The sequence below is a fragment of the Pseudomonas sp. B21-012 genome (assembly GCF_024749305.1).
Classification (GTDB): Bacteria; Pseudomonadota; Gammaproteobacteria; order Pseudomonadales; family Pseudomonadaceae; genus Aquipseudomonas.
This window is the reverse complement of record NZ_CP087197.1, coordinates 125,001-182,671: the sequence shown is the minus strand read 5'-3', so window position 1 is coordinate 182,671 and position 57,671 is coordinate 125,001. Positions and strand designations below refer to the sequence as shown.

The 57,671-nt window shown below is 61.6% G+C and carries 35 protein-coding genes, 2 tRNA genes and 4 rRNA genes (2 of these 41 cut by a window edge); 17 read left to right on the top strand and 24 right to left on the bottom strand.

Translation table 11 applies throughout. The features are described 5' to 3' along the window. Both LOY37_RS00790 and LOY37_RS00785 read left to right on the top strand, forming a co-directional pair. Nucleotides 1-325, top strand: partial view of a DUF805 domain-containing protein gene (locus LOY37_RS00790; RefSeq protein WP_408980678.1) — the 3' portion only. Its footprint begins 119 nt before the window's first position; only the last 325 of its 444 coding nucleotides appear in the window; its start codon lies beyond the left edge, outside the window; its stop codon occupies nt 323-325. Between the two features lie 174 nt (nt 326-499). Continuing rightward, entirely contained in the window at nt 500-940 is a 441-nt protein-coding gene (locus tag LOY37_RS00785) for a CBS domain-containing protein (RefSeq protein WP_010222085.1), read from the top strand. A 12-nt stretch (nt 941-952) separates the two neighbouring features. Here LOY37_RS00785 and LOY37_RS00780 read toward each other — a convergent pair whose 3' ends face one another. From LOY37_RS00780 to LOY37_RS00770, 3 genes are all read right to left on the bottom strand, one after another. After that, nucleotides 953-1,591 carry a hypothetical protein gene (locus tag LOY37_RS00780; protein WP_045201740.1) on the bottom strand — a complete coding sequence of 213 codons (639 nt, stop codon included), beginning with the start codon at nt 1,589-1,591 and terminating at the stop codon, nt 953-955. Nucleotides 1,592-1,661: 70 nt separating this feature from the next. After that, nucleotides 1,662-1,904, bottom strand: a complete 243-nt coding sequence (locus LOY37_RS00775) for a DUF2789 domain-containing protein (protein WP_093377442.1) — start codon at nt 1,902-1,904, stop codon at nt 1,662-1,664. 60 nt (nt 1,905-1,964) lie between these two features. Then, entirely contained in the window at nt 1,965-2,423 is a 459-nt protein-coding gene (locus tag LOY37_RS00770) for an aminoacyl-tRNA deacylase (RefSeq protein ID WP_195885412.1), read from the bottom strand. 102 nt (nt 2,424-2,525) lie between these two features. On the opposite strand from LOY37_RS00770, the gene LOY37_RS00765 reads away from it, so the two are divergent. Both LOY37_RS00765 and LOY37_RS00760 read left to right on the top strand, forming a co-directional pair. After that, on the top strand, nt 2,526-3,899 hold the full coding sequence (locus tag LOY37_RS00765; RefSeq protein WP_258716126.1) for a nodulation protein NfeD: 1,374 nt from the start codon (nt 2,526-2,528) through the stop codon (nt 3,897-3,899). 1 nt (nt 3,900) lies between these two features. Further along, complete coding sequence (locus LOY37_RS00760) at nt 3,901-4,647, top strand: slipin family protein (protein WP_038997749.1); 747 nt, start codon at nt 3,901-3,903, stop codon at nt 4,645-4,647. Nucleotides 4,648-4,660: 13 nt separating this feature from the next. Here LOY37_RS00760 and LOY37_RS00755 read toward each other — a convergent pair whose 3' ends face one another. From LOY37_RS00755 to LOY37_RS00730, 6 genes are all read right to left on the bottom strand, one after another. Continuing rightward, nucleotides 4,661-6,061, bottom strand: a complete 1,401-nt coding sequence (locus LOY37_RS00755; protein ID WP_045201733.1) for an efflux transporter outer membrane subunit — start codon at nt 6,059-6,061, stop codon at nt 4,661-4,663. Further along, nucleotides 6,058-6,933, bottom strand: a complete 876-nt coding sequence (locus LOY37_RS00750; protein WP_258716125.1) for an HlyD family secretion protein — start codon at nt 6,931-6,933, stop codon at nt 6,058-6,060. The genes LOY37_RS00755 and LOY37_RS00750 overlap by 4 nt, the downstream gene beginning before the upstream one ends. Beyond that, nucleotides 6,930-7,142: a DUF1656 domain-containing protein gene (locus LOY37_RS00745; protein ID WP_045201729.1), complete on the bottom strand. Its 213-nt coding sequence runs from the start codon at nt 7,140-7,142 to the stop codon at nt 6,930-6,932. The genes LOY37_RS00750 and LOY37_RS00745 overlap by 4 nt, the downstream gene beginning before the upstream one ends. Beyond that, nucleotides 7,139-9,229, bottom strand: a complete 2,091-nt coding sequence (locus LOY37_RS00740) for an FUSC family protein (protein WP_258716124.1) — start codon at nt 9,227-9,229, stop codon at nt 7,139-7,141. Before LOY37_RS00740 ends, LOY37_RS00745 begins: the two co-directional genes overlap by 4 nt. Further along, complete coding sequence (locus LOY37_RS00735; RefSeq protein WP_045201724.1) at nt 9,226-9,678, bottom strand: MarR family winged helix-turn-helix transcriptional regulator; 453 nt, start codon at nt 9,676-9,678, stop codon at nt 9,226-9,228. Before LOY37_RS00735 ends, LOY37_RS00740 begins: the two co-directional genes overlap by 4 nt. Before the next feature lie 94 nt (nt 9,679-9,772). Then, complete coding sequence (locus tag LOY37_RS00730) at nt 9,773-10,591, bottom strand: tetratricopeptide repeat protein (protein ID WP_045201722.1); 819 nt, start codon at nt 10,589-10,591, stop codon at nt 9,773-9,775. Nucleotides 10,592-10,797: 206 nt separating this feature from the next. Between LOY37_RS00730 and LOY37_RS00725 the strand changes: the two genes are divergently transcribed. Beyond that, the gene (locus LOY37_RS00725; protein ID WP_045201720.1) at nt 10,798-11,808 is read left to right on the top strand and encodes a YafY family protein; all 1,011 of its coding nucleotides are present in this window, start codon (nt 10,798-10,800) and stop codon (nt 11,806-11,808) included. Between the two features lie 5 nt (nt 11,809-11,813). Here the strand turns inward: LOY37_RS00725 and LOY37_RS00720 are convergent, their stop codons facing one another. The 7 genes from LOY37_RS00720 to LOY37_RS00690 form a co-directional block, all read right to left on the bottom strand. Next, complete coding sequence (locus LOY37_RS00720; RefSeq protein ID WP_093377466.1) at nt 11,814-12,680, bottom strand: ABC transporter permease; 867 nt, start codon at nt 12,678-12,680, stop codon at nt 11,814-11,816. A gap of 14 nt (nt 12,681-12,694) precedes the next feature. Then, nucleotides 12,695-13,558: an ABC transporter ATP-binding protein gene (locus LOY37_RS00715; protein WP_213602773.1), complete on the bottom strand. Its 864-nt coding sequence runs from the start codon at nt 13,556-13,558 to the stop codon at nt 12,695-12,697. A 4-nt stretch (nt 13,559-13,562) separates the two neighbouring features. Continuing rightward, on the bottom strand, nt 13,563-14,582 hold the full coding sequence (locus LOY37_RS00710; RefSeq protein ID WP_258716123.1) for an ABC transporter substrate-binding protein: 1,020 nt from the start codon (nt 14,580-14,582) through the stop codon (nt 13,563-13,565). Nucleotides 14,583-14,600: 18 nt separating this feature from the next. Next, nucleotides 14,601-15,500, bottom strand: a complete 900-nt coding sequence (locus tag LOY37_RS00705) for a TauD/TfdA family dioxygenase (protein ID WP_123564725.1) — start codon at nt 15,498-15,500, stop codon at nt 14,601-14,603. A gap of 247 nt (nt 15,501-15,747) precedes the next feature. Next, complete coding sequence (locus LOY37_RS00700) at nt 15,748-17,109, bottom strand: HlyD family type I secretion periplasmic adaptor subunit (RefSeq protein WP_176794307.1); 1,362 nt, start codon at nt 17,107-17,109, stop codon at nt 15,748-15,750. A gap of 1 nt (nt 17,110) precedes the next feature. Continuing rightward, nucleotides 17,111-19,267 (bottom strand): type I secretion system permease/ATPase, encoded by a 2,157-nt coding sequence (locus tag LOY37_RS00695; protein WP_045201708.1) that lies wholly within the window; start codon nt 19,265-19,267, stop codon nt 17,111-17,113. 42 nt (nt 19,268-19,309) lie between these two features. After that, a complete protein-coding gene (locus tag LOY37_RS00690) occupies nt 19,310-20,647 on the bottom strand; it encodes a TolC family outer membrane protein (RefSeq protein WP_258716122.1) in 1,338 nt (445 codons plus the stop codon). 347 nt (nt 20,648-20,994) lie between these two features. Here LOY37_RS00690 and LOY37_RS00685 point away from each other — a divergent pair, with 347 nt between their 5' ends. Both LOY37_RS00685 and LOY37_RS00680 read left to right on the top strand, forming a co-directional pair. Next, a complete protein-coding gene (locus LOY37_RS00685) occupies nt 20,995-36,945 on the top strand; it encodes a retention module-containing protein (RefSeq protein ID WP_258716121.1) in 15,951 nt (5,316 codons plus the stop codon). 158 nt (nt 36,946-37,103) lie between these two features. Next, the gene (locus LOY37_RS00680; RefSeq protein WP_045197926.1) at nt 37,104-37,448 is read left to right on the top strand and encodes a hypothetical protein; all 345 of its coding nucleotides are present in this window, start codon (nt 37,104-37,106) and stop codon (nt 37,446-37,448) included. 36 nt (nt 37,449-37,484) lie between these two features. On the opposite strand, the gene lapD is transcribed toward LOY37_RS00680, so the two are convergent. Next, on the bottom strand, nt 37,485-39,431 hold the full coding sequence (gene lapD, locus LOY37_RS00675; protein ID WP_123564718.1) for a cyclic di-GMP receptor LapD: 1,947 nt from the start codon (nt 39,429-39,431) through the stop codon (nt 37,485-37,487). A 10-nt stretch (nt 39,432-39,441) separates the two neighbouring features. Beyond that, a complete protein-coding gene (gene lapG, locus LOY37_RS00670) occupies nt 39,442-40,134 on the bottom strand; it encodes a cysteine protease LapG (RefSeq protein ID WP_093377486.1) in 693 nt (230 codons plus the stop codon). Nucleotides 40,135-40,445: 311 nt separating this feature from the next. On the opposite strand from lapG, the gene LOY37_RS00665 reads away from it, so the two are divergent. The 10 genes from LOY37_RS00665 to LOY37_RS00620 all read left to right on the top strand — a co-directional run bounded on the left by LOY37_RS00665 (nt 40,446) and on the right by LOY37_RS00620 (nt 53,562). Beyond that, nucleotides 40,446-41,138, top strand: a complete 693-nt coding sequence (locus LOY37_RS00665) for a GntR family transcriptional regulator (RefSeq protein WP_045197932.1) — start codon at nt 40,446-40,448, stop codon at nt 41,136-41,138. A gap of 77 nt (nt 41,139-41,215) precedes the next feature. Then, nucleotides 41,216-41,803 (top strand): thioesterase domain-containing protein, encoded by a 588-nt coding sequence (locus tag LOY37_RS00660; RefSeq protein ID WP_123564717.1) that lies wholly within the window; start codon nt 41,216-41,218, stop codon nt 41,801-41,803. A 627-nt stretch (nt 41,804-42,430) separates the two neighbouring features. Next, nucleotides 42,431-43,207 (top strand): DUF3050 domain-containing protein, encoded by a 777-nt coding sequence (locus LOY37_RS00655; RefSeq protein ID WP_258716120.1) that lies wholly within the window; start codon nt 42,431-42,433, stop codon nt 43,205-43,207. Next, nucleotides 43,204-44,151, top strand: a complete 948-nt coding sequence (locus LOY37_RS00650) for a diiron oxygenase (protein ID WP_045197937.1) — start codon at nt 43,204-43,206, stop codon at nt 44,149-44,151. The genes LOY37_RS00655 and LOY37_RS00650 overlap by 4 nt, the downstream gene beginning before the upstream one ends. Further along, complete coding sequence (locus LOY37_RS00645) at nt 44,148-47,594, top strand: non-ribosomal peptide synthetase (protein ID WP_258716119.1); 3,447 nt, start codon at nt 44,148-44,150, stop codon at nt 47,592-47,594. Before LOY37_RS00650 ends, LOY37_RS00645 begins: the two co-directional genes overlap by 4 nt. Before the next feature lie 29 nt (nt 47,595-47,623). Further along, a complete protein-coding gene (locus LOY37_RS00640) occupies nt 47,624-48,091 on the top strand; it encodes an SRPBCC family protein (RefSeq protein WP_093377504.1) in 468 nt (155 codons plus the stop codon). A 126-nt stretch (nt 48,092-48,217) separates the two neighbouring features. Next, a complete protein-coding gene (locus LOY37_RS00635) occupies nt 48,218-48,721 on the top strand; it encodes a sigma-70 family RNA polymerase sigma factor (RefSeq protein ID WP_093377508.1) in 504 nt (167 codons plus the stop codon). A gap of 6 nt (nt 48,722-48,727) precedes the next feature. Further along, nucleotides 48,728-49,693, top strand: coding sequence for a FecR domain-containing protein (locus tag LOY37_RS00630; RefSeq protein ID WP_213602784.1), 966 nt, complete (start codon nt 48,728-48,730; stop codon nt 49,691-49,693). 88 nt (nt 49,694-49,781) lie between these two features. Continuing rightward, on the top strand, nt 49,782-52,298 hold the full coding sequence (locus LOY37_RS00625) for a TonB-dependent siderophore receptor (RefSeq protein WP_258716118.1): 2,517 nt from the start codon (nt 49,782-49,784) through the stop codon (nt 52,296-52,298). Between the two features lie 85 nt (nt 52,299-52,383). After that, nucleotides 52,384-53,562 (top strand): PepSY domain-containing protein, encoded by a 1,179-nt coding sequence (locus LOY37_RS00620; RefSeq protein ID WP_258716117.1) that lies wholly within the window; start codon nt 52,384-52,386, stop codon nt 53,560-53,562. 114 nt (nt 53,563-53,676) lie between these two features. Here LOY37_RS00620 and rrf (LOY37_RS00615) read toward each other — a convergent pair. The 6 genes from rrf (LOY37_RS00615) to LOY37_RS00590 all read right to left on the bottom strand — a co-directional run. Further along, a 5S ribosomal RNA gene (rrf, locus tag LOY37_RS00615) occupies nt 53,677-53,792 on the bottom strand. Nucleotides 53,793-53,902: 110 nt separating this feature from the next. Continuing rightward, nucleotides 53,903-54,018 (bottom strand): 5S ribosomal RNA (gene rrf / locus LOY37_RS00610). A gap of 137 nt (nt 54,019-54,155) precedes the next feature. Further along, nucleotides 54,156-57,045, bottom strand: a 23S ribosomal RNA gene (locus LOY37_RS00605). Nucleotides 57,046-57,259: 214 nt separating this feature from the next. Next, nucleotides 57,260-57,335, bottom strand: a tRNA-Ala gene (locus LOY37_RS00600). A gap of 29 nt (nt 57,336-57,364) precedes the next feature. Further along, nucleotides 57,365-57,441 (bottom strand) — tRNA-Ile (locus tag LOY37_RS00595). 66 nt (nt 57,442-57,507) lie between these two features. Further along, nucleotides 57,508-57,671: ribosomal RNA gene (locus LOY37_RS00590) — 16S ribosomal RNA — on the bottom strand (it continues 1,373 nt past the right edge of the window). The 16S, 23S and 5S rRNA genes sit together here with 2 tRNA genes alongside, the layout of an rRNA operon.

The window sequence follows — 57,671 nt, the reverse complement described above, 5'->3', positions numbered from 1 at the left end:
CATCTGGTACGTTGAACTACTGAAGAAATACGCCCTGTTCTCCGGTCGGTCACGCCGCCAGGAATACTGGCTGTTCATCCTGGTCACCTTCCTGGTGTACATGCTGGTGCCCTATCTCGACCGCGAGCTCCGTACCGGCACGCTCTTCTCTTACCTGTACAGCGTGGCATTGCTGGTCCCGGGCATTGCCGTAGCCGTTCGGCGCATGCACGACACCGACCGTAGCGGTTGGTGGCTGCTGTTCCCGCTCGTCAACCTGATCTTCCTGTGCCAGGACAGCCAGCGTGGCCCGAACCGTTTCGGCCCAAACCCGAAAAACGCTTGATCACGGCTTGATCGAGAGTCAAAGCCAAGCGGCCATCATTGGCCGCTTTTGCATTTTTGCGCCCATGACGTTTTTCAATCACATCGATGCCGCTTTCGCCCTTGCCCTGCAGCGATCTGTACACGATTCTTTAGCTATCTGCCGTCACCCACTCCCAGCATCGCAGAGGCCTCTATGAAAACCGTGGCACAACTTCTAAAAACAAAAGCCCAGCAGCACCACCAGGTTCACACCATCGGCCCCGACCACATGGTGCTCGATGCGCTGAGGTTGATGGCCGAGAAGAACGTCGGTGCCCTGCCGGTGGTGCAGGACGGGCGTGTGGTGGGGATCGTCAGTGAGCGCGACTACGCGCGCAAGATGGTGCTCAAGGGCCGCAGTTCGGTGGGCACGCCGGTCAGCGCGATCATGAGTGCGCCGGTGATTACCGTCGACCCACACCAGAACGTCGAATACTGCATGAACATGATGACCAACAGCCACCTGCGCCACCTGCCGGTGGTCGAGAACGGCGAGCTGCTGGGCCTGCTGTCGATTGGCGACCTGGTCAAGGAAGCCATCGCCGAACAGGCCAACATGATTCTGCAACTGGAACAGTACATTCGCGGCGACTGATTCGCGGCGGGCTCAGCGGTATTCGCCCTCCAGCTCATCGAGCTGGTGGTCGAAGCTGCGCAGGCGCGCTGACCAGGTGTACACCAGCACTTCCAGGTCGCGGTTGAGCACCGCGGCGCCGCGCCCGCTGCTCTGCTGCGAGTCGCACAAGTCCAGTTGATAACGCTCCCGGGCCATTGCAGTGGCAACCGTAGACAGCTCGCGGGCGTTGTCCAGCCAGTGGCGGCGGTGGTCATGGGTTTCGCGGTCAAGCTCGCGGCATTGGCGTTTCAGCGCTTCCAGGCTCTGCTCCAGCGGCGTGCCTTCAAGCTCGCCCATTACCTCCTGGAAGGTACGCCCGGGCTGCCAGTAACTGCCCCAGAAATAACGGTCGAAGACGGTTTCGACCCGGCGCAAGGCAACCTTGGTGTTCCAGATAGCCACCAAGGTTCGCCCTTGGGCCAACTGGCGTTTGCTCACCCGCAGTTGCTGCCAGGCAATCCACGCCAGCGCGGTCAGGGCCAGCGCCCCGATCACGCCCCCGGCGGCGTAAAGAAATACCAGAGCCTGACCCAGCTGGTGGGTCTGTTTGATTCCATAGAAATAACCGACGGTCAGCAGCCCCAGGGCGGTCACGGCACACCAGAAACCGGCGGCATAGGGATCTTTCATTGGCGCTGTCCCCTTGTTGTTTTTCCTGAGCATAGCAACGCCATTCGCCGGTCGATGTGCCGCTCGGCGTTTATTTTTTCGGACGCCGCAGCGCCTCGTTCAGCTGGTCGAACGGCACGGCCCAGTCGGAGTCTTCGATAATGCTTTCCTTGAGAAATGCACGCTGGCTCTCGGTCCAGAACGGTGCATCAACCAGCTTTATTTCATTCTTGAGCGGCGAGTGGCTGGTGATGAACTGGTCAATGCCCTGGGGATCATCAGCCAGGCCCAGCTGTTTGAAGAGCTCCGAAAACGGATGAATATTTGATTCCATGCGTGACTCCTTGGGGCCAGGCCGGGTATCCACGACGCCAGCCTGGCAGTGGGTTGATCATCAGCAAACCTCACGCACTTCGGCGTTCGGCACCAGTTTCAAGTATTGCGTCATGTTCATGTGGATCAGGTGATCGTGATCACCGGCCTCGACATAGATATCGCCCTGACGGGTCAGGGTCGGGTCGAGCAGCATCTTGATCGAGTAAGCATCCCCCAGTGCCGGAATGGCGCCACGCTCGCAGTCGCCGAACAGATGTGGCAACCCGCTTTCATGGGTCATTTGCCAGGCGCCGGTGGCGCGTACCTTGCTCATGTCCAGGTGACGGTTGGCCGGTAGCACGGCCATCAAATAGTTGCCGTGGCGGTCGTCGAGCATGACCGACTTGGCCACCCGCTCGGCGGGCACTCCAGCGGTACGGGCCGACTCAAGGCTGGTAGATGAGTGCGGGTGAGAAACGATGTCGTAATCGCAGCCGGCCTTGTCCAGGCATTGCTGCAGGGTTTTTGCCATACGCATGATGCACCTCCGGATACAGCGCCCCCACTTCTGAAGTTTAGGCCGTGCTGCCGCAAGCAGCCGACTAAACTTATTGGACACGCACAGCCCGGGTGAATTCAGGTGATCGCTCGCTGGTGTCGGCACCTGCTGGTTTTATTGATGCTCGGCGCCCTGACGAGCGGTGTGGCTGCGCCCGGCAATCCGGTGCTGGTACTGAGTATCGACGACGCCATCGGCCCGGCCAGTGCCGACTACCTGATACGCGGCCTGGAGCAGGCCAAGGCGCAGCAGGCGCAACTGGTGGTCATCCGCCTCGACACCCCGGGCGGGCTCGACAGCTCGATGCGCGCGATCATCAAGGCGATCCTCGCCAGCCCCGTGCCAGTCGCTACCTTCGTCGCCCCCGGTGGCGCCCGGGCGGCCAGCGCCGGCACCTATATTCTCTACGCCAGCCATGTCGCGGCCATGGCCCCGGGCACCAACCTCGGCGCCGCCACGCCGGTGCAGATCGGCGGGATGCCAGGCCCGCCGAAAGACCCGGCTGCGCCCACCGGCGACAAGCCAGCACCGAGCAGCGAACAAGACACCCTGACCCGCAAGCAGATTAACGACGCTGCCGCCTATATTCGCGGTTTGGCGCAACTGCGCGGGCGCAATGCCGACTGGGCTGAACAGGCGGTACGCGAATCGGTCAGCCTGCCGGCCAACGAAGCCTTGCGCCTGAAAGTCATCGACCGCATCGCCAACGACCTGCCCGACCTGCTGCGCCAGCTCGATGGCAAAAACCTCGAAGCCGCCGGCCAAGCCGTACAGTTGCACACCGCCAACGTCAGCATCATCGAACGCGAGCCGGACTGGCGCACGCGCCTGCTGGCGGTGATCACCAACCCCAGCGTGGCGCTGATCCTGATCATGATCGGTATCTACGGGCTGATGTTCGAGTTCATGAGCCCGGGCTCCGGGGTCGGCGGAGTGATCGGTGGCATCTGTCTGCTGGTGGCCCTGTATGCCTTGCAGTTGTTGCCGGTCAGCTATGCCGGCGCGGCGCTGATCCTGCTCGGCATCGCCTTCATGATTGCCGAGGCGTTCCTGCCCAGTTTTGGCGTGGTCGGCTTTGGCGGCATCGTTGCCTTCGTGGTCGGCGCGGTGATCTTGATGGACACCGACGTGCCCGGCTTTGGCATCCCCCTGGCGCTGATCCTGACCCTCGCCCTGCTCTCGGCGCTGCTGCTCGGCGGCGTGCTGGGCATGGCCATGAAGGCGCGCCAGCGCGCGCTGGTCAGTGGCGATGCCGGGCTGGTGGGTAGCCTGGCGACGGTGATGGCGGTCAATGACAGCGACCCGTTCATCGGTTCGGTGCAGGCGCAGGGTGAACAGTGGCAGGCCCAGTGCCAGACGCCACTGCAGGTGGGGCAACGCGTCCGGGTGATGACACGCAAGGGCGTACTACTGGACGTCAGCGCCGAGGCACAACCACCGGCGCAAGGAGACTGAGATGTTTTTCGAACTGGGCTTTGGCGCCTTGCTGGCGCTGCTGGCGGTATTGTTGCTGTCGGCCTTTCGCATCCTGCGTGAATACGAGCGCGGGGTAGTGTTCCAGCTCGGGCGCTTCTGGCGGGTCAAAGGGCCGGGGCTGGTGCTGTTGATTCCGGGGATCCAGCAGATGGTCCGGGTCGACCTGCGCACCGTGGTGCTGGATGTGCCGCCACAGGATGTCATCACCCGCGACAACGTCTCGGTCAAGGTCAACGCGGTGCTGTACTTTCGCGTACTCGACCCGCAGAAGGCGATCATCCAGGTCGAGGACTTTCTCATGGCCACCAGCCAACTGGCGCAGACCACCTTGCGCGCGGTGCTGGGCAAGCATGAGCTGGACGAACTGCTGGCCGAGCGCGAACGGCTGAACCTGGACATCCGCCAGGTGCTGGATGCGCAAACCGATGCCTGGGGCATCAAGGTGGCCAACGTCGAGATCAAGCATGTCGATCTCAACGAGTCGATGATCCGCGCCATTGCCCGCCAGGCTGAGGCTGAACGTGAGCGGCGGGCCAAGGTGATCCATGCCGAAGGTGAACTGCAAGCCTCGGAGAAACTGATGCAAGCGGCAGAAATGCTCGGCCGCCAGTCGGGGGCGATGCAGCTGCGCTACATGCAGACGCTGGGCAGCATTGCTGGCGACAAGTCGTCGACGATTGTCTTTCCGTTGCCGATAGAGATGCTTAAAGGGCTTGTGGATAAGTGAGACTCATCGCGAGCTACCAGCCACCACCCAACGCCAGGAACAAGCCGATCTGCCCCATCGCCACCTGGGTATTGGCCGCCGCCAGTTGCGCGCGCATCTCGGTGTAGGTGCGGGTCGCCTGCAGGTCCGCCAGGAACGACTCACGCCCGGCCTGGTAAAACCTATGGGTCTGGTCTGCCGCCAGTTGCGCCGAACGCTCGGCATCGGCCAAGGCATCGCGGCGCTCGAGCAAGGCGCTGTATTGCGCAAGGCTGGTCTGGGTTTCGCGAATGGCGTTGAGCACCACCCCGTCAAAATGCGCCAGCGCCGCCTGGGTCGAAGCTTGCGCCTCACGGATGCGCGCCCGCGAACCGTTGGTCGGTACATTCCAGGTCAGCAGCGGGCCGAAGCCCCAGCGGTTGGTCGCAGGTTTGCCGAGATTTTCCAGGATACCGATGGTGCCCACCTGAGCACCGATGCTGATGTCCGGATACAACTGCCCGGTGGCTACGCCGATAGTCGCCGTGGCCGCGGCCAGGCTGCGTTCGGCCTGGCGGACATCCGGACGGCGCTTGAGCAGCGCGGCGCCATCGCCCACTGGCAGCACCTGGGCGATATGCGGTAGCTCGGCGCAATCGGCGGTTCCGGCCGGCAACTGGTTGAGCGGCTTGGCCAGCAGCATCGACAAGGTGTACAGGCCCGCTTCACGCGCAGCCTGGTAACGCGGCAGCTCGGCGCGCAAGGATTTGAACTGGGTTTGCGAGCGGGTCACCTGGGTTTCGTCACCACGCCCGGCATCGCGCAGGCGTTGGGTCAGGGTCACGCTCTGCTGCTGCAGGTCCAGGGACTCATGGGCGATATGGTATTCCTCGTTGGCCGCGCAGACCTGGGTGTAGGCACGTACCACGTCGGCCACCAGGGTGATGCGTGCGGTATCGGCGGCGGCCTGGGTCGCGTCGGCATTGGCCTGGGCGGCCTCGACGCCACGCTTGAGGGTGCCCCACAGGTCGAACTGGTAAGACGCGCTGATGATTGCCTCGCCGATGTTGGCCACCGGCACTTTCTCTGGTTGCAAAAAGGCTTCGCCGGACTCCTGCAAACGCTGGGCGCCCAGCTTCACACCGCCGTTCAGGCCACCCTGGGCTTCGGCCTCTTCGACCTGGGCACGGGCCTTGGCGATGTTCGCCGCCGCCACACGCAGTTCGCTGTTGGCCGCCAGGGCCTGGCGCACCAGCTCATTGAGGCGTTCGTCCTGATACAGGTGCCACCAGTCTTTCGGCACGGGCGCCGAGACCACGCTGCTGGCGTCCTGGCGCAGTTGGCCCTGCAAGTCGGCGCGCTGGATCGCGGCATCCTCGGGCACGTTGTAGTCCGGCCCGACCATCTGGCAGGCCGACAGCAGCAGGCTCAAGCCGAGCAGTGACAGCCGTTTCATTGGCCCTTGTCCTCAAGGATCGACACCGTCGCCGTACGCCCGGCGATCATGCGAAAGTCTGCCGGCACCTCATCGAAGGCAATCCGCACAGGGATCCGCTGGGCCAGGCGCACCCAGCTGAACGCCGGGTTGACGTTGGGCAGCAGGTTGGCGCCGCTGCTGCGGTCGCGGTCCTCGATACCGGCGGCAATGCTCTGCACCCGCCCGCTCAGTCGGGTGTTGTCGCCGAGCACGCGGATATCCACAGCCTGGCCGATGTGAATGCCGGCCAGCTTGGTTTCTTCGAAGTAGCCATCGACGTGGTAGGAGTCGCTGTCGACCACCGACAGCACCGGCCGCCCGGCACTGACAAACTCGTGGGCACGCGGCGCGCGGTCGTTGAGGTAGCCATCAACCGGGCTGCGCACCACTGAACGGTCGAGGTTCAACTGCGCAGCATCCACCGCCACCTGGGCTTCGGCCAGGGCCGATTCGGCGCGGGCCTGGCGCGACTGGCTCTCTTCCAGTTGCTCGGCGGCCACCAGGTTACCCAGGCCACGATTACGCCGGGCTTCGCGCTGGGCCTGGGCCAGGGTTTCCTTGCGCTCGGCCAGGGTCGCCTGGGCCTGGCGCAGGGCCAGGTGGAAGCGGTTCTGGTCGATGGTGAACAGCACGTCGCCACGCTTGACCACCTGGTTGTCGCGTACCTCTACCTGCTGGATCAAACCGGAAACATCAGGGGCGATCTGGATCACGTCGGCGCGGATGTGCCCATCCCGGGTCCAGGGGGCGAACATGTAGTACATGACCATCTGCCAGACCAACACGGTCGCCAGCGTCACTACCAGCAGGGTCAGGACCACGCGGCCCAGGGTCAACAAGGGTTTTTTCATGGCAGCATCAGGTTTCGGCAAAAGTGATCGACCGTGCCGAGCAGCACGGCGTAAAGCGCAACGTTGAACAACGCCCGGTGCCAGACCAGGCGGTAGAAATGCACGCGGTTGAGCAACGCGTGCACACCGAGAAACAGCAAATAGGTGACGACCATCATCACCAGCAGCGTGGGCAGGAACACCCCGCTGATATCCAGATCTCCGATCACAGCGGCGCTCCATCGATGCCATAGGGCAGTTGTTGCTGATCATCGGAGGGCTCAAGCACCACCTCGACCCCCGGCAACAGCGCCAGGCGCAGGCCGCTCAAGGCGTGCAACAGGTGCACCCGGGCCTCGGCGCTGTCGGCCAGGTCGTTGAGGTTGAGGGCGCGACGGGCGCGCTCCATGCTCTGCAACAGCACCTCGGGCGCGTGCAGCCGACGGCGCGCGTCCAGGCAGGCCTGAAAGTGTTCGCCCACCTCTTCCACTACCCGCTCCAGCAACTGGCGCGGCTGCGCGCCGACCCGTGGCATGTAGGCCAGCAGGTCGAGCAGGTTCAGGCCCACGCGCAGGTCTCGCAGGGCGGTGCCGGTGTCCTGGCCGGTCTGGGTCAGGCGCGGCAGTTGCTGCATCAGCCGGTCGAGCATCTGCACGCCCAGGTGCCGGTGCTCGGCCAGGGTCGCCGGCTGGGTCATGCCGACGATGTCGTGCCAGCTGAAACGGGTCAGGCGCTTGGCCGCAAGCTCAACGCCGAACGGGCGCACCACCAGGGTCCAGACGAAGGCGAACAGCAAGCCCACCGGCCCGGCCAGGTTGGCGTTGATGAAGGTCAGGAAGTTGGCGTCGTAGGCGCCCTGGATGCTGATGAACGAGGCGGTGTTGACGATGGTCAGCAAGGTGCCCAGGTAGAAGCGCGGCTGCACGGTCAGGGTGCCGACGCAGATGCACGGTATGGCGAAGGCCAGCACCAGCATCGGAAAGTCATGCAGGTTGGGCAGCACCAGAAACAGGTAAAGGCTGGCAAACAGCACCGACAGCGAAGTCCAGAAGAAGAACCGGTAGATCTGCGGCGCCGGGTCGTCCATGGCGGCAAAGAAGCTGCAGGCTACGGCGGCGAGAATCACCGCGCTGCCGCCGTCGCCCCAGCCGAGCAAAATCCACAGGGTGGTGGCAACGATGATCGCGCTGACGGTGGAGAACACCGAGTAGAGCATCAGCCCCCGGTCGAAAAACGGCGTCAGCCGGCCCAGGCGCCAGTGCCGATACACCGCGCGCCAGGGCGAGAGGTCTTCGTTGCGGATGGCGTGCTGCAGGCTGCAACAGTCTTGCCACAGGTCGGCCCATTCAGCCAGGCGATAGAGCGCGTTGGACAGCAGCAGCGAGGCGCGCTCATCAAGGGCGGCGGCGCTCGGTTGCATATGTTCGATGTGCGCACGCAACGCCGACCAGCGCGCCGGCGATGGATCCTGCGCGGTGCCCTGCAGCCAGGCGCGGGCTTCGCTCAGCAATGGCTGCAACTGTTCGCTCAGGGCTGGGGCGCGGCCTTCGAGGGCGAGCAAGGCGTCGTCGAGGGCATCGATCACCGGTAGCAGGTGGATCATCCGCCCACGTAGCTCGCGGGCGTTCTTCACCGTTTGCGGCCGTGCGCCTTCATGGGACAACTGGCCGATCATCAATTCCAGCGAGTTGAAGGTGGTGACCATCGAGGCACGCAAACCGCCGACCTTGTCGGCTGTCGCCTCGCGGGCCAGGAAGGTATCGCTGTAGCGGATCGCCTCGTTGAACCAGTTGCCAGTGGCGCCAACCAGCACCGGGGTCAGGCGCCGTGGCCAGAAGATCGCTCCGACCACTGCCGCACAGACGATGCCCAGGCAGATCTCCTGGGCCCGCGACGAGGCAATGTCGAACACTGCCAGCGGGTCGTCGACCACCGGCAGGGCGATCATCGGCAGGGTGTAGCCGGCCAGCATCAACGCATAGCTGTTGGCGGTGCGCAGGTGCAGCGAGAGGAACAGCAAGGTGCCGGTCCACAGCGCCACGGCGACGGTCAAAAGCACTGGCGTCTGCACCAGCAGCGGCACCAGGAACACCGCCCCGGCAGCGCCGAGCAAGGTGCCCATGGCGCGATACAGGGCCTTGGAACTGGTGGGCCCGACGAACGGGCTGGAGACGATATACACCGTAGCCATGGCCCAGTAAGGCCGGGGCAGTTGCATGAGCAAGGCGATGTACAGGGCGATCATCGACGCGGCGAAGGTGCGCACCCCGTAGAACCAGTCGCGCGCCGGCGGCATCGAGCTGAAAAAACCGTTCACGTCGGCACGCCCGGGGTGCGCTGGGCAGCGTCTTCGAAGGCGCGCAGCACACGCAGGGTGGCCAGCAGGTCGGCTTCGTCGATGCCCTGCAGCACTTCGCGGCGCAGGCGCACCAGTTCGCCTTCGATGGCTTCGGCCAATACCCGACCGCTGGCGGTCAGGCTCAGGGCCTTGGCCCGGCGATCGACCGGATCTTCCGTACGGCAGACAAAGCCTGCATTGCACAGCTGGTCGAGCAGGCGCACCAGCGACGGGCTTTCGAGCCCCGCCGCCTGGGCTACGGCGACCTGGTGCACGCCATCGCCCAGGCGCACGATCATCAGCAAAGGGACCGCGCAGGCTTCGGAAATGCCGTAGCCGGCCAGGGTCGCCTGGCAGATGCGCCGCCAGTGCCGGCCGGCCACCACCATGCCGCTGCTGATGTTGAGTTGCAGTGCGTCGAGGGTCATGAAGGGAGGTTCGTGGCTATATTCATAGTTTGCTAACTATCAATATTCTTCGATCACCGCCCCTGCCGTCAATAGTGGCTGACAAACGTCATGTTCAAGGTTGCAGCTGATCGTCCAGCTTCATGTTCAGCGCCAGCTTGCTGCCCAGGCTGATCGCCTGCTCGCGCCAGAACAGGTAACGCAGGGCGTTGTTGACCTCGCTGAAATGCACCGCCAGCTCTTCGGCAGCCTGCATCACCCCGGCCACGGCGGCCAGTTCCAGCCAGTACACGGCGGCCTTGCTGTCGACGTTGACCGTCAGCCCATGCAGCAGGCGATAGCCGACCTCGAAGCGGCAGCGTGCGTCACCGCGCTGGGCGCCGCGCAGGAACCAGCGGTAGGCCTGCTGCAGGTCGACCTGCCAGTCCTGGCTGTCGCTGTCACAGATTTCTTCTTCGTAGAGATCACCCAACGCCGCGGCGGCGTGTTCCAGGCCACGCTCGAACGCCTGCTGGTAGTACTCTGCCGCACTGGCATAGGCCACCTCGACGCCCTTGCCGAAGTAATGCTGCTGGCCGAGGTTGAACCAGGCTGCGGCACTGCCCTGCAGGGCCGCCATACGCAGCAGGTGCCCGGCCAGGGTCGGGTCGGCGCGCCAGTACTTGCCATTGAGCCAGATCCAGCCCAGGTCGTTGAGCGCGCCGACGTTGCCTTCCAGGGCCTGGGCGCGCAGGTCGTCGTACACCGCCTGCAGGTCGCTGGCTTCGTCCAGGCGGCTGATCAAGGCGAAACTCTCGCCCAGCACTGCCCGCTGGCTGGGCATGCCGACCCCGGCGTACAACCGCTGCAGGCGGCCAGGGCGGCCGGGCGCAGGGATGATCCGCTCGGGCAACAGGCGCTCAAGCAGTGGGTAGATGTTGCTTGCAGCTGACATGTTCGTCCTCATTGAACTACCCACAGATCCAACAGCGGGAGTGATGAGGCGTGATTCTGCGCACGGCCACGACAAAACCTGTCGCGAACGATTCAGTTAGGGCACTCAACTGCTTCATCCTTGATCTGGATACATAAATGGCTAATTGCCATATCACTGCGCTGGCGCCATGCTACAACCGCAAGCCTAGACAAGGACGCCACCTTTTGCCCTCCGCCACGACACGCGCCACCCTCAGCCGCCAATGGGAGTTGCTGCGCCAGTTGCCCAGCCGCTCACCGGGCATTACCAGTGCCGAGCTGGTTGGCCGCCTGCAGGACGCAGGATTCACCATCAGCAAGCGCAGCATCGAACGCGATCTCAACGAGCTTTCGCTGATTTTTCCGCTGGAGCGCAACGACAAGAGCATCCCGTACGGCTGGCACTGGGCAGCCAACGCCTGCATTGAATTGCGCGGTATCAGTGTCAGTGAGGCGCTGAGCCTGGCGCTGGTGGAAGAGGCGGTACGCCCGCTGTTGCCGGGGAGCATGCTCAAGGTGTTGGACCCGCGCTTCAGCCATGCCCGGCAGAAGCTCGAACACCTGTCGGGAGCGAACAAGGTGGCGCGCTGGCTGGACAAGGTCGCCAGCGTACGCCCGGACATGAACATGCAGGCCCCGGAAGTGCCCGACAGTATCCTCGAGACCGTGCAGCATGCGCTGCTTGAGGAATACCAGCTGCACTGCCAGTACTACTCGGCGCACAACGACAAGCTCAGCGAACTGACCCTCAACCCGCTGGCGTTGATTCAGCGCGGCCAGGTCAGCTACCTGATTGCCACCGCTGCGCCCTATACCGACATACGCCAGTTCGCCGTGCATCGCTTTCGCAAACTGCGCATTCTCGACAGCCCCACCGAAGGCCTGCGCGCCTTCGACCTGCAAGCGTACCTGCGCAGCGACGCCCTGCAGTTCGGCGATACCGACAAGATCGAACTGCAAGCCTGGATCAGCGACAACCTCGCCCGCCTGGTGCGCGAGACGCCGCTGTCGGCCGATATGCACCTGACCCCGCTGGACGCCGGGCACCGCCTCAAAGCTACCGTCAGCAACAGCTGGCAGCTGCGCTGGTGGCTACTGAGCCAGGGTGACGGGCTGATCGTCGAGCAGCCCCTGAGCCTGCGCCAGCAAATTGCCGAAACCCTCAACAATGCTGCGGCGCAGTACCAAAGCGCCTGAGCCGCTCAGCGCTGCATGCCCCAGCGACGCACAGTGATGCGCTCCAGGGTGTTGAACACCAGGCTCTCGACCAGCAAGCCGATCAAGATCACCACCGCAAGGCCAGCGAACACCTTATCGGTGTACAGCTCGTTGCGGTTCTGGAAGATGTACCAGCCCAGCCCGCCCTTGCCGCTGGTGGCGCCGAACACCAGCTCGGCGGCGATCAGCGTGCGCCAGGCAAAGGCCCAGCCAATCTTCAGCCCCGAGAGGATCGACGGCAGCGCCGCCGGAATCAGGATATGCACGACCAGGCGCAAGCCGCGCAGGCCATAGTTGCGCCCGGCCATGCGCAGGGTTTCACTGACGCCAAGAAAGCCGGCGTAGGTATTCAGCGCCAGGGCCCAGAGCACCGAATGCACCAGCACAAAGATCAGGCTGTTGTCGCCCAGGCCGAACCACAGCAGCGCCAAGGGCAGCAAGGCAATCGCCGGCAAGGGGTTGAACATCGAGGTCAGGGTGCTGAGCAGGTCGCGGCCGAACTGGGTCGACACCGCCAGGCTGGTCAGGCCAAAAGCCAGAACGATGCCCAGTAGGTAACCCTTGAGCAGCACCACCAGTGACACCCCAACCTTGGCCAGCAACTCGCCGCTGAGCAGGCCGTCGTACAGGGCCGCGGCGGTTTGTAAAAAGCTCGGCAGCAGCAGGTCGTTGCCCTGATAGCGGGCGATGGCTTCCCAGGCCAGAGCCAGCAGAATCAGGATCAGGCCCTTGCGCAACCAGCCCTGTTGCCAGAGGCGCTGGCCGAGCGGCAATTGGCGCTCAAGCGGAACGCTGAGCAGCGGTTCGAGAACCACTTCGTATTCCTGACGCGGCGTAACAATCGTGGTCATGGCAAAACTCCCGGTCAGTAGGCAATGCGAATGTCGGCGAAACCCAGCGCCGGGTCGTGCTCGACCTGGGCATCATCGTCGAACAGCAAGCGGTGGATACGCCGCGCCGAGGCCTGGAAATCACTGGCGCCAAGGCTTTGCAGGTTGTACTGGTGGCTGTGGATTTCAGCGCGTACCCGGCCCGGATGGGGCGACAGCAGGAGGATGCGGTTGCCGACCACCAGCGCCTCTTCGATCGAATGGGTAACGAACAACAGGGTGAAGCGCACCTCTTCCCAGAGCAGCAGCAGCTCTTCCTGCATCTTGCGCCGGGTCAAGGCGTCGAGGGCGGCGAAGGGTTCGTCCATCAGCAGGATCTTCGGCTGCATGGCCAGCGCCCGGGCAATCGCCACGCGGGCTTTCATGCCGCCCGACAGGGTATGCGGATAGGCATCGGCAAAACCCGCCAGACCGACCTTTTCCAGGTAGTGCAAGGCGCGCTGCTCAGCCTCCTTGCGCTTGAGCGTGCCGGAGGCGAGCAACGGGAACATCACGTTGTGCTTGACGGTTTTCCACGGCGGCAGCTGGTCGAATTCCTGGAACACCACGATGCGATCCGGGCCCGGGCCATGCACGGCCTGGCCCTGCAGGCGGATCTGCCCTTCCCGGGGCTCGATGAAGCCGGCCACCGCCTTGAGCAGGGTCGACTTGCCGCAGCCCGAAGGCCCGAGCAGGACAAAGCGGTCGGCTTTGTCCACTTCGAAACTGACCTGGTGGGTAGCCCGCACCACGCGCTGCGCGGTGCGGTATTCGAGGCTTAGGTTATCCACCTGCAGCAGCGGCGGCGTGGCGACGCTGCTCAGCTTGCTGACCGTGTGGCCTGGCAATGGGGTGTTCATCCGGTCAGCTCCCTTGCAGCGGTTTCTCGTCCTGGAAGAAGTAGTCTTTCCAGGATTCGGGTTTGTGCTTGATCGCGCCCACGCGGTAGAGGAATTCGGCCAGCGGGTAGGTGTTTTTCGGCGTCACGCTGAACTCGTACTGCGGGTTGTCGATGATCTTCAGCAATGCCTCGCGGTCGATCTTGGCCTTGGTCACGCGAATGTAGGTGTCAGCTGCGGCTGCCTTGTCGTTCTGGGCAAACTCGGCGGCTTCAGCCAGGGCATCAACAAAGGCCTTGTAGGTCTTGGGGTTGTCGTTGCGGAATTTTTCGGTGGCGAACAGCACGGTCGGCGAGTTCGGGCCGAGCAGGTCGTAGGTGTTGAGCACCACGTGCACGTCCTTGTTGGCCAATACCTGGTCCTGGAACGGCGGGTTGGAGAAGTGCGCGTTGAGCTCGGTGCCGCCGGCCAGCAAGGCTGCGGTGGCATCCGGATGAGGGACGGCCAGGGTGTATTTGTCGAGGCGGTTGTATTCCTTGTCGCCCCACTGCTTGGCGGCGGCGTACTGCAAAAAGCGCGACTGCACCGAGACACCCACCGCCGGCAGGGCGATGCGGTCTTTCTCGCTGAAGTCGGCGATGGTCTTGACCTTGGGATTGCTGCTGACCAGGTAATAAGGGAAGTTGCCCAGCGAAGCCACGGCCTTGACGTTCTGGCGGCCCTGGGTGCGGTCCCAGATGGTCAGCAGCGGGCCGACGCCGGCACCGGCGATGTCCACCGAGCCTGAGAGCAAGGCGTCGTTGATCGCTGCGCCGCCCGACAATTGCGTCCAGTCGACCTTGATGTCGATGCCCTGCGCCTTGCCGTGTTTTTCGATCAGGCTCTGATCGCGTACCACGTTAAGCAGCAGGTAAACGATGCCGAACTGCTCGGCAACGCGGATTTCACCTTCGGCCTGGGCCGTGGCCGGCGCCACCAGGCTGCCGGCGAGCAGGCTGGCACCCAGGCCGATACTGGCCGCCAGGCGGCTGATTGATTTGCGCATGCTGTACTCCTCGAAAGATCAGAACGGGGCATCGCCCTGGATGGTGGTGCGGTACAGCTTGCGGCGCAGGTGCGCAGGGCAGCCGCTGGCCAGGTGGATCAACGAGCGGTTGTCCCAGAACACCAGGTCATGGGGCTGCCATTGATGGCGGTAGATGTTCTGCTCGAGCACGCTGTGGGCGTAGAGCTCGGTCAGGATCTGCCGGCTTTCATCGTCGGGCAGGCCAACGATGCGGGTGGTGAAGCCTTCGCTGACAAACAGCGCCTTGCGGCCGTTTTCCGGGTGGGTGCGCACCACCGGGTGAATCACTTCCTGCACCTGCGCCAGTTGCTCGGCAGTCAGGGTCGGGCGCCAGTTGCCTTCGAATTTGGTCTCGCTGTAGCGAGCGGTATAGGAATGCGCGGCGCTGCGGCCTTCAACGGCTTTGCGCAGGGCCTCGGGCAGGCCGTCCCAGGCTTTGTGCATGTCGGCGAACAGGGTGTCGCCGCCTTCGCTGGGCAGCTCCTGGGCGTGCAGCATCGAGCCCAGGCTTGGCAGTTCCTTGTATGACAGGTCCGAGTGCCAGAACTTGCCGGCGTCGCCCAGGCCAATGTTCTGCCCGTTCTCGACGATGTTGGAGACGATGAGGATTTGCGGGTGGCCGCTGAGCAGGAACTGCTTGAGCACGTGGATCTGCAGCTCACCAAAACGGCGGCTGAAGGCGATCTGTTGTTCGGGGCTGATGCGCTGGTCGCGAAACACCAGCACGTGGTGGTCGAGATGAGCCCGGTGGATCCGGGTGAAATCTTCGCCGCTGACGGTTTTGCTCAGGTCCAGGCCGATGATCTCGGCGCCGACGGCACCGCTGAACGGCAGGATTTCGAAGGCTTGCTGCTGTGCGCTGTCGATGGACGACAAGGCGTTAGAGGCCGCTGACATGATTCACTCCCACGCAGAGCGCGCCCAAAGGTGCGCGCATCGATCAGAAACTCACGGTGTTCCGTGTTGGTTCGGTCGTGCGGCGCGCCGATTGGTCGGCAGGTACGCAGGGGAGTGACTATAAAGTCATAAGAGGAAGAATTTAAATATCTTTAGTGCATAAGCATATGGTGAGGTTGCGGGCCTCTTCGCGGGGCAAGCCCGCTCCTACACAACCCTGTAGGAGCGGGCTTGCCCCGCGATGCTGTCAACGCTCGCGCAGCGCTTCGGCCCGGGCGCGGATGATCGGCTTGAGCAGGTAGCTCAGCACGCTCTTCTTGCCGGTGATGATGTCCACCGAAGCGACCATCCCCGGGATGATCAACAGCGGCTTCTCGTCGGTACCCAGGTGGCTGCGTTCGGTGCGCAGCTTGATCACGTAGAAGGTGTTCTTGTCTTCGTCGGTGATGGTGTCGGCGCCGATCTGTTCGAGCTTGGCCTTGAGGCCGCCGTAGATGGTGAAGTCATAGGCGGTGAACTTGACCATCGCCTCCTGCCCCGGGTGCAGGAAGGCGATGTCTTGCGGGCGGATGCGCGCTTCGACCAGCAGGGTATCGTCCAGCGGGACGATTTCGACCAGGTCGCTGCCCGGCTGGATTACACCGCCAACGGTGTTGACCAGCAGCTGCTTGACGATACCGCGCACCGGCGAGGTCACCAGGGTCCGGTTGACCCGGTCGTCCAGGGCCTTGCCGGTGGCCTGGGCCTTGCTCAGGTCGGTGCGCGCCTCGTTAAGCTGGGTCAGGGCTTCGCTGCGGAACTTGCCGCGGGTCTCGTCGATCTTGCGCTCGACTTCCTTGATCGCCGATTCGGCCCGCGGGATCGCCAGCGAGGTGGCATCCAGCTGGCCGCGGTTTTCAACCTCGGCACGCTTGAGGCGCAGCACTTCAACCTGGGAGATTGCGCCCTGGGCCACCAGCGGCTCGGACATGCTGATTTCCTGGCGCAGCAGCTGCAGGCTGTTGCGGTACTGGCCCTGCTTGGAACTGAACTCGCGCAGCTCTTGCTGGCGCTGTACCAGTTGCTCCTGCAGGCCGCCGATTTCGTCTTGCAGTTGCTGGCGACGGCTCTGGTACAGGGATTCTTCGTTGGCGGCCTGGCTTGGCGCAGCCTTGCGGATTTCTTCGTCGATCTTCAGCGGCCGGTCTTCAACCTCGGCGCTCAGGCGCTCGACGCGCAGGGCCATGGCCAGGCGATCAGCCTCAGTCTCGCCGACGTTGGAGACAAAACGGGTGTCGTCCAGGCGCAGCAGCGGGTCACCGACTTCGACGATCTCGCCTTCTTTGGCGTAGATCTGCGCGACGATGCCGCCTTCCAGGTTCTGGATCTTCTGCAGTTTCGACGACGGAATCGCCTTGCCTTCGCCACGGGTAACTTCGTCGATAATGGCGAAGTTGGCCCAGAGCCCGAGGAACAGGAAGAAACCGATTACCCCCCAGATGGTCAGGCGCACGATGCGCGGCGCATCTTCGATCAGCGCCTTGTTGACCTCGGGCAGCGGCTGGCCGCTGAGCGATTCGGAACCCTTGAAATACCTGCGCAGGCTGTCCTTGATCTGGCCCATATCCATCTTAAGCAACACTGATCTGCCCCTTCTTCAGCGCATCCATGACGGCGGCTTTCGGGCCATCCGCGACTATCTGCCCGCGATCGACAACGATCAGGCGGTCGACCAGTGACAACAGCGAAGCCCGGTGCGTCACCAGGACCACGGTCTTGTTCTCGATAACCGCTTGCAGGCGTTGCTTGAGGCGTTCTTCACCGGTGTTGTCCATGGCGCTGGTCGGTTCGTCGAGCAGCAGGATCTGCGGGTTGAGCAACAAGGCGCGGCCGAGGGCGACGTTCTGCCGCTGGCCACCGGAAAGATTCTGGCCACGCTCGCCGACCTGCAGCTCGTAACCTTGCGGGTGCAGCCGGGCGAATTCGTGAACCCCGGACAGCTCGGCCGCCTGCAGGACCATTTCGTCCTCGACATAGCGCGCACCGCTGACCAGGTTGTCGCGCAGGGTACCGGCCAGCAGCTGGATGTCCTGGGGCACGTAGCCGATGTTGTGGCGCAACTCGCTGACGTCGATCTGGCGGATGTCGACGCCATCGACCAGCAACGAGCCGGCATCGGCTTCATAGAGGCCGACGATGAGTTTGGCCAGCGAGCTCTTGCCCGAGCCGCTGCGACCGATGATGCCGATTTTCTCGCCGGGGCGGATCGACACATTGACGCCCTTGAGCGCCAGGTTCTGCTGGTTGGGATAAGTGAAATCGACGCCGCGAAACTCGATGGCGCCCTGCAGTACCTGACGGCTCAGCGGGCGCTCTTCGAAGTTGCGCTCTTGCGGCAGCTCCATCATCTGGTCGGTGGAGACCATGGTCACCTTGGCTTGCTGGTAACGGGTCAACAAACCGGAAAGCTGGCCCAGTGGGCCGAGGGCCCGGCCACTGAGCATGTAGCAAGCGATCAGGCCGCCCATGCTCAGATTGCCGGCCATGATCTGGTAGACGCCAGCACAAATCAGCGCCACGCCGGCCAGTTGCTGGATCAGCAGGGTGATGTTCATCGCCAGGCCCGAGAGCACCTTGACCCGCAGCTCGAGGCGGCTGAGGGTGCCGATGGTCTGCTCCCACATGTACTGGCGTTCGCTTTCGGCGTTGTTGACCTTGACCGCATCGAGCCCGGCGAGGGTTTCGATCAGGCTCGACTGGCGCTCGGAGGCCAGGGCCATGGTCCGCTCCAGGGTCGCCACCAGCGGCTTTTGCAGGGCGTAGCCGATACCCAGGGCCAGCGGGAAGGCGATGATCGGAATCCACACCAGGTGCCCGCCAATGATGGCGATCACCAGCAGGATCAACAGGGTGAACGGCAGGTCGATGAGGCTGGTCAGGGTCAGCGAGGCAAGAAAATCGCGCAGGCCCTGGAATTCATGAATGTTCTGGGCAAAGCTGCCGACCCGTGCCGGCCGGTACTTCATGGCCATGCCGACGATGCGTTCGAACAGCGTCGCCGAGATGATCAGGTCGGTCTTCTTCCCGGCCAGGTCCAGGCACAAACTGCGCAGGCCCTTGAGAATCAGGTCGAAGATGTAGGCACCGGAAATCCCCAGGGCCAGGACCCACAGGGTCGAGGTGGCCTGGTTGGGCACCACGCGGTCGTAGACGTTCATCACGAACAGCGGCGCGGCCAGGGCGATCAGGTTGATCACCAGGCTTGCGGCGATGGCGTCGATGTACAGCCAGCGGCTGCGCTTGAGGGTGTCACGGAACCACGAACGCGCACGCGGAATCAGGTTGCCGTGGTTGACGTCGAACTTGTGCTGCGGCTGGGCGAAGAACACCCGGCCACTGTAGTCGCTCAGCAACGCTTCGCGGCTGACGTGCACCTCGCCGCCGTCGCTCTCGCTGAGCAACAGGCGCGCGGTGTCCTCATTCTCCCAACCGAGCAACACCGTGCTGCGACCGTCCTTGAGCAGGAGCATCGCCGGCATGGCGATGCTCGGGATCTGCTCCAGCTTGCGTTGCAGCAAGCGCCCCTGCAGGCCGGCACGGGCCGCCGCACGCGGCAGCAGCTCCGGGCTCAGGCGCTGGGCCGGCAACGGCAGGCCGGTGGTCAGCATGGCCCGGCTGGCGGGCTTCTGGTGCAGCACGCAGAGAGACAGCAGGCTGTCCAGCAACGGATCGTCGTGCTGACTGCGTGGATCATGGCTGAGCTGGACTCGACTGACTTCTGATTCCACGCGGGCTCTCTTAACGGTTGCGGTTGGCTATAACAGTGAACCTCAGTTCATGCCTGGCAGGTTCACTTTCGGTTTAAGGTCGTTCTGCACCACGGAGGCCATCGGTGCGACAACACCCTGGCTCTTGAGCAGTTGACCAATGGTCGCTTTGATTCGGTACTGAGTAAACACTTGGCTGTTCTTCACTTCAGCCAGACGGCGCTGGGCAGTGAAGAGTTCATTCTCGCTGTCGAGCAAGTCTAGCAAGGTACGTTCGCCCAGGCTGAACTGCTTCTGGTAGGCGCTGCGCACACTGTTGCTGTGATCGACGTATTGCTGGGCGATCGGCAATTGCGCATTGGCGTTGTCCATAGCGTTCCATGCCAGGCCGAGCTCCTCATTGAGCTGGCGCAAGGCATTGTTGCGAATGTCCAGCGCCTGGTTGGTCAGATACGACTTGGATTCCAGGTCGGCCTTGTTACTGCCGCCGGCATACAAGTTGAAACTCATACGCAGCATAGCCTGCCATTCGTTGTTGTGGCCGTTCATGCCATCCAGATCGTTATCGGCCGTCCGTCCGAGTTCTGCATCAAAACGCGGATAGAAAGTAGACTTTGCAGCCTCGTATTGCTTCTCCGCCGCGGCGATATCGGACTCTGCCGAACGCAGGATCGGGCTGCTCTCGACCATCTGCTGACGGGCTTCGTCGAGGTTGGCCGGCAACAGGTCGACAAACGGCGCAGGGCTGCTTAACTCGTCCGGCAGCTGACCGACCACGCTCAGGTAGTTGGTCTTGGCATCGGCCAGGTTGGTCTGCTCGGTGATCAGGTTGTTGCGGGCCTGGGCCAGGCGCGCTTCGGCCTGGTCAAGGTCGGCCAGGCGGCCGACACCACGGGCAGTGCGCAGCTTGATCTGGTCATAGATGCGTTCGTGGCTGCGCAGGTTGTCTTCTGCCAGGCGGACCATCTCGCGACGGGTCAGGACGTCCAGGTAAACCTGGGCAACGGTCAACGCGGTGCGCTCGGAGGCGCCCAGCAGCGAGTAGGCGCGGGAGTTGACGGTGGCTTGCTGACGGCCAACTTCACTCGAGGTGGCAAAACCGTCGAAGACCATCTGCCGCAGGCGCACGCTCGACTCACCACGGTTGAGGGTTTCCCAGCGGTTGCCGGTGCTCGGGCTGTCGGTACCTTCACGGCCATAACCGGCGAGCACATCGACACGTGGCAGGTACCCGCCCTTGGCGGCGCGCAGTTGGTAATCGGCAGCGATTCGGCTGTTAACCCCGGCCTGGATTTCCGGGTGTACCTCGAGGGCTTTCTGCATGGCCTCTGGCAGGCTCTGTGCTTGAACGAAACTGGTGGCGAGGACGAAAGGAAGAGCAGTGAACAGTGACGCGCGCATTTAACTTTTTTCCCAGGGACGTCTTGTCCCAAATCACAGCAGAAATCGTTGCTGCATTAGAAAATGGCAACCGGAATGACCTTATGTCGGAAACTTCCGAAGGGGTACTTGGTTCGTACGGAGGAAGAGTGGCAGCCGCTCAAATATCAATGTGACATTACGGTGCTGATTGTTTAGGATGGCAGCAGGAAGGTCAATACTTTGGCATAAACTTAATAGCCAACAGTTATCGACAATATATTGACGTCAAAAGCACCAAACATACTATTGAAACATTCCATCAGAAAGCGGCAATTCAGCGCCGGCTGGCATGGAAGCCAAATTGAACGGGTAGCCCGGAGAGTCCAATGAGCAGTGTTGTTGCCATCGTCAAAAGCATTGTTGGCCAAGTAATCGCCGTATCCCCAGAAGGGATTCAACGTGTACTCATCGAAGGTGACCGCCTGTTCGCTGGCGAGCAGGTGCTCACTGGCCTGGCCGGCGCCGTCACCCTGGAACTGGCCGACGGCCGCACCCTGGATCTGGGCCGTGACACCCAGTGGAGTGCCGAGGCCCCGGACAGCAGCACTGACCTGGCGGCAGCAACCGCCCAGGCTGCGCCTTCGGTCGAAGAGCTGCAGCAGGCCATCGCCGCCGGCGCTGACCCGACCACCGAACTCGAAGCCACCGCAGCAGGCCCGTCGGCCGCCGGTAGCGGCGGCGCGGCCGGTGGTGGCCATAGCTTCGTCATGCTCGACGCCACGGCAGGCTCGGTCGACCCGACCATTGGCTTCCCAACCGGCCCGATCGGCTTTGCCACCGGCGCTGCGACCCAGGAACTGGGCGGCCTGGACGATGCCAACAACCCCAACACCACCACGCCTACGCGCGAATCCGGCCTGAGCCTGAGTGCCACGCCGTCGATCACCGAGGCGGGTGGCGTAATCATCTACACCGCCACCCTGGGCCAGCCACCGCTGACCGACCTGACCGTGACCCTGTCCAACGGCCAGGTCATCGTCATCAGCGCCGGGCAGACCAGCGGCAGCGTCAGCGTGACCATCCCGCCGAACGACACCGTGTACCTGGACGGCAGTGAAATCTCCGCGACCATCACCGGCACCACCGGCGGCGCGGGCCTGATCATCACCCCGGACACCACCCCGGCAGTGACCCAGATCACCGACACCATCGACACCACCACGGTCAGCCTGACGGCCAACCCGAGTGTCACCGAGGGCGGCGTGATCACCTACACCGCCACCCTGACCAACCCGGCGCAGACGCCGGTGACCGTCACCCTGTCCAACGGCAGCACCATCACCATCGGCGCCGGCCAGACCACCGGCACCGTTGATGTGCAGACGCCGCCGAACGACGTCTACAACAACGGCAGCAGTGTCAGCACCACCATCACTGGCGCCACTGGTGGCAACTTCGAGAACCTGGTACCGAACCCGAACCCGGCGGTCACCACCATCACCGACTCGATCGATGACACCGGCCTGAGCCTGAACGCCACCGGCAGCGTCGCCGAAGGCGGCTCGATCATCTACACCGCGACGCTGACCAACCCGGCCGGCACCCCGGTGACCGTGACCCTGAGCAACGGCGCGGTGATCACCATCGCCGCCGGCCAGACCGAAGGCAGCGTCACCGTGCCGGCGCCGAGCGATGACGTGTATGTCGATGCCGGCAACGTCAGCGTCAGCATCGACAAGGTCGATGGCGGCAACTTCGAAAACCTGGTGGTCAGCAACCAGCCGGCGGTCACCGAAGTTACCGACACCATCGATACTTCGACTGTCACCCTGACCGCGAACAGCAGTGTTGCTGAAGGCGGCGTGGTCACTTACACCGCTTCGGTTACTGCGCCGGTGACTGGCTCTGCGCTGGTTATTACTCTGGCCAATGGTCAGCAGATCACTATTCCTGTTGGTCAGAGCACTGGCTCGGTTGAGTTTGTTGCGCCGAACAACGTGCACACTACCAATCCGGACCTGACCAACAGCATCACTGGCACCACCGGCGGCAACTACGAGAAGCTGGACACTGCCGGTAATCCGGTGACTACCGTTACTGATGGTCCAGGTACTGACGACACTACCGGTCTTAAGCTGACCGCTACCGGCTCGGTTGCTGAAGGTGGTTCGATTGTTTATACCGCCACGCTGACCAACCCGGCTGGCACCGAAATGAAGGTGACCCTGAGCAATGGTGAAGTGATCACCATTGCTGCGGGGCAGACTGAAGGCAGCATTACCGTTGCTGCGCCTGCCGATGATGTCTACATCGACGCCGGTGAAGTCAGCGTCACTGTTACCGGCACCACTGGCGGCGACTTCGAAAAAGTTGCTGTAGATGGCACTCCGGCTGTAACGCAAGTTACTGACACCATTGATACTTCGACTGTCACTTTGACAGCGAACAGCAGTGTTGCTGAAGGCGGCGTGGTTACTTATACCGCTTCGGTTACTGCGCCGGTGACTGGCTCTGCGCTGGTTATTACTCTGGCCAATGGTCAGCAGATCACTATTCCTGTTGGTCAGAGCACTGGCTCGGTTGAGTTTGTTGCGCCGAACAACGTGCACACCACCAATCCGGACCTGACCAACAGCATCACCGGTACCACCGGTGGTAATTACGAGAAGCTGGATACCGCTGGTAATCCGGTAACTACCGTTACTGATGGCCCAGGCACTGACGACACTACCGGTCTGAAACTCACCGCGACTGGCTCGGTTGAAGAAGGTGGTTCGATTGTTTACACCGCCACACTGACCAACCCAGCCGGCACCGAGATGAAGGTGACCCTGAGCAATGGTGAAGTCATCACCATCGCCAAAGGCCAGACCGAAGGCAGCATCACTGTTCCGGCGCCGGAAGACGACGTGTACGTCGACGCGGGCGAAGTCAGCGTGACTGTCACCGGTACTACCGGCGGTGACTTCGAGAAGCTGGCTGTGGATAACACCCCGGCCGTCACCGAAGTGACTGACACCATCGATACTTCGACTGTCACTCTGACCGCTACCCCAAGCGTCACCGAAGGCGGTGTCGTCACCTATACCGCTTCGGTCACTGCGCCAGTGACCGGCTCTGCGTTGGTGATCAACCTGGCCAACGGCCAACAGATCACCATCCCAGTCGGCCAAAGCTCCGGCACCGTGGACTTCGTTGCACCAAACAACGTGCACACCACAAACCCGGACCTGACCAACAGCATCACCGGCACCACCGGCGGTAACTACGAGAAGCTGGATACCGCAGGTAATCCGGTTACTACCGTTACTGATGGTCCAGGCACTGACGACACCACTGGCCTGAAGCTGACTGCCACCGGCTCCGTCGCCGAAGGCGGCGACATCATCTACACCGCCACGCTGACCAACCCGGCGGGCACCGAGATGAAGGTCACCCTGAGCAACGGTGAAGTCATCACCATCGCAGCAGGTCAGGCCGAAGGCAGCATCACTGTTCCAGCGCCAGAAGACGACGTGTACGTTGATGCGGGCGAAGTCAGCGTGACCGTGACTGGCACCACTGGCGGCGACTTCGAGAAGCTGGCTGTGGATAACACCCCAGCCGTGACCGAAGTCACCGACACTATCGATACTTCGACTGTCACGCTGACCGCTACCCCAAGCGTCACTGAAGGTGGCGTCGTTACCTACACCGCTTCCGTTACTGCGCCAGTGACCGGCTCCGCGCTGGTCATCAACCTGGCCAACGGCCAACAGATCACCATCCCTGTGGGTTCCAGCTCGGGCACCGTGGACTTCGTTGCACCGAACAACGTGCACACCACCAATCCGGACCTGACCAACAGCATCACCAGCACCACCGGTGGTAACTACGAGAAGCTGGATACCGCAGGTAATCCGGTGACCACCGTTACCGATGGTCCAGGCACCGATGACACCACTGGCCTGAAACTCACTGCCACCGGCTCCGTCGCCGAAGGCGGCGACATCATCTACACCGCCACGCTGACCAACCCGGCGGGCACCGAGATGAAGGTCACCCTGAGCAACGGTGAAGTCATCACCATCGCAGCAGGTCAGACCGAAGGCAGCATCACTGTTCCAGCGCCAGAAGACGACGTGTACGTTGATGCGGGCGAAGTCAGCGTGACCGTGACTGGCACCACTGGCGGCGACTTCGAGAAGCTGGCTGTGGATAACACCCCAGCCGTGACCGAAGTCACCGACACTATCGATACTTCGACTGTCACGCTGACCGCTACCCCAAGCGTCACTGAAGGTGGCGTCGTTACCTACACCGCTTCCGTTACTGCGCCAGTGACCGGCTCCGCGCTGGTCATCAACCTGGCCAACGGCCAACAGATCACCATCCCTGTGGGTTCCAGCTCGGGCACTGTGGACTTCGTTGCGCCGAACAACGTGCACACCACCAACCCGGATCTGACCAACAGCATCACCGGTACTTCGGGCGGTAACTACGAGAAGCTGGATACCGCAGGTAATCCGGTGACCACCGTTACTGATGGTCCAGGCACTGACGACACTACCGGCCTTAAGTTGACCGCCACCGGCTCCGTCGCTGAAGGCGGCGACATCATCTACACCGCTACGCTGACCAATCCAGCCGGCACCGAGATGAAAGTGACCCTGAGCAATGGTGAAGTGATCACCATCGCCAAGGGTCAGACCGAAGGCAGCATCACCCTGCCGGCGCCGGCTGATGACGTGTACGTCGATGCCGGTGAAGTCAGCGTTACTGTGACTGGCACTACCGGTGGTGACTTCGAGAAACTGGCTGTGGATAACACTCCAGCCGTCACCGAAGTGACTGACACCATCGACACCAGCACCGTCACTCTGACCGCTACTCCAAGCGTTACCGAAGGCGGCGTGGTTACCTACACCGCTTCTGTTACTGCGCCAGTGACTGGCTCCGCGCTGGTGATCAATTTGGCTAACGGCCAACAGATCACCATTCCTGTGGGTTCCAGCTCAGGTACCGTGGACTTCGTTGCACCAAACAACGTGCACACCACCAATCCGGACCTGACCAACAGCATCACCAGCACCACCGGTGGTAACTACGAGAAACTGGATACCGCTGGTAATCCGGTAACTACCGTTACTGATGGCCCAGGTACTGATGACACTACCGGTCTCAAGCTGACCGCGACGGGTTCGGTTGAAGAAGGTGGTTCGATTGTTTACACCGCCACGCTGACCAACCCGGCGGGCACCGAAATGAAGGTCACTCTGAGCAACGGTGAAGTCATCACCATCGCCAAAGGCCAGACCGAAGGCAGCATCACCCTGCCGGCGCCGGAAGACGACGTGTACGTCGACGCGGGCGAAGTCAGCGTGACCGTGACCGGTACCACCGGTGGCGACTTCGAGAAGCTGGCTGTGGATAACACTCCGGCCGTCACCGAAGTGACTGACACCATCGATACTTCGACCGTCACCCTGACTGCGACTCCGAGCGTGACTGAAGGCGGCGTTGTCACCTACACCGCTTCGGTGACTGCGCCAGTGACTGGCTCCGCGCTGGTGATCAATTTGGCTAACGGCCAACAGATCACCATCCCTGTGGGTTCCAGCTCGGGTACCGTGGACTTCGTTGCACCAAACAACGTGCACACCACCAACCCGGATCTGACCAACAGCATCACCGGCACTTCGGGCGGTAACTACGAGAAGCTGGATACCGCTGGTAATCCGGTTACTACCGTTACTGATGGCCCTGGTACTGATGACACTACCGGTCTCAAGCTGACTGCCACCGGCTCCGTCGCTGAAGGCGGCGACATCATCTACACCGCCACGCTGACCAACCCGGCTGGCACCGAAATGAAGGTCACTCTGAGCAACGGTGAAGTCATCACCATCGCCAAAGGCCAGACCGAAGGCAGCATCACTGTTCCGGCGCCGGAAGACGACGTGTACGTCGACGCGGGCGAAGTCAGCGTGACTGTCACCGGTACTACCGGCGGTGACTTCGAGAAGCTGGCTGTGGATAACACTCCAGCCGTCACCGAAGTGACTGACACTATCGATACGTCGACTGTCACTTTGACCGCGACTCCAAGCGTTACCGAAGGCGGCGTGGTTACCTATACCGCCTCGGTTACTGCTCCAGTGACCGGCTCTGCGTTGGTCATCAACCTGGCCAACGGTCAGCAGATCACCATCCCTGTGGGTTCCAGCTCCGGCACCGTGGACTTCGTTGCACCAAACAACGTGCACACCACCAACCCGGACCTGACCAACAGCATCACCGGCACCACCGGTGGTAACTACGAGAAGCTGGACACTGCGGGCAACCCGGTCACCACCGTCACCGACGGCCCAGGCACCGATGACACTACCGGTCTAAAACTCACCGCGACGGGTTCGGTTGAAGAAGGCGGTTCGATTGTTTACACCGCCACCCTGACCAACCCGGCTGGCACCGAGATGAAAGTCACCCTGAGCAATGGTGAAGTGATCACCATCGCCAAAGGCCAGACCGAAGGCAGCATTACCCTGCCTGCGCCGGCGGATGACGTGTACGTCGATGCCGGTGAAGTTAGCGTGACCATCACTGGCACCACTGGCGGCGATTTCGAGAAAGTCGAAGTCGACCCGGCTGCTGCCGTGACCGAAGTCACCGATACCATCGACACTTCGACCGTCACCCTGACCGCTACCCCAAGCGTCACTGAAGGCGGTGTCGTCACCTACACCGCTTCGGTTACTGCGCCAGTGACCGGCTCCGCGCTGGTGATCAACCTGGCCAACGGCCAACAGATCACCATCCCAGTCGGCCAAAGCTCGGGCACCGTGGACTTCGTTGCACCAAACAACGTGCACACCACCAATCCGGACCTGACCAACAGCATCACCAGCACCACCGGTGGTAACTACGAGAAGCTGGATACCGCTGGTAATCCGGTAACTACCGTTACTGATGGCCCAGGCACCGATGACACTACCGGTCTGAAACTCACCGCGACTGGCTCGGTTGAAGAAGGCGGTTCGATTGTTTACACCGCCACCCTGACCAACCCGGCGGGCACCGAGATGAAAGTCACTCTGAGCAACGGTGAAGTCATCACCATCGCCAAGGGTCAGACTGAAGGCAGCATCACTGTTCCCGCGCCGGAAGACGATGTGTACGTCGATGCTGGCGAAGTCAGCGTGACCATCACTGGCACCACTGGCGGTGACTTCGAGAAAGTCGAAGTCGACCCGGCTGCCGCTGTGACTGAAGTCACCGATACCATCGACACCAGCACCGTCACCCTGACCGCGACTCCAAGCGTCACTGAAGGCGGCGTTGTCACCTACACCGCTTCGGTTACTGCACCAGTCACTGGTTCGAACCTGGTGATCACTCTGGCCAACGGTCAGCAGATCACCATCCCTGTGGGTTCCAGCTCGGGTACCGTGGACTTCGTTGCACCAAACAACGTGCACACCACCAACCCGGACCTGACCAACAGCATCACCGGCACCACCGGTGGTAACTACGAGAAGCTGGACACTGCCGGCAACCCGGTCACCACCGTCACCGACGGCCCAGGCACCGATGACACTACCGGTCTGAAACTCACCGCGACTGGCTCGGTTGAAGAAGGCGGTTCGATTGTTTACACCGCCACCCTGACCAATCCAGCTGGCACCGAAATGAAAGTCACCCTAAGCAATGGTGAAGTCATCACCATCGCCAAGGGCCAGACCGAAGGCAGCATCACTGTTCCGGCGCCGGAAGACGACGTGTACGTCGACGCGGGCGAAGTCAGCGTGACTGTCACCGGTACTACCGGCGGTGACTTCGAGAAGCTGGCTGTGGATAACACCCCGGCCGTCACCGAAGTGACTGACACCATCGACACTTCGACCGTCACCCTGACCGCGACTCCAAGCGTGACTGAAGGTGGCGTCGTCACTTACACCGCTTCCGTCACCGCTCCGGTGACCGGCTCTGCGCTGGTGATCAATTTGGCTAACGGCCAACAGATCACCATCCCTGTGGGTTCCAGCTCGGGTACCGTGGACTTTGTTGCACCGAACAACGTGCACACCACCAATCCGGATCTGACCAACAGCATCACCGGCACCACCGGTGGCAACTACGAGAAGCTGGACACTGCGGGCAACCCAGTGACCACCGTCACCGACGGTCCAGGCACTGACGACACCACCAGCCTCAAGCTGACTGCGACTGGCTCGGTTGAAGAAGGTGGTTCGATTGTTTACACCGCCACCCTGACCAATCCGGCTGGCACCGAAATGAAGGTCACTCTGAGCAACGGTGAAGTGATCACCATCGCTGCGGGTCAGACTGAAGGCAGCATTACCCTGCCTGCGCCGTCGGATGACGTGTACATCGATGCCGGTGAAGTCAGTGTCACTGTGACCGGCACTACCGGTGGTGACTTCGAGAAACTGGCTGTGGATAACACCCCGGCCGTCACCGAAGTCACCGATACCATCGACACCAGCACCGTCACTCTGACCGCTACTCCAAGCGTTACCGAAGGCGGCGTTGTCACTTACACCGCTTCCGTCACCGCTCCGGTGACCGGCTCCGCGCTGGTCATCAACCTGGCCAACGGCCAACAGATCACCATCCCTGTGGGTTCCAGCTCGGGCACCGTGGATTTCGTTGCCCCGAACAACGTGCACACCACCAATCCGGATCTGACCAACAGCATCACCGGTACTTCGGGCGGTAACTACGAGAAACTGGATACTGCCGGCAACCCGGTCACCACCGTCACCGACGGCCCAGGCACCGACGACACTACCGGTCTCAAGCTGACTGCGACTGGCTCGGTTGAAGAAGGTGGTTCGATTGTTTACACCGCCACCCTGACCAATCCGGCTGGCACCGAAATGAAGGTCACTCTGAGCAACGGTGAAGTGATCACCATCGCTGCGGGTCAGACTGAAGGCAGCATTACCCTGCCTGCGCCGTCGGATGACGTGTACATCGATGCCGGTGAAGTCAGCGTGACCATCTCCGGTACAACTGGCGGCGATTTCGAGAAAGTCGAAGTTGACCCGGCTGCTGCCGTGACCGAAGTCACCGATACCATCGATACTTCGACTGTCACCCTGACTGCGACTCCGAGCGTGACTGAAGGTGGCGTCGTCACTTACACCGCTTCCGTCACCGCTCCGGTGACCGGCTCTGCGCTGGTGATCAATTTGGCTAACGGCCAACAGATCACCATCCCTGTGGGTTCCAGCTCGGGTACCGTGGACTTTGTTGCACCGAACAACGTGCACACCACCAATCCGGATCTGACCAACAGCATCACCGGCACCACCGGTGGCAACTACGAGAAGCTGGACACTGCGGGCAACCCAGTGACCACCGTCACCGACGGTCCAGGCACTGACGACACCACCAGCCTCAAGCTGACTGCGACTGGCTCGGTTGAAGAAGGTGGTTCGATTGTTTACACCGCCACGCTGACCAACCCGGCGGGCACCGAAATGAAGGTGACCCTGAGCAATGGTGAAGTCATCACTATTGCTGCGGGCCAGACTGAGGGCAGCATCACCCTGCCTGCGCCGTCCGATGATGTGTACATCGATGCTGGCGAAGTCAGCGTGACCATCTCCGGTACAACTGGCGGCGATTTCGAGAAAGTCGAAGTTGACCCGGCTGCTGCCGTGACCGAAGTCACCGATACCATCGATACTTCGACTGTCACCCTGACTGCGACTCCGAGCGTGACTGAAGGTGGCGTGGTCACCTACACCGCTTCCGTCACCGCTCCGGTGACCGGCTCAGCGCTGGTCATCAACCTGGCCAACGGCCAACAGATCACCATCCCTGTGGGTTCCAGCTCGGGCACCGTGGACTTCGTTGCACCGAACAACGTGCACACCACCAACCCGGATCTGACCAACAGCATCACCGGCACCACCGGCGGCAACTACGAGAAGCTGGACACTGCTGGTAATCCGGTTACTACCGTTACTGATGGTCCAGGTACTGACGACACCACTGGCCTGAAACTGACCGCGACGGGTTCGGTTGAAGAAGGTGGTTCGATTGTTTACACCGCCACGCTGACCAATCCAGCGGGCACCGAGATGAAAGTCACCCTGAGCAATGGTGAAGTCATCACCATCGCCAAGGGCCAGACCGAAGGCAGCATTACCCTGCCTGCGCCGTCTGATGACGTGTACGTCGATGCTGGCGAAGTCAGTGTCACTGTGACCGGCACTACCGGTGGTGACTTCGAGAAGCTGGCTGTGGATAACACCCCGGCCGTGACCGAAGTCACCGACACCATCGACACTTCGACCGTCACCCTGACCGCGACTCCAAGCGTGACTGAAGGTGGCGTCGTCACTTACACCGCTTCCGTCACCGCTCCGGTGACCGGCTCTGCGCTGGTGATCAATTTGGCTAACGGCCAACAGATCACCATCCCTGTGGGTTCCAGCTCGGGTACCGTGGACTTTGTTGCACCGAACAACGTGCACACCACCAATCCGGATCTGACCAACAGCATCACCGGCACCACCGGTGGCAACTACGAGAAGCTGGACACTGCGGGTAATCCGGTGACTACCGTTACTGATGGTCCAGGCACCGATGACACTACCGGTCTCAAGCTGACTGCGACTGGCTCGGTTGAAGAAGGTGGTTCGATTGTTTACACCGCCACCCTGACCAATCCGGCTGGCACCGAAATGAAGGTCACCCTGAGCAATGGTGAAGTCATCACCATCGCCAAGGGCCAGACCGAAGGCAGCATCACCCTTCCGGCGCCGGCTGATGACGTGTACGTCGATGCCGGTGAAGTCAGCGTTACTGTGACTGGCACTACCGGTGGTGACTTCGAGAAGCTGGCTGTGGATAACACCCCAGCCGTTACCGAAGTTACTGACACCATCGATACTTCGACTGTCACCCTGACCGCGACTCCGAGCGTGACCGAAGGCGGCGTTGTCACCTACACCGCTTCCGTCACTGCTCCAGTGACCGGCTCCGCGCTGGTGATCAACCTGGCCAACGGCCAACAGATCACCATCCCAGTCGGCCAAAGCACCGGCACCGTGGACTTCGTTGCACCAAACAACGTGCACACCACAAACCCAGACCTGACCAACAGCATCACCGGCACCACCGGCGGTAACTACGAGAAGCTGGACACTGCGGGCAACCCGGTGACCACCGTCACCGACGGTCCAGGCACCGACGACACCACCAGCCTCAAGCTGACCGCGACTCCAACGGTCAATGAAGGCGGGTCGATCACTTACACCGCGACGCTGACCAATCCGGCCGGCACCGAGATGAAGGTCACCCTGAGCAACGGTGAAGTCATCACCATCGCCAAGGGGCAAACAGAAGGCAAGATCACCATCGATGCCCCAAGCGACGATGTCTACATCGACGCCGATAAGCTGAGCGTGACGGTCACTGGCACCACCGGTGGCGACTTCGAGAAACTGGCTGTGGATAACACCCCTGCAGTCACCGACGTCAAAGACACCATCGACACCAGCACCGTGACCCTGACCGCCAGCACCAACAGCGTGGTCGAAGGCGGCGTGGTCACCTACACCGCCAAAGTCAGCGCGCCGGTTACCGGTTCCGACCTGGTCATCAGCCTGGCCAACGGCCAGAAGATCACCATCCCTGTGGGTTCCAGCACCGGCACCGTGGACTACGTTGCGCCAAACAACGTACACACCACCAACCCAGCCCTGACCAACAGCATCACCGGCACCACCGGTGGCAACTACGAGAAGCTCGATAGCGCCGGCAACACCACCGTCACCGTCACCGATGGCCCGGGTACCAAGGACAACACCGGCCTGTCGCTGACGGCTACCGACACCGTGGCTGAAGGCGGCAAGATCACCTACGTGGCCAAGCTGACCAACCCGGCCGGCACCGAAATGAAGGTCACTTTGAGCAACGGTGAAGTCATCACCATCGCCAAGGGCCAGACCGAAGGCAAGATCACCATCGATGCCCCGAGCGACGATGTCTACATCGACGCCGGCAAGCTGAGCGTGACCGTCACCAGCACCACCGGTGGCGATTTCGAACAGCTGACCGTGAGCAACGTGCCGGCAGTGACCAACGTCACTGACACCATCGACACCAGCACCGTGACCCTGACCGCCAGCACCAACAGCGTGGTCGAAGGCGGCGTGGTCACCTACACCGCCAAAGTCAGCGCGCCTGTAACCGGCTCCGACCTGGTCATCAGCCTGGCCAACGGCCAGAAGATCACCATACCTGTAGGTTCCAGCACCGGCACCGTGGACTACGTTGCGCCAAACAACGTGCACACCACCAATCCGACCCTGACCAACAGCATCACCGGCACCACCGGTGGCAACTACGAGAAACTGGTCAGCACTGGCAACACCAGCACCACCGTCACCGACGGCCCGGGCACCAAGGACTCCACCAGCCTGATCCTGACCGCGACGCCGACCGTGGCTGAAGGTGGCTCGATCACTTACGTGGCCAAGCTGAGCAACCCGGCGGGCACCGAGATGAAAGTGACCCTGAGCAACGGTGAGACCATCACCATTGCCAAGGGCCAGACCGAGGGCAAGGTAACCATCGCCGCCCCTGGCGATGATGTGTACATCGATGCCGGTAGCGTCAGTGCGAAAATCACTGGCAGCACCGGTGGTGACTTCGAAGAACTGAAGATCGACGGCTCGTCCGCCGTGACCAGCGTCACCGACACCATCGACACCACCAACCTGACCCTGAGCGCCACGCCATCGGTTGCCGAAGGTGGCAACATCATCTACACCGCGACCTTGAGCAACAAGGCGCAGACCGCGGTCACCGTGACCCTGAGCAACGGTGCGACGATCACCATCGAGGCCGGCAAGACCACCGGCACTGCCAGCGTGCCTGCGCCAGCGGATGACGTGTACATCGATGCCGGCAGTGTCAACGCGACCATTACCGGCGCCAGCGGTGGCAACTTCGAAGACCTGGCAATCAGCAAGCAGCCAGCTGTCACCCAAGTGACCGATACCATCGACACCACCACCGTCAGCATCACCGGCACCACCTCGGTGGCCGAAGGTGACTCGGCCAACTACACCCTGACCCTGACCAACAAGGCGCAAACCGATGTGGTCATCAAGCTGACCTATACCGGTACCGCCACCAATGGTGCGGACTACACCGGCGTGGCCACCGTGGTGATCAAGGCCGGTAGCAACACCGGTACCTTCAGCGTGCCGATCATCCGTGACGGCATTGCCGAGAGCGCCGAGAACTTCACCGTGAAGATCGACTCGGCCACTGGCGGCAACTTCGAGAACCTGGCGATCAGCGGCAGCGCTGGCAGTGTCACCACCACCATTGTCAGCAACGAGGCACCGGTTGCCGCGGGCGGCGCCGTGACCGGTACCGAAGACACCGACCTGGTGCTGAGCTGGGCCAACTTCGGCATCACCGATGCCGACACCCCGGCAGCCAACCTGGGCCTGACCATCACCAAACTGCCTGCCGACGGCGTGCTGCAGTACAAAGATGGCAACGTCTGGAAAACCCTGACTGAAGCCGACGCTGGCAAGGTCTTCAGCAAGGCCGACATCGACGCTGGCAAGCTGAAGTTCGTGCCGGATCGCAACGAATCGGGCATCGATGCCAACGGCGGCACCGGCGTCGGCAACAAAGAAGCCGACTACGCACAGATCAAGTACAAGCCAACCGACGGCCAGGGCCTGGGCAACGAAGCCACCATCAAGGTCGATATCACCCCGGTGGCCGACAAGCCTGACCTGAACATCGGCAGCAACAACGTCAACTCGATTGGCCTGGTCAAAGAGACCTGGAACAGCCTCAACGGCCTGGGCACCAACGGCAACGGCATCACCGGCGATGCGCTGAAAACCGTGTTCGACAACTCGGGCAAGGCCAACAGCAGCTCGCTGGTCACCAACGCCCAGTCGGACGCCAGCGTCGTCGGCGGTTCGGGCTCGAAGACCTCCGGCCTGATCTACCTCGAAGCGGGCAAGACCTACAGCTTCAGCGGTGTCGGCGATGACAGCCTGCTGATCACCATCGGCGGCAAGAATGTGGCCCAGGCGACCTGGGGCGCAGGCGGTGCGATCAGTGGTTCGTTCAAGCCGACCATCAGCGGCTACTACACCCTGGACATCTACCACGCCAACCAGAGCGGCCCGGGCAGCTATGACGTCAACCTGTCGGTCAACGGCAGCACCCCGGTCGACCTGAGCAACGCCAACATCCCGATGTACCCGGGCGTGAACGAGCTGACCAACGCCGGCGTTACCGTTGGCGAGCTGCACGGTGCCAACGGCGAGGGTTACTACCAGGGCTACAAGCTCAATGAAGGCGCCGAGAACGGCACCGTCAAGCTGGTCGGTATCGCCACCAACCTCACCGACACCGATGGCTCGGAAACCCTCAACGTCAAGCTCGGCGGTATTCCGGCAGGCTCGGTGCTCAGCGATGGCGCCGGCCACACTGTCACCGTCGGCAAGGGCGAAGTCGATGTCACCGGCTGGAACCTCAACGGCCTGAGCATCAAGCCGCCAGCCTACTACCAGGGCCAGTTCGATGTGACCGTCACTTCGCGGGCAACCGAGAAGGCCAACGGCAGCACCGACTTCACCCAGGGCACCATCAAGGTCACCGTTTACCCGGATACCTACACCACCAGCAACCTGACGGCCGAGAACGATAGCCGCGAGCTTGGCACCGGCAACGACATCGTCGTCGCCGACGTCAACGGCCTGCACGTGGTACCGGGGCAGGACTACAACCTGGCGTTCATCGTCGATACCTCCGGCAGTATGAAAGCCGCCGGTGTCGACGCTGCGCAGAAGTCCCTGCAGTCGGTGTTCGACACCCTGGCCAACAGCGTCAAGGGTGCGCAATCGGGTACCGTGAACATCCTGCTGGTGGACTTCTCCAGCCAGGTCAACAAGTCAGTCTCGGTCAACCTGTCCGATGCCGGCTCGCTGCAAGCGCTCAAGGATGCGCTCAAGGCCATGTACTCCGACGGCGGCACCAACTATGAGGACGCCTTCAAGACCACGGCCAACTGGTTCCAGACCCTGAAGAATGCCGGCAATACCGGTAGCAACCAGACGTTCTTCATTACCGACGGCCAACCGACCTTCCACCAGGCCAACGAGCAAGGCAACCCGCAGCTGGCCAACTCCGGCTGGACCCTGGACAGCTTCCTCCAGGCGATCAACTACAAGCCAGGGGACACGCTGAACCGCTACCAGCTGGACAGCAACAACCGGGTCAGTATCGACGCCGACGGTAACCTCAATGCCCAGTACAAGTACTACGGCAGCTGGTACACCTCGACCTCGGGCACCATTCGTGCCCAGGGCGACGGCACCTTCGAGCTGTCCAGCCGTTCCGGTTGGGGCAATGGCACCAGCAACGACACCTGGAACAACTCGCTGGACGGCTTCAAGATCCTCAGCGGGCTGTCCAGCGTTGAAGCCATCGGCCTCAACAGTGGCGTCAACGTCAACGACCTCAAGCCGTTCGACAGTGACGGCAAGCCGCAGACCAACATCGACCCGAGCAAGCTGGCCGAGGCGATCCTCGGACACACCGAAGCCACCAAGCCGGGCAACGATACGGTCAGCGGCGGCGACGGCCACGACATCCTGTTCGGCGACCTGGTCAGCTTCGACTCGATCGCCGGCAACGGTGTCGAGGCCATGCAGGCCTACGTGGCCGGCAAGCTGGGCGTAGCCCTGGGTGACGTCGATGGCCGTGTGCTGCACCAGTACATCAGCGAGCACGTCAGCGAGTTCGATGTGTCGCGCAGCAACGATGGCGCCGACATCCTCATCGGTGGCGACGGCAACGACATTCTCTTCGGCCAGGGTGGCAACGACTACCTCGATGGCGGCAAGGGCAATGACATCCTGCTCGGTGGTACCGGCAACGACACACTGCTGGGCGGTGAAGGCAACGACATCCTCATCGGCGGCAAGGGCGATGACATCCTGATCGGTGGCAGCGGTGCCGACACCTTCGTGTGGAAGGCCGGCGACACCGGCAAGGACGTGATCAAGGACTTCAAGGCTGCCGAAGGCGACCGTCTGGACCTGAGCGACCTGCTCCAGGGCGAGAAGGCCAGCACCATCGACAACTACCTGAAGATCACCACGGTCAACGGTGAGTCGACGCTGCAGGTCAGCTCCGAAGGCAAGCTCAATGCCACAGGTGGCCTGGCCAATGCCGATGTGACGATCAAGCTGGAAGGCGTCAACTGGGCCAATACCACGATCAACTCGCTGGTAACCGGTGCCGACCCGACCATCAAGATCGACCACTCCAACAGCTGATCCACGGCCTGCGCCAGCCCTCCCGGGGCTGGCGCGGTGCTGCGGACTTTGCCTGCACCGTATTCACAGCGCATACTCGCTCGCCGGGGCTAGACGCCCGGCCAGCTTGGCCTATGCTGCTGACTGCGGATACGGACTGACATTCAGAGGGATACCCCATGTTCTACGTGCAACGCGATGCACAGGGCCAACTGGTCCGGGTAGAGGCCGCACCCTACGCCGAATACACGGAGATGCTCCCGGCCGACCATGCCGAGGTCCAGGAGTGGTTTGCCGACGACGTGGTCGAGAACAGCCTCAAGCAGCTCAAACAGAGTGACCTGGACATGATCCGGGTGCTTGAGGACTTGATCGAAGTGCTGACCACCAAAGGCGTGATCAGCATCACCGACCTGCCGCCCGGCGCCCAGGCCAAACTGCTCAGCCGCTCCAATGCCCGCCAGGTGCTGGGCGGGCTGACCAACCTGATCGACGACAGTGAAGAAAACGGCGGCCTGATCTGACCGCTGCAGGCCCGTTGCGGGCCTGCACGTCCTGCTTCAACGCCAGGGTGCCGGCTCGCCGACCAGGCGTCCCTGAACGCCCTGAATACCCATCTCGCGCAATACCTTGAGCTCACCTTCAGTCTCGACCCGCTCGGCGATCAGCGGCAAGTCGATGCTGTGCGCTGCGCGCTGGATCGCTTCAATGAACAGGCGTTTGTGCCGTTCGTGGTCGATGGCGCGAATGTAACTGCCATCGATCTTGAGGTAGGCCAGGCCCAGGTGCGCCAGGTTGCCGATCATGCTGAAGCGCCCACCAAAGCGCTGCAGGCTGAGGCTGAAGCCCAGGGCCCGCAGGCGCCGGGTGAGTTGCTCGAGCACGGCCTGTTCCGGCAGTTGCTCTTCGCCGATCTCCAGGGTCAGGCGCGGGCCGAGCACAGCGTTCTGGGCAAGCAGGTCATAGACCCGCTGCAATGCCTTGGGGTCAGCCAGGGTTGCGGCCGACAGGTTCAGCGCCAGGGCTTCCTTGTGGCTGTGCATGTGCTTGAGCACTTGCTCAAGCATCAGCACATCGAGCCGCGCCGACCAGCCAAAACGCTCCAGCCACGGCAGGAAGCGCCCGGCGGCAATGGCCTGGCCCTGGGTATCGAGCACCCGCGAAATGACCTTGTAATGCAACACGCGCTCCGGCGCTTCACAGGCCACTACCGGCTGGAAAAACAACTGGAAACGCCCTTGCTGCAGTGCTTCATCCAGCAAGGAATGCCAGGCGTGGTGGGTATCGGCGGCTTGCGGCGCGGTGCCTTGCTCCAGGCACACCCAGCCCGGCTCCAGCTGGCTCTCGGCGCGGGCCAGGGCCTCGTCGGCGAGCTTGAGCAAGGCCTGCGGATCGTCGCCCGGGCTGTAGGGCGCCATGCCGATGCAGGCAACCGGGGTGACATCGCTGGCGCCGGTGTCGGCCAGGCTCTGCAGGGTCACTTCCAGGGCCTGGGCCAGCTGGATCGCCTCTTCGTGCACCAGCCCCGGCGCCAGCACGGCAAATTCGCCGCCGCGGCTGCGGGTGATCAGGTTGTTGGTTTCCGGGTAGTTGGCGCAAGTGCGTTGCAGTTGCTGGCCGACCGCCTGTAGCAACTGGTCGGTTCGCTGGCCGCCCAGGCGCTGGTTGAGCCCGGCCAGGTCCTTGACCCGCAGCAACAGCAGGTAGCCCGGGCGCGCCTCTTCGAGGTTGCTGACCAAGGCGTTGAGCTGCATCTCGAAATAGCGGCGGTTGGCAAGGCCGGTGAGGCTGTCCTGATACGACTCGACCCGCAGCTTTTCACTGCGCTCGGCCTGCTCCTGGAAAAGCGCCTTGAGCTTTTCGACCATCTGGTTCATGGCCTGCACAACCCGGCGCAGCTCAGGGGTACGCGGCAAATCCGGCAGGCTGAGGAACTCACGCCGGGCAATGGCGTGGGACTGCGCCACCATGTAGTCCAGCGGCTTGAGCTGGCGACGCAGCAGCAAGGCGCCAAGCACCGCACTCAGGGCGCCACACAGCAACAGCCAGCCGAGGCTGCCCAGCGCACTCTGCCAGAGCTTGGCCAGGGCGAACATCGGATGGCTGACCACCTCGACCCGCGCCGCCTGCTGCCAGCCGCGGCTGACGATGGCATCGCCACCGGCCGCCTCCAGGCCGATCAGGCGGATGAACCAGGCCGGCACACCGTTGGGGTCGGGTTCGGCGTGGCGCTCGACCAGCAGGGCGTTGGACGCCGTGTCGATGACCTTGATGCTCGAATAGTAACCACTGTCGAAGATCGAGCTGACCATCAGCTCGACCATCGCCGGGTCGTCGATGTTCGGCGTCAGCGACAGCGCCAGCGCCGTGGCGGCGTCCTGGGCATGGGAGCGCAACTGGTTGACGTACTGGCTGCGTGAGCTCTCCAGGCTGACCATGAAGCTGCCGCTGAAGGCGACTACCAGGAACAGGCAGATGGCAAGCAGCAATTGTTTGAACAGTGACATCTGTGCTCCTTCAGTAAGCCGGCTCGGCGGGGAAGCCTTCGGCCTGCATCTTCTTCAATAGATCCTGCCAGCGCGACAAGCGCTTGGTGTCGCCGACCTTCTTGTTACCACCCGCACCGGTCAGCCACAGGCCTTCACCGTTGAAGGAATACACCGGCAGCAGGTCAGGACGCTGGCTGGCGGGCTTGATCGCATCGATCAGGCTGTCGAGTACCAACGGCATGGCCTCCGGGCTTGAATAATAGGTCAGGACCATGTGCGCGCGGTTCTGGCGCAGGGCCTTGACGTAGGTAATGCGCAGTTTTTCTGCCGGAACCCCGAGGCGCCGCAGGCTGAAGTACTTGGCGATAGCATAGTCTTCGCAGTCACCGGCGCCCTTGATCAGTGACTGTACCGGGGTTGCCCAGTAGTCCACTTCGCGCCACAGGTCGATGTCTTCGACATAGCGCAGCTGCTGGTTGAAGAACTGGTTGACCACTTTCAGGCGTTCGGCCTCGCTGCCCTGCTTCTGGGTCGCCAGCAGGTTCTGCCAGGCATCAATGCGGTCCTGGCCAGGCCCCAGCGGGCCATACAACGACTGGGCACGGCGGCTGATCTGGGAGAAGTCCCAATCCGCGTGCAGGCCGCCCAGTAACAGGCAGCCGAGCACCACGGCCAGGCCGAGCCGGCGCAGGGTCAATTGAACAGCCCAACGTATCGCCAATGCGAATAATCCGCGCAGACCTGTGGAAAAACGCCGATGGTGCGGCCTCGACCCGGAAAAAACAATGGCACCTTACAATCATTGCGCCAGCAATCCGTTGACCACGGGCAACCCCCTGTCTGGCGAGGGCTGCAACCCGGCTTCCCTTGAACAAAAACTTCCTTCACGATAGCAAGCGCGCGGCCGTTGATTGCTGTTTACTTAATAAATAAGGGTTGGCGAACGCCGCTATTTGACAAGTATCCCTCCCCTAACTAGTGTTGCTGGATATTGGATCCAATTATTTCACTTCGACTTCAGGCAAAAACAGCGTGGCCGGAAAAACCAGACCCCTGAGCGAAATCCTGGGTGGCGAACAAGTGCCGCCACACCTGGCGCGTAGCGTGATTGAAGAGCGGCTGCGCAGTGCCATCCTCGATGGCCGCCTGCCCCCTGGGCTGGCCTTGCGCCAACAGGAGCTGGCAACCTTGTTCGGTGTCAGCCGCATGCCGGTCCGCGAGGCCTTGCGCCAGCTCGAAGCGCAATCGCTGTTGCAGGTGGTGGCGCACAAGGGCGCGGTGGTTGCGCCATTGATCGGCGAAGACGCCGTCGATACCTATGCCTTGCGGGTCATTCTGGAGTCCGAAGCACTACGCCAGTCGATCCCGCTGCTCGATGCCGACGACATTGCCCGGGCGCGCAACTACATCACCCAGCTTGAAACCGAAACCCGGCATGCCGAGATCGGGCGCCTCAACCGCCTGTTCCACATGAGCCTGTACAGCAAGGCACCGAACCAGAAGCTGCTGCGCCTGATTGAAAACGAGCTCAACGAAGAAGAGCGCTTCCTGCGCTTCCACCTGTCATCGATGGGCCTGGGCAAGCTGACCCAGGACGATCACATCGGGCTGGTGGACGCCGCAAACGACAAGTCGGTTGAAGATGCCATCAGGATTCTCGAGCGCCACCTGAACAACGGGGCAAAAGCGATCAAGGCCTACCTGAACAGACCACCGGCAGAGTGAACCCACCGCCATCGCCGGCAATCCCGGCCATTGGCAGCTATTGCGCTCGGGGCACCCCTTGAGCGAAAGGAAAGGCAGTGCACGCTCCTACACTTCAGCGCAGAACCGTATCGGGCTCTGCCCAGCCGCCGCAGATCCGCCTGATCTGCCTTGCCTGCAGCCAGGATCATCTGAGCCAGTACCGTGCCTGGTCGGTGGCGCTCAACGACCATATCGAACTGGTGACCGTCAACGTGCTGGCCTACGGCGACCCGATCCGTTCACTGCCCTTGCACGGCAACCCCACCCTGATCGACTCGCTGATCGAGCGCTTGCAGGTGTACCTGCGTAAACCCCACGCCTTGTTCGGCCAGGGTGCCGGGGCGCAATTGGCCCTGGCTCTGGCCCGGCACACCGAGCAACTGCACCCGGGGCAAACCCGCCACCTGTTTGTCGCCACCAGCGACAGCCCGCAGGCAGACCCGGCCGAAGCGGCCGCCGGGCTCAGCGTGCCGGTCACTGCGCTGTATCCGTCAGGATCGCTGCCGCGCATGCTCGGCTGGCACGACCACAGCGGCCGGGAGATCGAGCTGATCGAACTGCCCGACGCCGCGGGCGATGCGCCGCAACTCAACCAGCGGCTGATTCAAATCATCAACACCCACCTGGGCCTGCTCAGCCTCTGAGCCCTGCAAACGCAGGGATACCCTGCCCTCCAAGGGCGCGCCCGCGCCGCTGATTTGTCTCTTGCTGTTTCAGCCAGCCATGGCGGCTCTTGCATTTTCGGCACACTCTTACCCGCGCAGCGACCGCTGATCGCCCTCAGGCGGGCCAGGTCGTCTGCTTATCGCACACCTGTAGAAGGAGCCGCGCGCCGGGCAAGGACCGATATCGATCAGCTGCCCTCAAGAGTCAACCAGGTCCGACTTTTATTGTTTCAGTGCTCCGAGTGAGGCATTCACTCATGCAGTTTCAATTCTGACACTTGGTTGCCGGAAGGAGCACTTACATGCCAATAAAACTAACTATAAAAGTTTTATTCCGCCCACTTACACTTTAAAAACAATCACTACAAATATAATTAACAAAGTTGTTGCCGAATACTTAAAAGTTGTTCTAACTTTTTAATGGCACGGGCCACCTCAACCGCCAAGTGCCCGTTCACCGAAGAAAACGATGCCAACTGCATCGATACGTCTGCCATTGCGCTGTTATCGAATAATTCAGTCGAGGCCCCTGCTCGGCCGCTGAAAACTTCGCCGCCGCCGATGAAAGGACATTAACCGGATGTTAGCCAGTGACCAGGAAACCCCATGAATACATTGACTTCGCTTCTTATCGCCCGCAAAGCCGAACTTGCCGCACACCCGATCTTTACTGAAATCGATTGTTTGCCGGTATTGCAACGGTTCATGGAAACCCATGTCTTCGCCGTCTGGGATTTCATGTCGCTGACCAAGCGCCTGCAGCAGGAGCTGACCTGTATCCAGTTGCCCTGGCTGCCACCGCTTGACCCGCACGCCGCACGCCTGATCAACGAGATCGTTCTTGGCGAGGAGTCCGACGATCGCCCCGGCCAGGGCCACTACAGTCATTTCGAGCTGTACCTGGACGCCATGCGCGAGGTCGGCGCCAGCACAGCAGCGATCGAGCGCTTCGTCAGCCTGCAGCGTGAAGGCGTGGGTTACGCCAGTGCCCTGCAGCGTGCAGGCGCCAGCGAGGCAGCCCGGCAGTTCGTCTGCCACACGCTGGAAACCGCCCTGGGCGCACCGGCCCATGGTGTCGCTGCAGCCTTTGTGCATGGCCGCGAAAGCGTCATCCCGACCATGTTCCAGCGCATCCTCGATGACTGGGGTATCAGCGGCGAACAGGCGCCCACCTTCCGTTACTACCTGCAGCGGCACATCGAGGTCGACTCCGAAGACCATGGCCCGGCCGCCGAGGCCTTGCTGGCAAGGCTGGTCAAAGGCGACCCGGTGCAACAACGCCAGGTGCTCGAAGCCGCCATTGCCGCCGTCGACAGCCGCATTGCCCTGTGGGACCGCTTGCGCCTGTCGATGCGCGAAAACGTCGTGGAGACCAGCGCATGAACGCCCTCGACTACACCTCCTGTGCCGAGGCCTGGGAGAGCCGGGCGACCATCCGCACCCGGCCACGACGCCTGGTCGAGGATGATCAGCGCCTGATCTACCCGCTCAGCCGCCAGCCGCTGGTGCTCAGCGAAACCTTTGTCCGCGCGTGCCCGCAGCAGCGCGATTTCGCCCTGGCCCAGAGCCTCTACAAGTTCATCAACGACGTGGTGATTTTCGAGACCGAGATCGTCGACCACACCGCCCGGCGGATCGCCAAGGACCGCTTCGCCATTCGCTTTCCGTTCGCCTGCCGCTATGACGCCATGACCGTGGTGGTCGATGAGGACTACCACGCCTTGGTGGCCATGGACTTCATGCACCAGACCATCGCCCTGACCGGCATCGAGCCGATTGCCCTGCCCCGGGAGATCGAGCTGAGCCGGGCGATACCCGCAGCCCTGGCGCTGGCACCGGAACATCTGCGCGACGCCCTTGAGCTGATTTGCGTAGGTATTGCCGAGAACACCCTGACGGACGACGTCGCCGCCTTTGCCCGCGATGACACGGTCAAGCCCTCGGTCAAGGGGCTAATGGCCGACCACCTGCTCGACGAGGGGCGCCACTCGACCTTCTGGGCGCGGTTGGTACGCATCTACTGGCACAGCGCGCCGGAGGCGGATCGCCGGTGCATTGCCGACATCCTCCCGGTGTTCCTCGCCCAGTACCTGACCAACGACATCCAGAAAACCTTCGATTTCAGCCTGATCGAGCACCTGCCGATCGGCGAGACCGCGCGCCAAGCATTGCGCCAGGAGGTAACGGCGATGGCCTACCCGATCGATCACCGGCATCCGCTGCTGGGCAACATCCTGCGCCTGTTCCGCGCCAGCTCGATGCTCGATTCGCCTTGCGTACAACAGGCCCTGGCGCATTACCTGCCCGAACCAAGGAGAGCGCCATGAGACGCCTGCAAATCTGTCTGATCGGCACAAGCCCGGCATTGGCCCTGCTGCACCAGGAACTGCTCGACCATGGGCACGCGCTGTACCTGGCCGATAGCACCGCAGCCTTGCAGCATCGCCCGTGGCCCCGGCCACAGCTGCTCATCGATGATGGCAGCCTGGCGCTGAGTGCCAGCGATTGGCAGGGGCTTGGCGACTGCGCGTTGTTGAGCCTGCGCCTGGGGCTCAACCTGCACAGCACTGGCGAACTGCCGACACTTGAGCTGTTGTGCTGGACCGGCACAGCCACCGCGCAGCGGTTGATCGAGCGCCAGCCGCTAGCAGCGGAGGTGTCCGGCAATGGCCAGCAACTGCGCCGGAAGACCATCGACAGCCTGCAGCAAGCCCTCGCGCTGCACGTCAGCCGTTTCTCGCGAAACCCCGACTACCTGCAGCAGGCAGCCGCCATCAGCCCCGGGCAGGAGGACCAGCAACAAGGTCTTGGCTGGCTGGAGCAACTGGCCTGGCTGCATCGCTACAACCAGCACGACAGCCTGCCATTGCTGGCAACTGGCGAAGTAGCGCTGATCGAGCGCCTGCAGCAGAGCCTGCAACTTCATGCCGAACGCCCGGCGATGAACCTCAACGGCCAGCGCATCAGCTATGCCCGACTGCACGCCCAGGCGGTCGCCATCCAGCAATTGATGGCCGGCTTGGCTATTGACGCCGACCCGCCAGTGATTGGCGTTTGCATGGGCAAATCCGCAGCGCTCTACGCCAGCCTGCTCGCGGTATTCGGCTATGGGGCGGTGTACTTGCCGCTGGATCCTGCGCACCCCGCCGAGCGTCTGCGTTACATCCTCAAGAACGCCGGCGCCAGCCTGTTGCTGCATGACGGTCAAGTCCCAGTGGATGACTTGGCTGTGAAAAGCCTCGACCTGCGCCAGTTGCCCGCAGCGTTGGCGCAGCCGTTGCCGTCATTACTGCGCCAGCGACCGGCGCCAGACGCCCCGTGCGTGGCGATCTACACCTCGGGCACCACCGGCCAGCCCAAGGGCGTGCTGCTCAGCCAGCGTAACCTCAGCCACTTCCAGGCCTGGTACAGCGCCCACGTGCAACTCGATGAGCACAGCCGGGCATTGCAGTTTTCGACCATCGGCTTCGATGCCTCGCTGCTGGACATCCTGCCCACCTGGGTCGCCGGCGGGGAACTGGTGGTGCCCACGCAAGACCAGCGCCGCGACCCGGCTCAATTGCTGGCGCTGATGCGCGAACAGCACGTCACCCACGCCTTCCTGCCGCCGGCACTGCTGAGCATCCTGCCGCGCGATCAAACCCTGGAGTTGAAGCACCTGGTCACCGGTGGCGACGTCTGTGAACCGGAGGTGATTGCACGCCTGGCCGGGCAGTGCCAACTGCACAACATCTATGGCCCGACCGAGACCACGGTACTGGCCACCACCCGGGTGTTCAACACTGGCGACAACAACCGCAACCTGGGTTGCCCGATCGCCAACACGCGGGTGCTGATCCTCGACGAAAACCTGCAACCGGTGATCGAAAACTGCCCCGGTGAGTTGTATATCGCAGGGCCGGGCGTGGGCTTGGGCTATCTGAACAATCCTGCCCTGAGCAACGAGCGCTTCCTCAACCTCAGCCCAGGCGACAGCAGCCTGTTGCGCGTGTATCGCACCGGCGATATCGGCAAATGGACGGCCGAGGGTATCGAGCTTTGTGGCCGGCGCGACAACCAGGTGAAGATTCGCGGCTTTCGCGTCGAACCCGAAGAGATCGAGCACTGCCTGCGCAGCAGCGGCCTGTTCCGCCAGGTGGCGGTGATCATCGATGCCCAGCGGCGGATCCTGGCATTCTGCGCGCAAGCCACCGGTGATGACAGCGAAGCGGCACTGCGCCAGCACGCCGAGCAAAGGCTGCCCGACTACATGCGCCCGGGTTTCTATCAGCAACTGGCGCAGATGCCCTACACCGCCAACGGCAAAGTTGACCGCCAGGCGCTGGCGGCACTGCCGCTGGGTTTGGCGCCGAGCCGGCATCACTTCGGTCCGCTAACCCCGGTCGAAGCGCAGCTGGTTGGCCTGTGGAGCACGCTGCTGGAACTGCCCGAGCAGGACATTTCCACCGACGCCAGCTTCTTCAGCCTCGGTGGCCATTCGATCCTGCTGTCGCGCCTGTTGCTGGCCATTCGCGAACAGTTCGGCCGCGGCATTGCGATCAACCGCTTTATCGAGATGCCGACAGTGCAACGCCTGGCCACCCTGGTCAGCGGTGAGCAGGCACAGCTGCCTGGCCTCGACCCGCAAGCTGAACGCGACGCCTGCCGCGAACTGGGCTTGCAGGTGCTGCCAGTGGCGCAACTGGGCGATGTGCACAAGGTGATCGTCACCGGCGCCAACAGCTTTCTTGGCGTGCACCTGGTCGAAGCGCTGCTGCAATGGGGCGCCAGCGAAGTGGCCTGCCTGGTGCGCGCCAACGCCAGTCAGTCAGCCGAGCAACGCTTTAGCGCGGCGCTGGTAGAGAACGGCTTGCATGGGCTGGAAATGAGCCGGGTGAAAGTCTTCGCCGCCGACCTGCGCCAGCCGCGCCTGGGCCTGGCCGAAGCCGACTACAACTACCTCGACAGCGAGTACGGCGCGCTGTTGCACAACGCCGCGCAGGTCAACCATGTACTGGATTACCAGAGCCTCGCCGCCGACAACGTCGAACCGCTGTTCGAGTGCCTGCGCCTGTGCGAAGGCCGGCGCAAGAAGGTCTTCAATTTCATCTCGACCCTGTCGGCGTGCAGCGCCATCGACGCCGACGGCCAGGTGCTCGAACAAGACCCGGCCACCACCCCGCCGATCTATATCCGCAACGGCTACAACCTGAGCAAATGGGTGGGCGAGCGCATTCTTCAGCGCGCCCGCGCCCAGGGCGTGTGGGTCAACCTGTACCGCCCCGGCAACATCACCTTCGACAGCCGCAATGGCATCTGCCAGCCCCAGCGCAACCGGTTGATGCTGATGCTCAAAGGCTCGCTGCAACTCGGCCAGGTGCCGGCGCTGGAGCTCAACTTCGACCTGATGCCGGTGGACTTTCTGGCCCGCTTCATCGCCTTCCACAGCAGCCGCTACCAGCCCGAACGGGCGGTGTTCAACCTGCACAACCCCGAGCCTTTGAGCTGGCGCGATTACGTCTCGGTGTTCCGCGACAGCGGCAGGCCATTCGAGCTGGTCAGCGTTGAGCAGTGGCAGCGGCAGTTGCAGCGGGTCGACCGCGACAACGCCCTGTTCGATGTGCTGGGTTTCTACCTGGACGGCTTTGAGGAAGACATCGGCGACATCTCGCGAATCCAGCACGACAACGCCCGCGCCGGCGTCCAGCGCATGGGCGCCCGTTACCCGCGCAAAACCCCGCAGCTGCTGCAACGCGGCTGCCAGTACCTGCACGACATCGCCTTCATCTGAGCAGCTTCAACCCAACCAGGAGAGACACCATGCAAGCACTCCAACCCGACACACTTATCCACAACCCCGAAGGCTGCCACGTAGTGGCCAGCGTCGAGATCGCCAGCGCTGCCGCCAGCGTCTGGAACATCGTCGGCAACTTTGCCGGCTTCCCGGTGTTCATCCCGGCCCTGGCGCACATCGAGATGACCGGTAGCGGCGTACGCTCGGTGCGCAAGAAGCTGTTCAAGGACGGCAACGTGGTCATCGAGCAGCTCAACAGCCGCGACGACCAGGCCATGTACATGACCTGGAGCCTGATCTACACCAGCCTGAACATCGGCAACCTGTGGGCGGCGATGCAGGTCGAGGCGCTGGGCGAGCGTCAGGCGCGGGCGACCTGGACCATCCAGGCCGAGCCATGGCAAGGCGGCAGCGAGGCAATGCCTGGCTTTCAGGCGTTTTTGCAGGGGTTTGCCGATGAGGCAATGAACAATGTGAAGAATTTGCTGAGTTAAACCCGATCGCGGGGCAAGCCCGCTCCGGCAAGAGCGAGCTTGCCCTGATCAACAGTTGCAAAATATTCCAAGGATGCCAACAATGAGACTAATTATCATTTATGACCCCTTCAGCAGCGCACCTTCATGCCCTCTCGAGAGTCCGTGCACACGCTTTACAGCCATCACCACGGCTGGCTGAACACCTGGCTGCGCAGCAAGCTGGGCAACGCCGCCGATGCCGCGGACCTGGCCCAGGACACTTTCGTGCGCCTGTTGCAGCGGCGTGAACTGTTGGAGCTGAACGCCCCCCGGGCATTCCTGCGTACCATCGCTCGCGGCCTGGTGATCGACCACTGGCGCCGTGAGGAGCTGCAGCGCGCCTACCTCGAAGCCCTGGCGCATCTGCCAGAGGCCGAAGTGCCTTCGCTTGAAACCCGCGAACTGCTGCTGGAGCTGCTTGAGCGCATCGCGCAGATGCTCGACGGCCTCAAGCCGAAAGTGCGCCGCGCGTTTCTCCTGGCCCAGTGCGAGGGCTTGAGCCACAAGGACATTGCCGAACAGATGGGCGTGTCGCTGCGCTCGGTTGAGCGCTACGTGGCCGATGCGCTCTATCATTGCTACCTGCTGCGCTACGAGTCAGAGGCGTAAGCCGTCATGACCACCCTCAACCCCGGCCCGCGCGTGGTCAAGCAAGCCATCCACTGGATGCTCAAGCTGCGCGAAAGCGGCCACAACGCGCGGCTGCAGCAGCAATGCGAACAGTGGCGTGCAACCCATCAGGAGCACGAGCTGGCCTGGCAACGAGTGCAGTCGCTGCAGCAGGAACTCAACCTGCGCGCCGTGCCAGGGGCCAGTGTGGCCTTGCAGACCCTTGAGAACAGCAGCCAGCGCCTGCAACGACGCCAGGCCCTGAAGCTGCTCAGCGGCGTGCTGGTGCTCGGCTCGGCGACCTGGCTGGGTAAGGACCTGCAGCTAATCAGCCCCTGGACTGCGGATTTCGCCAGCGCCACCGGCCAGCGTCGCAGCGTGCGCCTGCCCGATGGCTCGCTGCTGCAACTGAACACCAACAGCGCCGCAGACCTTGCCTTTGAGGCCGATCAGCGCCTGATTCGTCTCAAGCACGGCGAGTTGATGCTGACCTGCGCCAAAGACACAAGCACCCCGGCTAGACCGTTGCTGGTCAGCACCCGCGAAGCCTTGCTGCAAGGCTTCGACGGCCGCTTCGTGGTGCGCCAGGACGACGACTGCACCCGCGTCAGCGTCAGCCAGGGCAGCGTCGCCATCCACTCGCCAGGCCCGATGCAATGGATTCACGCCGGCCAGAGCTATCGCCTCGATGCCCGCGGCGCGACCCTGCTGCACAATCAGGACATGGATGCCGGCGCCTGGGCCGAAGGGCTGATCGTCACCCGCGACATGCGCCTGGGTGATTTTCTTGCTGAAGTCGGGCGCTATCGCCATGGCTATGTCAGCTGCGCCGACGACATTGCCGACTTGCGCCTGTCAGGTGTGTTCCGCCTTGCAGACACCGACAAGCTGTTGCAACTGCTGCCACAGACACTGCCGATCAAGGTCAGCTATCGCACCCGCTGGTGGGTGCGCCTGGAACGGCTGGCGTGAAGTGATTTTTTTGGCGGGTTTTACCCACGAGTCCGGCTAGGACAGTAAGCGACTCTTTCTGCCCTTACCGACTCTACGGATGCTCTCCATGCGTAATGCTTCGCCCCTGTTGCGGCTCAACAAGAAGAATGATTTTCAACCTTCCTTAGATTCTGCCTGTTCCAGTGTCCTCGGCAAGGCCATCCGCGCCGCGCTGCTCGGCACCGCCCTGGGCATCACTGCGGTGCCGGCAATGACACTTGCATCACCAGCAGGCAGTGTCAGCCAGCAGTACAACATCCCTGCCGGCTCCCTGGATGAGGTGCTCAACCAGTTCGCCCGCCAGGCTCAGATCACCCTGTCGAGCACCCCGCAAATGACCCAGGGCCTGCAGTCGCCGGGCCTGCAAGGCAGCTACGCCACCGACCAGGCGCTGCGCCAGTTGCTTAATGGTTCAGGCCTGGAGGCCCTCAGCCAGGATGGCGGCAGCTATGTGCTGCGGGCTCAGGCACAGGACGCAGCGCTGTCGCTGCCTAGCACCGAAGTGCGTGAGTTCGCCCTGGGTAACGCCCTGGGCAGCATGGAAGGCTACAACGCCACTCACAGCCAGGTTGCGACCAAGACCAGTGCGCCGATCCTGGAAACCTCGCAGTCTGTATCGGTGGTGACCCGTCAGCAAATGGACGACCAGGGCTCGCAGACCGTGGCCCAGGCCATGCGCTACACCCCGGGCGTGCTGACCAACCCTTATGGTGCGACACACCGCTACGACTACGTAGCCATGCGCGGCTTCAACGACGGCTCTGTGGATAACATCTACCTGGACGGCCTCAAGTCCATGGGTGACAGCGGCACCTACAGCACCATGCAGGTCGATCCGTACTTTCTTGAGCGCGTGGACATCCTCAAGGGGCCATCTTCGGTGCTCTATGGCCGCAGCTCACCCGGCGGCCTGGTCGCCCTGACCAGCAAGAAGCCACTGTACGAGGCCTACCATCAGGTACAGGCCACTGTTGGCACCCAGGGCCAGCGTGGTGTCGGTTTCGACTTCAGCGGCCCGCTGGATGACGACAAGCGCATCGCCTACCGTCTGGTGGGCCTGGCCGATCAGTCCGACACCCAGTTCGACCACAACGAGGAAAAACGCTTCGCCCTGGCCCCGACTGTCAGCATCAACTTCAGCGAAGACACCTCGCTGACCCTGCAGGCCTACCTGCAGCACGACCCCGACGGCGGCTATCACGGCGGCGTGCCGGCCGATGGCGCGCTGCACCAGCGCAATGGCCAGCGCATCTCCGATCACTTCTTCGAAGGCGAGCCGGGTGTCGACCGCTACGAGCGCGACCAGCAGTCGTTCGGCTATCAGTTCGAGCATCGCTTCAACGACGTTTTCACCGCGCGGCAGAACTTCCGCTACCTGGACTCGACGGTGAAAATGGACCAGGTGTATGCCTGGGGCTGGACCACGCCGACCAGCAACGAGCTGAACCGCTACTACACCGGCGGCGATGAAAAGCTCCACGCGTACATCATCGACAACATGCTCCAGGCCGAATACTTCACCGGCAGTGCCAAGCACACCACCCTGCTGGGCCTGGACTATCAGCGGCGCAAAACCGTGGTCGACTGGCGCAGTGGCTCGCTGGCGCCGATCAACGCCTTCGACCCGCAATACGGCAACTCGCAAATCACCTACTACAACCCCACCAGCTACCTGCGTCGGCTGCAGCAGACCGGCGTGTACCTGCAGGACCTGATCGAGCTCGACCAGTGGCGCTTCTCCCTGGGCCTGCGTCAGGACTGGGTGAAGACCTCGGACGAGAACCGTATCGCCGAAGCCAGCCGCCCGCTGGGCACCAGGATCAGCGACCAGCGCACCAAACTGACCGGCCGCGCCGGCGTGCTGTACCTGTTCGAAAACGGCATTGCGCCGTACATCAGCTATTCCGAGTCGTTCAACCCCAACTCCTATGCCGACCAGGCCGGCAATCCGCTGGCGCCGACCGAGGGCACCCAGTGGGAAGCCGGCATCAAGTACCAGCCACCGGGCACTGACAACCTGTTCACCGCTTCGGTGTTCCGCATCGAGCAGGAGAACCTGGCCTCTAAGCTGCCGCAGGAAGAGTTCTATCGTCCTGTAGGCCAGGTCCGCTCCCAGGGCCTGGAGCTGGAAGCCCACATGCAGGTCACCGACAACCTGAAAGTGCTCGGCAGCTACACCTTCACCGACATCGAGTACGCCAAGTCGATGCCAAGCACGCTGTTCGGCAGCGACCTCGACAACAAGGGCAACTCGCCTACCCAGGCACCGCGACACATGGCCTCGCTGTGGGCTGACTACAACTTCCGCCAGGGCGCCCTCGACGGCCTGCGCCTGGGCGGCGGTGTGCGTTATGTCGGCTACAGCTGGGTGGATGCCGAGAACACCATGAAGGTGCCCTCCTACACCCTGTTCGACGCGTCGGTTGGCTATGACCTGGGCAAGGTCGGGCTCAAGGGCGTGGATGTGCGGCTCAATGCCAACAACCTCACCAATGAGAGCTACATCGCCTCCTGTGCCAGCCTGAGTTACTGCTACATGGGCGAAGAGCGCAATGTCAGCGCCACGGTCAGCTACCAGTTCTGACCTCACCTGTATGAACGCCAAAGCCAGCACCTGATTCCGGGGGCTGGCTTTGTTGTATCTGGCGACTTATTCCGGACCTTTACCCATGCGTCAGCTTTACGTACTGCTTCACCGCTACCTTGGCCTGATCACTGCGCTGTTTTTGGCCATGGCGGGCCTAACCGGCAGCGTCCTGGCCTTTCATCACGAACTGGATGAATGGCTCAACCCGTCCTTCTATGACGCGCCCACCGTGGGTGAACGCCGGCAACCCGGGGTGCTTGTGGATAAGTTGCAGGCCGAGCATCCGCGCCTGCAAGTCTGGTACATGGAATACCCGAACGAGCCCGGGCATGCGGCGCTGCTGGCCATGGTGCCGCGCAATGACCCAGCCAGCGGCGAGCCCTATGCCGAGAAGAACACGGTGTTCTATCTCGACCCCGTCAGTGGGTTGACCCTGGGCCAGCGCTACTGGGGTGAATGCTGTTTCTCCCGCGAGAACTTCATGCCGTTCATGCTCGAGCTGCATTACAGCCTGACCCTGCCCGGCAACTGGGGGATTCTGCTGATGGGTGTGGTGGCGATCATGTGGGTAATCGACTGCTTTATCGCCGTGCTGCTGACCTTGCCGCGTGGGCGGCCGTTCTGGGGCAAGTGGGCGAAAGCCTGGAAGATCAAGGGTGGCCATGCCTATCGGCTGAACATGGATATCCACAGGGCGGGCGGTTTGTGGTTGTGGCTGTTGCTGCTGCCGATTGCGATCAGCAGCGTGGCGATGAACTTGCCGGCCCAGGTGTTCAAACCGGCGGTGTCGCTGTTTTCACCGATTGAGCCAAGCGTCTATGAAGCCCGTGGCGGGTTACCCAAGGAACAACTGGGGGTGACCCAGCTGAACTATCAACAGGCCTACCAGCTGGCGCAGCAGGAAGGTCAGCGGCTGGGGCTAACGGCACCGATCGGTGAGCTGTACTACAGCTTCGAGTACAACTTCTATGGTGCGGGGTTTGGCCAGCACGATACCGATGCCCAGGGTAAGTCCTGGTTGTTCTTCCACGGCACTGACGGGCATTTGCTGGGCAAGGAGATTGCCGGGCAAGGCACCTTGGGGGAACGCTTTTACCGCTTGCAGTTACCCATACATGGCGGGCGCATCATCGGCATGACCGGCCAGGTGTTGATTGCAGTGTTGGGAGTGATGATTGCGGTGCTGTCGCTGACCGGGGTGTACATCTGGTGGCGCAAGTTGCAGGCGCGGCGCAGTGGCAAGGTGCGAAGAGCTGGGTAAGTCAGCGGCTGCTCTGGGGCTGCTATGCAGCCCATCGCTGGCAAGGCCAGCTCCCGACAGGTCCCTGAAAGACAAAACCCCTGTCTGCAGGGCAGACAGGGGTTTCGGAATGAATCTTGACGATGACCTACTCTCACATGGGGAAACCCCACACTACCATCGGCGATGCATCGTTTCACTGCTGAGTTCGGGATGGGATCAGGTGGTTCCAATGCTCTATGGTCGTCAAGAAATTCTGTGTGCCGGTCCGTCTGTTGCGACGTGCCAGCGAATTCTTGATGCTTCTACCTTAAAGACAAAACCCCTACCTGCAGATGCAGATAGGGGTTTCGGAATTTAATCTTGACGATGACCTACTCTCACATGGGGAAACCCCACACTACCATCGGCGATGCATCGTTTCACTGCTGAGTTCGGGATGGGATCAGGTGGTTCCAATGCTCTATGGTCGTCAAGAAATTCTGTTGCCAGAAAGTCTTGTTTAAGACACTCCAGCGAATCGGGTATGTGATGTTTTGTGAGTTACAAATCTTCGGCTGTGCAGTCTTCACAACACCGCAATCTGGCTTTCGCTCAAATTGCTTGGGTGTTATATGGTCAAGCCTCACGGGCAATTAGTATTGGTTAGCTCAACGCCTCACAGCGCTTACACACCCAACCTATCAACGTCGTAGTCTTCGACGGCCCTTCAGGGAGCTCAAGGCTCCAGTGAGATCTCATCTTGAGGCAAGTTTCCCGCTTAGATGCTTTCAGCGGTTATCTCTTCCGAACATAGCTACCCGGCAATGCCACTGGCGTGACAACCGGAACACCAGAGGTTCGTCCACTCCGGTCCTCTCGTACTAGGAGCAGCCCCTCTCAAATCTCAAACGTCCACGGCAGATAGGGACCGAACTGTCTCACGACGTTCTAAACCCAGCTCGCGTACCACTTTAAATGGCGAACAGCCATACCCTTGGGACCGGCTTCAGCCCCAGGATGTGATGAGCCGACATCGAGGTGCCAAACACCGCCGTCGATATGAACTCTTGGGCGGTATCAGCCTGTTATCCCCGGAGTACCTTTTATCCGTTGAGCGATGGCCCTTCCATACAGAACCACCGGATCACTAAGACCTACTTTCGTACCTGCTCGACGTGTCTGTCTCGCAGTCAAGCGCGCTTTTGCCTTTATACTCTACGACCGATTTCCGACCGGTCTGAGCGCACCTTCGTACTCCTCCGTTACTCTTTAGGAGGAGACCGCCCCAGTCAAACTACCCACCATACACTGTCCTCGATCCGGATAACGGACCTGAGTTAGAACCTCAAAGTTGCCAGGGTGGTATTTCAAGGATGGCTCCACGCGAACTGGCGTCCACGCTTCAAAGCCTCCCACCTATCCTACACAAGCAAATTCAAAGTCCAGTGCAAAGCTATAGTAAAGGTTCACGGGGTCTTTCCGTCTAGCCGCGGATACACTGCATCTTCACAGCGATTTCAATTTCACTGAGTCTCGGGTGGAGACAGCGCCGCCATCGTTACGCCATTCGTGCAGGTCGGAACTTACCCGACAAGGAATTTCGCTACCTTAGGACCGTTATAGTTACGGCCGCCGTTTACCGGGGCTTCGATCAAGAGCTTCGCGTTAGCTAACCCCATCAATTAACCTTCCGGCACCGGGCAGGCGTCACACCCTATACGTCCACTTTCGTGTTTGCAGAGTGCTGTGTTTTTAATAAACAGTCGCAGCGGCCTGGTATCTTCGACCGGCATGGGCTTACGGAGCAAGTCCTTCACCCTCACCGGCGCACCTTCTCCCGAAGTTACGGTGCCATTTTGCCTAGTTCCTTCACCCGAGTTCTCTCAAGCGCCTTGGTATTCTCTACCCAACCACCTGTGTCGGTTTGGGGTACGGTTCCTGGTTATCTGAAGCTTAGAAGCTTTTCTTGGAAGCATGGCATCAACCACTTCGTCGCCTAAAGGCAACTCGTCATCAGCTCTCGGCCTTAAGATCCCGGATTTACCTAAGATCTCAGCCTACCACCTTAAACTTGGACAACCAACGCCAAGCTGGCCTAGCCTTCTCCGTCCCTCCATCGCAATAACCAGAAGTACAGGAATATTAACCTGTTTTCCATCGACTACGCTTTTCAGCCTCGCCTTAGGGACCGACTAACCCTGCGTCGATTAACGTTGCGCAGGAAACCTTGGTCTTTCGGCGTGGGAGTTTTTCACTCCCATTGTCGTTACTCATGTCAGCATTCGCACTTCTGATACCTCCAGCAAGCTTCTCAACTCACCTTCACAGGCTTACAGAACGCTCCTCTACCGCATCACCTAAGTGATACCCGTAGCTTCGGTGTATGGTTTGAGCCCCGTTACATCTTCCGCGCAGGCCGACTCGACTAGTGAGCTATTACGCTTTCTTTAAAGGGTGGCTGCTTCTAAGCCAACCTCCTAGCTGTCTAAGCCTTCCCACATCGTTTCCCACTTAACCATAACTTTGGGACCTTAGCTGACGGTCTGGGTTGTTTCCCTTTTCACGACGGACGTTAGCACCCGCCGTGTGTCTCCCATGCTCGGCACTTGTAGGTATTCGGAGTTTGCATCGGTTTGGTAAGTCGGGATGACCCCCTAGCCGAAACAGTGCTCTACCCCCTACAGTGATACATGAGGCGCTACCTAAATAGCTTTCGAGGAGAACCAGCTATCTCCGAGCTTGATTAGCCTTTCACTCCGATCCACAGGTCATCCGCTAACTTTTCAACGGTAGTCGGTTCGGTCCTCCAGTCAGTGTTACCTAACCTTCAACCTGCCCATGGATAGATCGCCCGGTTTCGGGTCTATACCCAGCGACTAAACGCCCTATTAAGACTCGCTTTCGCTACGCCTCCCCTATTCGGTTAAGCTCGCCACTGAATATAAGTCGCTGACCCATTATACAAAAGGTACGCAGTCACCTAACAAGTAGGCTCCCACTGCTTGTACGCATACGGTTTCAGGATCTATTTCACTCCCCTCTCCGGGGTTCTTTTCGCCTTTCCCTCACGGTACTGGTTCACTATCGGTCAGTCAGTAGTATTTAGCCTTGGAGGATGGTCCCCCCATATTCAGACAAAGTTTCTCGTGCTCCGTCCTACTCGATTTCATGACTAAGAGATTTTCGCGTACAGGGCTATCACCCACTATGGCCGCACTTTCCAGAGCGTTCCGCTAATCTCAAAGCCACTTAAGGGCTAGTCCCCGTTCGCTCGCCACTACTAAGGGAATCTCGGTTGATTTCTTTTCCTCAGGGTACTTAGATGTTTCAGTTCCCCTGGTTCGCCTCTTGCACCTATGTATTCAGTACAAGATACTCAGCTTATGCTGAGTGGGTTCCCCCATTCAGAGATCTCCGGATCAAAGTCTGTTTGCCGACTCCCCGAAGCTTATCGCAGGCTACCACGTCTTTCATCGCCTCTGACTGCCAAGGCATCCACCGTATGCGCTTCTTCACTTGACCATATAACCCCAAGCAATCTGGTTATACTGTGAAGACAACATTCGCCGAAAACTTGTAATTACTCACAAATTTTACCTTAGCCTGAACACACACCAGTGAAAGTGCTGTCCAGTCTATCTTTCTATCACATACCCAAATTTTTAAAGAACGATTCTGAAAAAGTTCAGAAATCAATATTCGATACGAATATTCATTTCTAAGCTTTGACGTAAGGTGGTGGAGCCAAGCGGGATCGAACCGCTGACCTCCTGCGTGCAAGGCAGGCGCTCTCCCAGCTGAGCTATGGCCCCGTATTGCTACAGGCTGCACCACATGTAATTGGTGGGTCTGGGCAGATTCGAACTGCCGACCTCACCCTTATCAGGGGTGCGCTCTAACCAACTGAGCTACAGACCCAATCGTCTTCTTCAATGAATCAAGCAATTCGTGTGGGAGCTCATAAGACAGCTGATGTCTGTCGATTAAGGAGGTGATCCAGCCGCAGGTTCCCCTACGGCTACCTTGTTACGACTTCACCCCAGTCATGAATCACACCGTGGTAACCGTCCTCCCGAAGGTTAGACTAGCTACTTCTGGTGCAACCCACTCCCATGGTGTGACGGGCGGTGTGTACAAGGCCCGGGAAC

Coding starts and splice junctions, on each gene's coding strand:
- LOY37_RS00785 (WP_010222085.1), top strand. CDS start 500: ATGAAAACCGTGGCACAACTTCTAAAAACAAAAGCCCAGCAGCACCAC.
- LOY37_RS00780 (WP_045201740.1), bottom strand. CDS start 1,591: ATGAAAGATCCCTATGCCGCCGGTTTCTGGTGTGCCGTGACCGCCCTG.
- LOY37_RS00775 (WP_093377442.1), bottom strand. CDS start 1,904: ATGGAATCAAATATTCATCCGTTTTCGGAGCTCTTCAAACAGCTGGGC.
- LOY37_RS00770 (WP_195885412.1), bottom strand. CDS start 2,423: ATGCGTATGGCAAAAACCCTGCAGCAATGCCTGGACAAGGCCGGCTGC.
- LOY37_RS00760 (WP_038997749.1), top strand. CDS start 3,901: ATGTTTTTCGAACTGGGCTTTGGCGCCTTGCTGGCGCTGCTGGCGGTA.
- LOY37_RS00755 (WP_045201733.1), bottom strand. CDS start 6,061: ATGAAACGGCTGTCACTGCTCGGCTTGAGCCTGCTGCTGTCGGCCTGC.
- LOY37_RS00750 (WP_258716125.1), bottom strand. CDS start 6,933: ATGAAAAAACCCTTGTTGACCCTGGGCCGCGTGGTCCTGACCCTGCTG.
- LOY37_RS00735 (WP_045201724.1), bottom strand. CDS start 9,678: ATGACCCTCGACGCACTGCAACTCAACATCAGCAGCGGCATGGTGGTG.
- LOY37_RS00730 (WP_045201722.1), bottom strand. CDS start 10,591: ATGTCAGCTGCAAGCAACATCTACCCACTGCTTGAGCGCCTGTTGCCC.
- LOY37_RS00720 (WP_093377466.1), bottom strand. CDS start 12,680: ATGACCACGATTGTTACGCCGCGTCAGGAATACGAAGTGGTTCTCGAA.
- LOY37_RS00715 (WP_213602773.1), bottom strand. CDS start 13,558: ATGAACACCCCATTGCCAGGCCACACGGTCAGCAAGCTGAGCAGCGTC.
- LOY37_RS00710 (WP_258716123.1), bottom strand. CDS start 14,582: ATGCGCAAATCAATCAGCCGCCTGGCGGCCAGTATCGGCCTGGGTGCC.
- LOY37_RS00705 (WP_123564725.1), bottom strand. CDS start 15,500: ATGTCAGCGGCCTCTAACGCCTTGTCGTCCATCGACAGCGCACAGCAG.
- LOY37_RS00700 (WP_176794307.1), bottom strand. CDS start 17,109: ATGGATATGGGCCAGATCAAGGACAGCCTGCGCAGGTATTTCAAGGGT.
- LOY37_RS00690 (WP_258716122.1), bottom strand. CDS start 20,647: ATGCGCGCGTCACTGTTCACTGCTCTTCCTTTCGTCCTCGCCACCAGT.
- LOY37_RS00685 (WP_258716121.1), top strand. CDS start 20,995: ATGAGCAGTGTTGTTGCCATCGTCAAAAGCATTGTTGGCCAAGTAATC.
- LOY37_RS00680 (WP_045197926.1), top strand. CDS start 37,104: ATGTTCTACGTGCAACGCGATGCACAGGGCCAACTGGTCCGGGTAGAG.
- lapD (WP_123564718.1), bottom strand. CDS start 39,431: ATGTCACTGTTCAAACAATTGCTGCTTGCCATCTGCCTGTTCCTGGTA.
- LOY37_RS00655 (WP_258716120.1), top strand. CDS start 42,431: ATGAATACATTGACTTCGCTTCTTATCGCCCGCAAAGCCGAACTTGCC.
- LOY37_RS00650 (WP_045197937.1), top strand. CDS start 43,204: ATGAACGCCCTCGACTACACCTCCTGTGCCGAGGCCTGGGAGAGCCGG.
- LOY37_RS00645 (WP_258716119.1), top strand. CDS start 44,148: ATGAGACGCCTGCAAATCTGTCTGATCGGCACAAGCCCGGCATTGGCC.
- LOY37_RS00640 (WP_093377504.1), top strand. CDS start 47,624: ATGCAAGCACTCCAACCCGACACACTTATCCACAACCCCGAAGGCTGC.
- LOY37_RS00635 (WP_093377508.1), top strand. CDS start 48,218: ATGCCCTCTCGAGAGTCCGTGCACACGCTTTACAGCCATCACCACGGC.
- LOY37_RS00630 (WP_213602784.1), top strand. CDS start 48,728: ATGACCACCCTCAACCCCGGCCCGCGCGTGGTCAAGCAAGCCATCCAC.
- LOY37_RS00625 (WP_258716118.1), top strand. CDS start 49,782: ATGCGTAATGCTTCGCCCCTGTTGCGGCTCAACAAGAAGAATGATTTT.
- LOY37_RS00620 (WP_258716117.1), top strand. CDS start 52,384: ATGCGTCAGCTTTACGTACTGCTTCACCGCTACCTTGGCCTGATCACT.